The organism is Rhodococcoides fascians NBRC 12155 = LMG 3623 (assembly GCF_001894785.1).
Lineage (GTDB): Bacteria > Actinomycetota > Actinomycetes > Mycobacteriales > Mycobacteriaceae > Rhodococcoides > Rhodococcoides fascians.
Map to the genome: position 1 here is coordinate 56,023 of NZ_BCWW01000002.1, position 57,034 is coordinate 113,056.

Sequence of the window (57,034 nt, forward strand, 5' to 3'; positions counted from 1 at the left end):
GCACCTCGAGCTTGGAACCGCGGCTGGCGAGGTAGATGACGCAATCCTCGTCGCGCCGGGCGAAGTGGACGGTGTGCCGGACGTCCGAGCGCAACGTCTCCAGTACCGCTGCGGCCCGACCGACGACGGAATCCTTGTCCAGGTAGGACGTGCCCGTGAGTAGCGCGTGAGTCCCGATGCCATATCGCGAACCGGATTCGTCGGCCTCGATCCAGCGGAGGTCTTTCAGCGTCCTGAGCAGTGCATGCAGACTCGACCGCGGATACCCGCAGGCCTCCTGGAGCTCGCCGAGACTCATGCGGGCGGGAGACGCGGCCAGGGTCTCGAGGATGTGGATCGTGCGTTCGGCGGACTTCACCGGCTGGCTCTCCGGCGCAGCTGTTGCCGTGACATCGTTCACCATGGAGACAGTGTCCCCCATGATGAACGACGGCTCATACGCGGACACGAATTTTGTGGACGGACATCAGTACTCGGCGACCAGATTGTTCGAGATGTACTCGAGGTCGATGTCCTCGCCCAGGCCCGGGCGGGTGGGCATCTGGACCATCCCGTTCGCGTCGATCGGATCGACGATGGACTTCAGATGCGGCGGCACCCAGTCGTAGTCCACCAGCGGATGCAGCAGGCCGCGCTCGTACCACTGGATGTTCGGAGCACCGCCGACGAGCGCGAGGTTGGGTGCGCCGTTGCCGTGGATCTCGCAGTCGAGTCCGAAGCCGTCGGCCATGTGCACCGTCTTGAGTGCAGGCGTGATGCCGCCGCCGTTCATCGCACCGACGCGCAGGATGTCGCAGGCATCGCTCGCAATCCAGTCCGCTCGCGAACGATGCCGACCTGGTGTGGTTTCGGGACCGATGACGGGTGTGGCGATCTGATCCGCCAGCCACTTGTAGGAGCGCATCGAGAATTCGTCCATGGGCTCCTCGAACCAATCGAACTTCAGCGCATCGAGTTCGCGGCCGAGCTTGAGAGCGTCGGTGCGGGAGTACCAGTGATAGCCGTCGAGCATCAACGAAAACCCGGGCCCGACGGCATCTCGTACCGCGGCGCAGGCCTCGATGTCCCGAGTCAGGTTCGGAGCCCCCTCCAGGGGTGGCATCCAGGTGTGCAGTTTGATTCCCTGATAGCCCTGATTCTTCAGTGCAACAGCAAAATCCGCGTACTCCTGGGGACTCGAAAGGCCGCCCTCGATGGTGTCTCCGCACATGGTGCTCGCGTAGGCCTTGACTTCACTTCGGGCTCCGCCCAGCAGCTTCCACACCGGGGTGTCGAATCGGTTGCCGGCCAGATCCCACAGGGCCTGATCGAGGTAGCTGCAGGTGTGTTCGGGAAGCTCGACGGCCCTGGTGCGTTGTCGAATCGCGAACTTGCGATCCATCTCCTCGCGATGCAGCGGGTCGGTACCGATCAGCACCGGCCGAAAGTGCTGCTCCACTTGATCTTCACGCAGATAGTTGGTCTTGCCCAGCACGTGCCCGCTGACTCCGTCGGAATCGGTGATGCGCAGCAAAGCCTGGGTTGTGGGTATCGACGGTCCGGGGTGTCGATGTCCGTAGGAGTCGACGGCGGTACGGGCCTCGGTCTTGAAGACCTGGACGGCAATCTCGGTGATGACGCTGGACATAGTAGTGGAACCCCTATTTACCCTGTCGGGCATCGTATTTGGCCTTGGAACGGTTGAGCTTCTCGGCGAAGTCGTCGGCGAAATCCTGGGCGCTGAGCTGTCCGATGAGCACCTTCTGCCACTGCCCGAGCATCTGAACCTGCACGATCTTTCCGAAATCGGGTAGATAGTCCGGCGGGGTGACCAGCACGGTCTTCGGATCGTCGAGGGCGGACTGGGCCGCCTGGACCGATGGCATCGTCTGGAAGGACGGTGCGGATCTGGCGGTGGCATTGACCGGGATTTGGCCGACGTTCTCGTTCCAATAGGCCTGCGAATCCGGCGAGGTCATGAACTCGAGGAACTTCCAGGCCGCTGCCTGGTGCTGGCTACTCTTGAACACTGTGTAGGAGGGGAACGGATCGGTCATCACCGTGCGGACGCCGTTGTCCGCGAGTGGAAGCGCAACGGCACCGACTTTGTCGCCGAGTGCCTTGCGGTGGTTGCTCAGTGATCCGAGGTTGTGCTGCATCATCGCAACCGAACCACCGCCGAAGCTGGCGACCATCTGTGGAAAACCGTTGTTGACGTCGGCGGTAGGTGTGTCGACGTCGTAGAGGGCCGCAAAACGTTCGATGGCGTCCACCATCTCGGGCCGGTTGACGGTGGATTCGCTACCGTCGAAGAAGTTGTCGATGCCGGTGGTGGCGAACATGTGCTGCAACAACGGGTAGATCGAGCCGGCACCGCCTCGGATGGTGAACCCGTAACGACCCGCGGACTTGTCGGTCAGTTCGTCTGCGGCTTCGTAGAATTCGTCCCAGGTATCCGGTGGCTCGATGCCGGCCTCCGCGAACCAGTCGGCTCGGTACCACAGCGTGGCGTTGTTACTGGTGAACGGCAGACCGTACAGGTTCTCGCCGCCTCCGGACTCCATCGCCGACTCGATGATCTTCGGGTCGTACTGGTCCTTCTGCGGAAAGGCTGCCATGAAGTCGTCGAGCGGAATCACGGCACTCTGGGCAACGAGCGGTGCGAGGTACGCGGTGGATACGATGCCCAGATCGGGAGCCGACCCACCGGCGAGGGCTGTCTGATACTTCTGCTGGGCACTGTCGGACGGTAGACCGACGTATTCGATGTCGATGCCTGGGTTGATGTTCTCGAAGCGTCGAATCAGTTCCTCGTACAACGGGGTTCGATCAGGCCCGGCGTTGTTGTCCCAGAACGTGAGGGTTCCGCTGTTCGGATCGCCGAGGGCACCGTCGGGCAGGGAGGTCTCGGAACTGCAGGATGCCAGCACGAGCGTGGCCACCGCACCGACGAGGGTGGTGCGCAGCAGGGTGCGTCGATTCATGTCGATTCTCTTTCCGTACGTCATGATCAGCCCTTCACCGCACCGGCGCTGAGGCCTTGGACGAGGTACTTCTGGATGACGGCGAAGACCGCGACCACGGGCACTGCGGCGATCAGACCGCCGGCCGCGAGGACGCCGAAGTCGACGTTGTAGGAGCCGATCGTGTAGCTCAAACCGACTGGGAGAGTGAACTTGTCCTGGCTACTGATGAACATCAGACCGAACAGGAAGTTGTTCCAGCTGCCGATGAATGCGAAGGAACCGACGGCGATCAACCCGGGCCGCAGAAGCGGGAGCATGATGATTCGGAAGGCTTTCAGACGCGAGCAGCCATCGACCATCGCGGCCTCTTCGAGTTCGACGGGGATCTGAGAGATGAAGCCTGCCATCAGCATTGCTGCAAGTGGTAGTTGGAAGACGGTATCGGCGACGATGAGACCGAAGAGGTTGTTCACCAGGCCCATTTCGCGGAAAACCTGGAACAGCGGAATGAGCAGCATCGCGCCGGGGACGAACTGGCTGCACAGCAGAGCCATCACGAGGGGAATCTTGGCGCGGAATTTGAAGCGTGCCAACGCATAGCCGGTCGCCAGCGCGACGAAGGTGGTGAGCACGAGAGACAGGCCGGCCACGATGAGGCTGTTCTTGAAGAAGAAGCTGAAGCCGAGGGTGTTCCAGACGGTGTCGAAATGGTCGAGCGTGATAGGCCAGGGGAGCATCGAATTGGACCCGGCAGGCCGGAACGCGAAGACGATCATCCAGTAGAACGGGACGAGGGTGAAGAGCAGGTAGACGGCCAACGGAAGGCCGACGCTGAACACGCGGGGCTTTGCGCGATGCACGCGCACCTTCTCGGAGTGGTCCTGCGGCGGAGTGGTCACGACGGGACGGTCTGCGGTAGTGGTCATGTGCGTCAGGCCTTATCGCTGTTGAATTTGCTGAGGCGCAAGTAGAGGATCGAGCAGAAGAGCAGGATCACGAAGGCCACGGTGGTCAGAGCCGATCCGTACCCGAAGTCCTGCGCGGTGGTTGCGAGCTGAGAGACGTAGAGCGGCAACGTGGTTGTCACGTCGGCCGGTCCGCCCGCAGTGAGGGTGTAGAGAAGATCGACGTTGTTGAACTCCCAGACCCCGCGCAGCAGGGTGGACAGAATAATCACGGCTTTGAGGTGTGGCAGCGTCACGAACCGGAAGCGTTGCCAGCGGTTCGCGCCGTCCACGTTCGCGGCCTCGTACAGATCCTTGGGCGCACTCTGCAGTTCGGCCAGGATGAGAATGGCGAAGAACGGAACTCCGCGCCAGAGCTCGGCAACGCTGGTGGCCCAGAACGCGGTGTCCGGATCGGCGATCGGCGCGGCGGTACCGTCGCCGATGCCCATGTTGCCCAGCAGTTTGAACAATCCCGTCGACGGGTTGTAGATGAGCAGCCAGATGCCGGTGGTGAGCACCCCGGAGACGGCCCAGGGAGAGAACACCAGGGCACGGGCCAGGCCGCGTCCGCGGAACACCTCGTTGACCAGCAGGGCCAGTCCGAGGCCGAGGATCAGCTGGAACACGACCTGCACGCCCACCCACTTGGCGGTGACGACGAGGCTGTTCCAGAACAGGTCGTCGGCGAACATCAGCTTGAAGTTCTCCAGGCCCGCAAAGCCGTTGTCCCACGGCGTCGTCGGGTTGTAGAACTGCAGGCTGTAGTAGAAGACGCTGCCGACCGGGTAGAAGATGAACACTGCCAGCAGGATGACGACGGGCGCGATCAGGATGTACGGGGCCGAGATGCGGCGCTTGCGTTTCGGTCGAACGGGAGGGATGGCCGCGCTGGACGCGCGGGTACCTCCCGACCGGGGTGGTGTGGTGGTGACCATGGGGACGCTCCGAAGCGTTCGGGGCCGGATGGAAAGCCGGCGAGCGGGTCTGGCGGGATGTCTTCCGACCCTGAGTGAGCCGGGTCGTGCAAGTTTTGTCTGTTCACATATCTGAACGAGCGTCTTCTATGTGAATTTCTGGACCAACTATGACGGCAGTCACAAGCGCTGTCAAGCATTCCCGGTCACACGTGCAGGCTCAACCAGCCGGCCGCCGCGTCCTGCATGGTCGTGGTGAATCGATGCGGTTCCGAAAACCATTGTGTGAACAGTGTTTCCGATTCTCCGTAGTCGCGGCGCAATGATGCCTCGGCGTCGCGCATGCCGGGGATGCCGAAATGGGAGTCCAGCTCAGCGAATTGGACCAACAATGGGGTCGGGGCTGCTGCCCCGGCGATCTCCGGCCAGTCGCACACCGCAGGCAGGCCCGGGGTGATCATCAACCAGGTGGTGTCGTCCGCGTGACCGTTCGCGATATCGGCGAACGTGCTCATCGATGCCGTAATCACTCCTGCCCGCAGGCGATCGCTGCACGCCAGTAGATGTGCGACGCGCACTCCGCCACCGGAGAAGCCGGCAGTGGCGATGCGGTGTGCGTCCACCTCGGGGCACTCCGTCATTACCTGCAGCGCGATCAGGTCCTCGCTCAGCACCTGCCCGGCCAATGAACTGCCCCGTAGCGCTGCCATTTTTGCGAGTCCGTGCTCGTGCTCGCGTGCGGCGGCCTCGTATCTCGGCAGCCCTTCCAGTTGGGCACCGGCACGTCGAGCCCGCTCGGGGAGGTCCTCCCACGGCACCCGGCGACTGCCCCACGGGAACACGTCGTGGACCAGGACTGCGAAACCCGCTGCAACCAGACGGGCGGCGGGCGCGCTGCCGCCGTATCCGCGCCTGCGCAACTCCTCGAGGTCGGGTGCCATGCCGTCAGGGCCCTCTGCCACCTTCTCCTTGCCGTAGAACTTCATCCCGTCGTGACCGTGCATGAGCAGGATCGCGGGCAGTGGAGTCTTTGCGTCCGGGGGCGTCAGCAGCCATGCGGACGTGTCATCCCAGTTCAGCTCCACGCCGGAGATGCCATCGCGTGTCCAGGTCCGACCGCGGGTCACGTGCGGACGCGAAGGATCGTCGAATGCCCCCAGGGCTCGCCGGATCTCTGCTCGTCGCGTGAATCGTGGACAGTTGGGCTCGAATTGTGTTCCCATGTGTGAACTCAGTTCTCTCTATCGAACAAATCAGCCATCGAAGGATGATCTTCATGACCGTCGACCGCATCGTCGCGCACGCCTACCCCTGGGACGTCCTGGGCGATCCGCATTTCGTCGAACGCGCCAACACACTCGGGGTGCACGAGATCTCGCTTGCCGCGACGTACCACTCCACCAGAGCGGCAACCCCGCTGCATCCGCAGCACAAAGTGGTCGACGCCCACCACGCAGCGCTGTATCGACCGGTTCGTCCCGACGCTTGGGCCGGGCACACGATCACTGCGCGGACGGCCGCCTGGGGCGGTGCCGAGGACGCGTTCGGCGAGGCAGCGGGTGTGCTGCGGGAGGCCGGATTCCTGGTGAACGCGTGGATCGTGCTGACACACAGCACAATTCTCGGCCACGCCCATCCCGAGGCGACCGTCGTCAACTGTTTCGGAGATGCCTATCGCTATGCCCTCGCACCAGGGCATCCCGACATCGTGCGTTACAGCGCCACGCTCGCGGCCGAAGCGATCCGCGGCGTCGAAGTACACGGGGTGTCCGTCGAGGCCTGCGGGCAGCTGGGCTTCGCTCATGTCGGACCACACGAGAAGACGGACGGCGCGTTCCCTGGCATCGGCGACACGCTGATGTCGATCAGCTGCACACAGCGCGAGCTCGACGCCTGGAGCGAACGAGGCGTCGACTCGGGGAAGGTGACGCACAAGCTGCGCGACGGTGTCGACGCCCTGTCGGCCGGAACCTTGCCTGCCGGTGCGGCGATCACGGACGTGTTGGCCGCCGACGAGATCGACGCGGTGCTCGCCGTCCGGCACGCCGACGCCGATCACCTTCGCGCGGAAGTGCTTGCCGCCGTGCGTGAACAGGCGCCGTCGGCACGCGTGACGCTGCACGGTCACCCGGATCCATGGAAGACCGGGCCTTCGCCTGCGTTGACCGCCTCCGCGCCCGCCGATGTCGATGCGGTGCTCGTGTCGGCCTGGCCGGGAACGGCCGAGACGGTGTCGGTGGTGCAGGCAACCCGCGCGGCCGTCGGCGACGGGGTGGACGTCGGTGCCTACGTATCGGTACTGCCGCCGAAGAAGCTGGACGAGGTCGCTGCGCATGTGGCCGCGACCCTCGACGCGGGGGCGAACGAGCTGCACCTCTATCACCTCGGTCTCGTCAATCGACCCCAGCTCGATGCGCTGGGGTCGATCGTCACAACGTATTCGTAGGGGTCGACAACGGGTGCTCCACTCGACCGGCCTCGGCGCGGAATCCCGCAGTCCGGGTGGTCGAGTGGAGCAGAGGGTGCATCACCGCATCCGTTGGCCGAGCGGGTGATCACAGAACGCGCCGCCGACTCGCTGCAGGATCGGATCGCTGAACGTCCACTCGTGTTCGGCCAGGAATTGCTCGGCGAACTGTTCCGCGTCGTCGCGAGGCAGGTATCCGATCTCCGCACCCTCGTTGCCCGACCACCATGCGCGCGAGTTCTTCGAGATTCCCCACACGGTGTGAAAACCTTTGGCGCTGTCCGACAGTGAGGCCTCGATCAGTCGCGCAGTGTCGGCGGGCGACATCCAGGTGGCCAGGCCGCGGTAGTTGGGCGGCGCGGCGAAGCTCGAACCGATACGCAGATTGACGACGTCGATACCGAAGCGGTCGTGGTACATCCGGCCGAGGGCTTCGACCGCTGCCTTGCTCCACCCGTAGAATCCGTCGGGTCGCGGAACGGCGTCGCCCGGAAGTGGCGAGTCGCCTGCCTCGTCGTGCGTCCAGAATCCGACTGCGTGATTGCTCGACGCCACCACTATCCGAGAAACCCCCTGCGCCACAGCGGCTTCGAAGACTGCCTGAGTGCCGTCGACGTTCACCGACAGAATGTTGGCCCACGAGTCCTCGGTGCTCAATCCCCCAAGGTGCAGGATTGCATCGACACCGTCCACCGCGGCGGCCACGGCAGCGCGATCGGTGACCGAACCCTGTACGAATTCCTCTGTGGCCGAATCGATGTCGGTGATCTCGGCGATATCGAACAGGCGCAGCGTGCGGCCGGGAGTCGCCAGTAGAGGCCTGAGCATCGCCCCCATGTTGCCTGCGGCCCCGGTGATGAGCACTCGTGAAACGGTGTCGGTCATTCTTCTCGAACTCCTTCGATGGAAACCTTGTAATGGGCATCACAGTAATACATACTTCTAAACGAAGTCAGCATTCTGGCATCCATTCACATACATGAATCTCACTCGGATCGTCCGGCACGTTCCTGCCGGTGAAGGGACCACCATCATGGCCACCGTTGCATTTCAGGGCGTCACCAAACTGTTTCCCGGCGGCGACAAGGCTGCAGTCGACCAGCTCGATCTCGACATCCAGGACGGTGAATTCCTCGTCCTCGTGGGCCCGTCCGGCTGCGGAAAGTCGACGTCGCTGCGCATGCTCGCCGGTCTCGAAGAAGTCGACAGGGGAACCATCACCATCGGCGGCAAGGACGTCACCGACCATCAGCCCAAGGATCGAGACATTGCGATGGTCTTCCAGAACTACGCCCTGTATCCGCACATGACGGTCGGCGAGAACATGGGATTCGGACTTCGCATCGCCGGCGAGGACAAGGCCGAGATCAAGCGCCGCGTCGAGGACGCTGCCAAGATCCTCGATCTCACCAAATTCCTCGACCGCAAACCCAAAGCGCTCTCCGGCGGCCAGCGTCAGCGAGTCGCCATGGGCCGCGCCATCGTTCGCAAACCCCAGGTGTTCCTCATGGATGAGCCGCTGTCCAACCTCGACGCCAAGCTTCGAGTGCAGACCCGCGCGCAGATCTCTGCACTGCAACGCAGGCTCGCCACGACGACCGTGTACGTCACCCACGATCAGGTCGAGGCCATGACGATGGGCGATCGCGTGGCCGTCCTCAAAGACGGTGTGCTGCAGCAGTGTGACTCGCCGAGGCGCATGTACGAACACCCGAACAACGTGTTCGTCGCCGGCTTCATCGGATCGCCTGCAATGAATCTGCTCGAGCTACCGCTCGTCGACGGCGGCGTCCGCTTCGGCGGTGAAGTGGTTCCGGTTCCCCGCTCCGCCATCGCCGGAATCGGCGAGAACACAGTGACGCTCGGTGTGCGGCCCGAGGACCTGCAGATCACCACCGGGGCAGGCCTCGAAGTGACCATCGACGTCGTCGAAGAACTCGGAGCCGACGCCTACGTCTACGGCCAGGCCGATATCAACGGCACGCGTCAGCCCATCGTCGTCCGCGCCGACGGCCGCATCCCACCGGAACGCGGATCGACGATCACGCTCTCCTACGCCGCCGAGCGCACCCACCTGTTCTCCACTGTGACCGGGGAGCGCTTGGTCGACTGATGCCGTAGGCGGTGGAGCGCTGACGCGCATGTGCGCGGGAGTGGAGCCTGCGGAATGACCCAGGTGCGCGGAAACTCGACCCCTGCTACGAAGTTCCGCGCACGTGCCGCGAAGCGGCTCGTCCCACCGGTACTGTCTGCCGGGTGACAGACGCTCACCAGGCATCACGACGGTTCGCGCTCTTCAGGCCGACGCCGGTCAGAGTGATGGCAACGGGTTTCGCGGTGGCCATACTCCTCGGTGCGGGCATCCTGATGGTTCCGGCGGCCACCGTGCCTGGAAACGACACCGGGATTCTGCAGGCGCTGTTCACGTCGACCTCGGCGGTGAGCCTGACGGGCCTGATCGTGGTGGACACCCCGGTGTACTGGTCGGGTCTCGGCCAGGGCGTCATTCTCGGCCTGATTCAGATCGGCGGGTTCGGGATCATGACGATCGCGTCCTTGGTCGGGTTGCTCCTGGCGGATCGGATCGGTCTTCGGGGCAGGTTGAATGCGGCAGCCGAGGTACGCACATCCGGGCTGGGCGACGTTCGAAGCGTCGTCGTGGGTGTGTTTCGTACCAGTCTGATCATCGAGGGCGTCGTCGCGCTCTGTCTGGCGGCGCGCTTCTTCTTCGGATACGACGAGCCCCTCGGCCGCGCGATCTGGCTGGGGATCTTCCATTCCGTGTCGGCGTTCAACAACGCAGGATTCGCGCTCTTCAGCGACAACATGATCGGGTTCGCCACCGACCCATGGATCTGTGTGCCGTTGTTGATCGCGGTCGTGTTGGGCGGCATCGGGTTTCCGGTTCTGTTCGAGATCGCCCGTCGTGCCCGATCGCGTGCCCGCGGCGTTCGTTCTCGCAAGCGCTGGACCTTGCACACCCGGATGACGTTGTCCGTCACCGCCGTTCTGTTGGTTCTCGGCCCGACGGTGGTGTTGCTTTTCGAGTGGTCGAGAACCCTGGGCGGATTCGGGTTCTGGGACAAGATGCTCGTCGCGACGTTCCAGGGCGTCATGCCCCGCACCGCAGGCTTCAACAGTGTCGAATACGCGGATGTGGATAACGCGACCCTCTTGATCACCGATGTCCTGATGTTCATCGGTGGTGGCAGCGGCGGTACGGCAGGCGGCATCAAGGTCACCACATTTGCCTTGCTGCTGTTCGTCATCGTGGCCGAAATCCGCGGTGACCGCGAGGTGACGGTGTTCGACCGTCGAATAGATCCTCGGGTGCAACGTCAGGCATTGACCGTCGCGTTGATCGGGGTGGCCCTCATCATGCTGCCGGTGGTGGCGCTGTTGGCCGGTACGAACTTCGACCTCGACGTGCTTCTCTTCGAGGTCGTCTCGGCATTCGCGACGGTGGGCCTGTCCACCGGAATCACCGCACAGTTGCCCGGCTGGGGCCAGATGATTCTGATCGTCCTGATGTATCTGGGCCGCATCGGTTCCATCACTCTGGTCAGTGCTCTCGCCGCCCGCGACCGCGGTCGGCGCTACATGCTTCCCACGGAAAGGCCGTTCATTGGCTAGCAAACCGTCCTCCGACGTCGTCGTCGTTCTCGGTCTCGGCCGCTTCGGTAAGTCGCTGGCGCTGGAACTGATGAGCCAGGGAGTCGAGGTGCTCGGCGTCGACAGCGACGAGGCCGTAGTGCAACGCGTGGCAGACCGTTTGACGCATGCTGTGGTGGCCGATACCACCGACGAGGAGTCGTTGCGACAACTTTCGGTACACGAGTACGACCGCGCCGTCGTGGGCATCGGTTCCAATCTCGAAGCGAGCCTGCTCACCGCATCGGCTCTGGTGAATCTGTCGATGTCGACCATCTGGGCCAAGGCTCTGAGCAACGCGCACGCCAAGATTCTCAGCCAGATCGGCGTCCACCACGTTGTCAGGCCCGAGCACGACATGGGTAAGCGAGTAGCTCACCTGGTACGTGGTCGGATGATGGACTACATCGAGTTCGACGACGGCTTTGCCATGGCGAAGACGTCGCCCCCGGCCTCGCTGCTAGGAAAAACTCTGGGCGAGAGTGGAATTCGCACCAAGCACGGAGTAACCGTCGTTGCAGTCAAGCGTCCGGGTGAAGGGTTCACCTACGCCACGGCCGACACGGTGATCGGCGCAGGCGATACCGTCATCGTCTCCGGCCAGGTTCGAGACACCGAAAAATTCAGCGAGTCGACCTGAGCGCCTCCAGGGTCGCGCGCGCACCCTTCTCCTGAAGTGATGTCAGCTGTTTCGTGTACTCGGCGACGAAACGGTCGTTGTCGATCAGATCGCCGAACACTGCGCGATTGGCGATGAAGGCCGTCGGATTCTCTCGCTGACTCTGCGCGATCGGAACGAGTGAATCCTTCAGTTGATCGACGATGTCGATGGGCTCACCGGCCTCGTCGACTGCCTCGGCGTAGCGTGCCCAACTGGCAACGACTGCGGTGGAGCGAGTGATCTCACCGCCGCTCTCGAGATTCTTGCGGATGACGGGCAAGAGCCACTTGGGAATTCGATCCGAGGACTCGGCGCACAGGCGTGCGACGGTGTCGCGGATTTCCGGGTTGGAGAACCGTTCGATGAGCGTGTGCTTGTATTCAGCGAGGTCGATGCCGGGAACGGGTTGCAATGTGGGCGTTGCTTCCTCGTCCATGTACGCGAGCAGGAACGCGGCGAACTGCGGGTCCTGACAGACTTCGTGCACCAGTCGAAATCCGCTGAGGTAGCCGAAATACGCGAGCGCCTGATGGCTGGCGTTGAGCAGCCGTAACTTCATCAGCTCGTACGGCGTGACGTCGTCGACAACCTGAACTCCGACGTCCTCGAGAGGCGGGCGCCCCAGCGTGAAGTTGTCCTCGAGCACCCACTGTGTGAACGGCTCACCGGCTACGGGCCACTGATCGTCGATGGCGTAGCGGGCAGAGAGTTCCTCGATCACTTCCGGTGTCGTGACCGGAGTGATGCGGTCGACCATGGAGTTGGGGAACGCCCCTTCTGCGGCGATCCACTCTGCGAGAGCTGGATCCTTCAGGCGGGCAAAGGTGGTGAATGTCGATTGTGCGATGTGGCCGTTGCCTTCGATGTTGTCGCACGACATGATCGTGAACGGCTTCAGTCCGCGTTCCTTGCGCCGTGACAATGCCTCCACGACGAGCCCGAATGTGGTTGCCGGAACGGCCCCGTCCTCGAGATCGGCGACGATGGCGGGGTTCTCGACGTCGAACTCGCCCGTCGTCGCGGAGAAGTTGTAGCCGCCCTCGGTGATCGTGAGAGAGACGATCCTCGTGGTCTCCGCGGCCATCTTCTCGATGACGGCTTCTGCGTCGTCGGGCGCGAAGAGATATTCGACGATGGATCCGATGACGCGGGTGTCCCACGTGCCGTCGGAATGCTTGAGCGCCAACGTGTACAGGCAGTTCTGCGCCTCCATCACGTCCTTCATCCGGCGGTCTCCGGGAAGTACGCCCACTCCGCAGATGCCCCACTCGGACCCTTGCCCCTGTTGCAACAACCGGTCGATGTACATCGCCTGATGTGCTCGATGGAAGCCGCCGACACCGAAATGCACGATGCCCACGGTGACGTCGGAACGGTCGTAGGTGGGAACGGACACGTCCTCGATGAAGTCGTCGAGATTGCGCGAGTTCAACTTCATACGTTCGTCTCCTTCGATGGGCTCTGGGAAAGACCTGGAATCACAACGGCTTTGATGCTGCCGGGTTGCTTGTCTGCATTCAAGGCATCCTCGACGCGATCGAGGCCGAAACGCGCGGTGACCATAGCATCGAGGTCGACGCGACCGGCCAGGACGAGCTCGCGCGCGATCGGCCACGTGTTGGCGTAGCGAAACACGCCGGTGAGAACCAGTTCTCGGTTCTGAATCAGTGAGATGGGAAGCGGGTAATCCGAACCGCCCATGCCCACCAGTACGACGGTACCCGCCGGCCGCACAGCATGAATGCCGTCGACGACGGCCCGAGCAGCACCCGATGCGTCGATGAACGCGTCCACTTCCAGCGCACGTACGTCGTCCACTGCTGGATCGAGCACCCGCGTCGCACCGAGCTTCGCGGCATTGTCACGTCGCGGTGCGTCGATGTCACTGACGATCACCTCGGTGGCACCGAAAGCACGGGCCACCTGGGCGGTGACGATGCCGACCGGGCCTGCACCGGCGATGAGCACGCTGGATCCGGCGGTGATTCCGGCCTTCTGCGCCGACGCGATACCGACCGACAGCGGCTCGAACAGTGCTGCGGCCTCGTCGGAGATCGAGTCGGGGACGTCGTGGGCGAACACCGACTGGATCAGTACGTACTCTGCCAGCGCGCCGTCGATCGGCGGCGTGGCGAAGAATTCCATGGCCGGGCACAGGTTGTAGCGGCCGGCGCGCGACTGGGCGCTGGTGGGATCGGGACGCTGCGGTTCGATGGACACCCGCTGCCCGACGCGGGCGTCGGACACATCGGAGCCGACCGCGACGATCACACCGGCCGCCTCGTGACCGAGGACCAGCGGGCCGTCGACCACGTACTCGCCGATGCGTCCCTCCCGGTAGTAATGCGCATCGGACCCGCACACGCCGACGGCGGTGACCTGGACCAGTACCTCGTCGTGGGCTGGGGTCGGCACCGGCCGGTCTTCCATTCGTATCTCGTGCACGCCGGTGAGCACGCTGGCCTGCATGGACTGTGGCACGGGCCGCTGGATGCGAGGGGGTGTTGTGTAGATCACACCTTAATGTTAGCTTAGTGAGCAGATGAACACGAGCTGAGCATTTGCTCACTGGTCAGGGAGGCGTCATGGACGGATCGGAGCCCGGCGGGGCGAAGTCCGCGCGGTCGGGAGAAGATCTCCGGCTGGCTCTGCGCGCCGCCACCATGTACCACCTCGAAGGTGCGACGCAGGCCGAGATCGCCGTGAAGCTGGGCGTCTCGCGCCCGACTGCAGGACGGTTGGTCGCGCGGGCTCGTTCCCAAGGGCTCGTGACGATCGAGATCAACGTCCCCGACGATCTGCAGGGCACCGTGCATGCGGACGTCGAGCGTGAGCTCGAAGCGAAGTTCGGACTCACCGAGGTGTTGGTCGTCTCGGACGTCATCGACGGCACGGACACCGGCTACGGATCCCTCGGCCGAGCGGCAGCGACGTTGCTCTCGCGTCGACTCAAGGATCGCGACGTCCTGGGGTTCACCTGGGGCCCCGAAACGGTGGCGGTGGCGAGCTCGCTGAAGACCCGATCCACCAAATGTGCTGCGGTGGTGCAACTCGACGGCTCCATCACCTCGGCCGACTATCAGACCGGTGTCGAGTACACACTCGGACGGTGCGCTGCGTACCTGCAAGCGACACCCATCAGGCTCAACGCGCCGCTGTACGCCGATCAGGCGACAGTCGTTGCGTTGGAGCAGGATTCCGTGATCTCTCGCGCCCTCAAAGCCGGGACCGATGCCGATGTGATGATGTACGGCATCGGTCCCGTTTCCACGTCCACCACCTTGTTCGAGGGCAGCTTCATCGACCTCGACGTGCTCGAAGAATTGCGCCGCCTCGGTGCAGTCGGCGAGATCGGCGGACGGTTCTACGACGCCGACGGCATCGATACCGGAGGATCACTCCCCGGCCGAACCGTGTCGGTGGGGCTCGACGCCATCAGGGCGTGTGATCGGGCTGTGCTCGTCACCGGTGGGCAACGTAAACACGAGGCGCTCCTCGGTGCTCTGCGCGGCGGACTGGCCTCGATCCTGGTGACCGACATCGAAAGTGCACGCTGGCTCGTTGCGCAAGCTCCTGCAACGGCGACCTCCAATGGAAAGGTATTTCAGTGAGGGTTTTACCGAAAGTGGCTGTCGCGGCATCGCTTGCGACAACCTTGGTGCTGTCCGGCTGCGCCGGAGCCGGCTCGTTCGGTGGTGACGGTGACGGCAAGACGATCACCGTCGCGATCGTCTCCAATTCACAGATGTCCGACGCCATTTCGCTCGCTCCGGAGTTCGAGGCGGAGAACCCCGGCATCAATCTGAAGTTCGTGTCGCTGTCGGAGAACGAGGCGCGGGCCAAGATCACCGCCTCGGTCGCCACCGGCGGCGGCGAGTTCGACGTGGTGATGATCAGCAACTTCGAGACCCCGCAGTGGGCCGAGAACGGCTGGCTGACCAACCTGTCCGAGTACGCCGACGCAACACCGGGCTACGACGAGGACGACTTCATTCCCACCCTGAAGGAGTCGCTGTCGTACGAGGGGAGCATGTACTCGGTGCCGTTCTACGGCGAATCCTCCTTCCTGATGTACCGGAAGGACCTGATGGAGGCTGCCGGCATCACCATGCCGGAGGAGCCCACCTGGCAGGAGGTCGCCGACGCGGCCGCGAAGCTCGACAGCCCGGACGTATCGGGAATCTGCTTGCGCGGCAAGCCCGGTTGGGGTGAAGTACTCGCCCCGTTGGATACCGTCATCAACGCATTCGGTGGTCGGTGGTTCGACGAGAACTGGAACGCACAGCTCAACAGCCCAGAGGTGGAACAGGCCGTTCAGTTCTACGTCGACCTGGTACGTGAGCACGGTCAGGCAGGCGCAGCGACGAGCGGTTTCAGCGAATGCGGAACGCAACTGTCGCAGGGAAATACGGCAATGTGGTACGACGCCACATCTGCAGTGTCGGTCCTCGAAGACCCGACGTCGTCGAACGTCGTCGGAAAGATCGGATACGCCAAGGCACCGTCGGCCGCCAAGGGCGACAACGGGTGGCTGTACTCCTGGGCCCTCGGTATCCCGAAGACGTCCGAGAATCCGGACGACGCCTGGAAGTTCGTCTCGTGGATGACCAGCAAGGAATACCTGAACAAGGTCGGCAACGAATTGGGTTGGGAGCGAGTGCCTCCCGGCAGCCGTCTGTCGACCTACCAGATTCCCGAATACGAGGAGGCGTCCGCTGCGTACGGTCAGGTCACCCTCGATTCGATCAACGGCGCGGATCCGAACAATCCCACTGTGGATCCGGTTCCGTACACCGGAGTGCAGTTCCTGACCATCCCCGAGTTCCAGGACCTCGGAACCCGCGTCAGTCAACAGATCAGCGCCGCAGTAGCAGGACGAATCAGCGTCCACGACGCGCTCGAACAAGCGCAGCAATACGCCGAAGTGGTCGGTAAGACGTACCAGGAGGACCAGGGATGACCACCACCGCAACACGATCGGCGCAGGCCGATTCCGAGGAGTTCGTACCGAGACCGAGGACGATCTCCAAGGCCGAAGGGTGGCGTCGCCGCGGCCCGCTGCTGCCGGCCATGGTGTTCGCCATTCTCGTCACCCAGGTTCCGTTCCTGTTCACGTTGTACTACTCGACGCAGTCGTGGAACCTCGTGCGACCGGGTTCGCAGAAGTTCAACTGGCTCAACAACTACGTCGCGGTGTTCCAGGACAGCCAGTTCCGTGAGGTCGCCCTCAACACGGTGATCATGATCGTCGGAACCGTCATCATCTCGGTGGTTCTCGGGTTGTTCCTGGCTCTGCTGTTGGACCGGAAGTTCATCGGCCGCAGCCTGATTCGCACCCTACTGATCACCCCGTTCCTCATCACCCCGGTAGCCGGCGCGTTGATCTGGAAGACCACGATGTTCGATCCCGTCTTCGGCCTGATCAACTTCGCGCTGAGCCCGTTCGGTGTCGATCAGATCGACTGGGTCTCGCGCTACCCATTGCCCGCCGTCATGGCGAACCTGATCTGGCAGTGGACTCCGTTCATGATGCTGCTGATCCTGGCCGGCCTGCAGTCGATGCCGAAGGACATTGCCGAGGCGGCACGGGTCGACGGGGCAGGGCCGGTCAAGCTCTTCCGTGAGCTGACCCTCCCGCATCTGCGCCGATTCATCGAGCTCGGCGCGGTGCTCGGGGCCATCTATCTGGTCAACACCTTCGACGCGGTCTACATGATGACCTCCGGCGGACCGGGTGTGGCGAGCGCGAACCTGCCGTTCTACATCTACCAGCGAGCGTTCCTCGGCTTCGACATCGGCCAGGCCGCGGCCATGGGCGTCGTCACCGTCGTGGCCACCATCATCGTCAGCACCCTGGCGCTGAGACTGATCTTCAAGAGCTTCAGCGGAACCGAGGAGGCTGCGTGATGAGTACCGCAACTGTGGACAAGACAACTACTTCCGCGCCGATCAAGCGCAAGAGCAAGTGGGGCCCGGGGTCCATCTGGTCCTTCGTCGCCTGGGTCGCAGGCATCGCGTTCTTCTTCCCGGTGCTGTGGATGGTCCTCACCGGTTTCAAGCAGGAGGCCGACGCCTACTCCGACCCGCCCAAGCTGTTCTTCACACCGACCCTCGATCAGTATCGAGGGGTCCTGGAGAGCGGCATCGGCACGACGTTGCTGAACTCGGCGTTCGCGACCGTCGTCTCGACGATCTTCGTTCTGCTGCTGGGTGTTCCGGCTGCCTTCGCGCTGTCGCTGCGACCGGTCAAGAAGACGAAGGACGTGCTGTTCTTCTTCATCTCCACCAAGATGCTGCCCGTCGTCGCCGCGATCGTCCCGCTGTACGTCATCGTCGGTGACATCGGAATGCTCGACAACATCTGGACTTTGGTCGTGCTGTACACCGCGATGAATCTTCCGATCGCCGTGTGGATGATGCGATCGTTCTTCCTCGAAGTGCCGAGCGAGCTGCTCGAAGCCGCGAGTATGGACGGCGCGTCACTGTGGACCTCGGTACGTGAGGTGATCCTGCCGCTGGTCTCGCCCGGCATCGCGGCCACGTCGTTGATCTGCGTCATCTTCTCGTGGAACGAATTCTTCTTCGCAGTCAACCTCACTGCCGTTCAGGCCCAGACGATTCCGGTGTACCTCGTCGGATTCATCACCGGTCAGGGCCTGTACTGGGCCCAGCTTTCCGCAGCTGCGACGTTCGCAGCACTTCCCGTCGTCCTTGCCGGATGGTTCGCGCAGAACAAGCTCGTGCGCGGCCTGTCCTTCGGCGCAATCAAGTAGGAGAAAGTCTTATGGCTGCAATCACGTACAAGAAGGCATCCTGCGTCTACGAAGGTGCCGACAAGCTCGCCGTCGATTCACTCGACCTCGACATCCAGGACGGCGAATTCGTCGTGCTGGTCGGGCCTTCCGGCTCCGGCAAGTCCACTGCTCTGCGGATGCTCGCCGGTCTCGAGGAGATCGACGGTGGTGCCATCGAGATCGGTGGCAAGAACATGGTGGGGGTGCCGTCGAAGGACCGCGACATCGCGATGGTGTTCCAGAACTACGCCCTGTACCCCAACAAGACCGTCGGGGAGAACATGGGTTTCGCCCTGAAGATGCGTGGTGTGTCCCTCGAGGAGCGCACGAAGAAGGTGGCCGAGGCCGCAAAGATCCTCGACCTCACCGAGTACCTGGATCGCAAGCCCGGCAAGCTCTCGGGTGGTCAGCGTCAGCGAGTTGCCATGGGGCGTGCCATCGTTCGTGAGCCGCAGGTGTTCTGCATGGACGAGCCCCTGTCCAACCTCGACGCGAAACTGCGAGTCCAGACGCGAACGCAGATCGCGGCGTTGCAGCGTCGACTCGGCACCACGACGGTCTACGTCACGCACGACCAGGTCGAGGCCATGACGATGGGTGATCGCGTTGCCGTGTTGCGCGGTGGCAAGCTGCAGCAGTTCGCCTCTCCCACAGATCTGTACGACAACCCCGTCAACGCATTCGTCGCCGGCTTCATCGGTTCGCCTGCAATGAACCTGATGACGGTTCCCATCGGCTCGGGTGGCGTGCAGATCGGCTCGTTCCTGCTTCCGCTCGAACGCGACGAGCTGACCAAGCTTGCGAGCCTCGGCCTCGACAACGTCACCGTCGGGCTACGCCCGGAGCAGCTCGGCATCGTGCAGGGCGGCGGCGAAGGCTTCGAGGGCAAGGTGGATCTGATCGAGGAACTCGGCAGCGAGTCCTACCTCTACGCACACCTCGACGACCCGAAGGTCAAGGGGCTCGACGGCGGGCCGGTCTCACTCGTCGCCCGCTCGGCCGTTCGAGCTCCGGCCAAGATCGGCGAGAGCATCGGGCTGACGCGACTCGACGGTGCGATCCACCTCTTCCACCCTGAGACGGGGGAGCGCATCTAACGCGGTTGGTACGGGGCTTTTCTCGACAGGATCAGTGCCGTCAGAAGCGCTGCGCCCCAGAGCAGGAAGATTCCGTCGAAGAACAGGTGACCGTACTTGACCGATCGGTTCTCGTCCGAGACGACCAACCCGATCACCGCTCCGATGAACGACGCACCGCCCCAGACAATCAGCAGTACCGAGCCGGGCCAGGATATGCCGAAGATCAACGACGGCACCCTCGTCCGGTTCTGTGCTGCCAGGCGCGGCCGGTTCAGATAAGCGAGGGCCGGAAGAATTGCTGCGGCGAGTTTGACGAGGGCAAGCACCAGCAGTGCCGTTCGTGCCGTTGCCGGTTCGGAGTCGGCCCACTCCGTGGCGAAGGCACCGACGGTGTCGAGCATCCATCGACCGCCTGCAGCCCAATAGGCGGAGAACGCGGCGTGAATGATCCCCAGTACGCACGCGGTCGCAAAGAATCGGATCGCCACGGTGATCGAGGTTAGCCGAGTTGCCACCCCCGTTCAGGGGTAGCGAGGAATTGTTCATCTCCCCTACCGTGGCGGTGATGGGCATCACAGGCGCAGGAGGAAACATGGTCGACTCGGCATATACGGCATTCAGAAACGCACGCGATCTTCTGCTCGACACCTACGGCGACTACGACCGTGCGGTAGCGACTTTCGAATGGCCGTCGTTCGGCGAGACGTTCAACTGGGCCATCGACTGGTTCGACGCGATTGCCCGTGGCAACGACGGCACCGCGCTGTGGATCGTCGAAGAGGACGGCAGCGAGGCCAAATACAGTTTCGACGACATGGCGCGTCGCTCCGATCAGGTGGCTCGTTGGCTCGAATTGCAGGGAATCGGCCGCGGCGACTCGGTGATCCTGATGCTGGGCAACCAGGTGGAACTCTGGGAGTCGATGCTCGCGGTGATGAAGCTCGGAGCGGTCTTGATGCCGACGACCACGGCCATCGGGCCCGCCGACCTGACCGACCGAGTGGTGCGCGGCAATGCTCGCGCCGTGATCGTGAACCCCTCGGACACCGGCAAATTCGACGACGTGCCCGGAGACTATCTGCGAATCGCCACTACCGCCCACGACGGTTGGGTCGACTATTCGGATGCCCGCTCCGTCGAGGCCAGGCCGTTCGAGTCCGTCACCGCACCCACCGACCGCCTGCTGATGTACTTCACCTCCGGTACCACCAGCAAGCCGAAACTCGTCGAGCACACTCAGATCTCCTATCCCGCTGGGCATCTGAGCACGATGTACTTCCTCGGACTACGCCCGGGCGACGTGCACCTGAACATCAGCTCGCCGGGCTGGGCCAAGCATGCGTGGAGCTGCTTCTTCGCACCGTGGATCGCCGAGGCGACCATCTTCATCTACAACTACGGCAAGTTCGACGCGAAGGCATTGCTCGAGCAGATCCGCCGGGCCGAGGTGACGACGTTCTGCGCGCCACCGACCGTGTGGCGCATGCTGATTCAGGCAGACCTTGCCGGCGGAGGTGGTTCACTGCGTGAGGCAATCGGTGCCGGTGAGCCGCTCAACCCAGAGGTGATCTCGCGGGTGCAGCAGGACTGGGGCCTGAACATCAGGGACGGCTTCGGCCAGACCGAAACCACTGCGCTGGTTGCCAATACGCCGGGTGCGGTGCTGAAGTCCGGATCGATGGGCCTGCCACTGCCCGGTGTCCCCGTGGTGATCGTCGACCCCACCACCGGCGAACTGGCCGACGAGGGCGAAATCTGCCTCGACCTGGCGCAGCAGCCGTTCAACCTGATGACCGGCTATCTCGGCGACCCCGAACGCAACGCTGCCGTCATGGCCGACGGTTACTACCACACCGGCGACGTCGCATCGCGGGATTCCGAGGGCTACATCACCTACGTCGGCCGCACCGACGACGTCTTCAAGGCCTCGGATTACAAGATCTCCCCGTTCGAGCTCGAAAGCGTGCTGATCGAACACCCCGCGGTGGCCGAGGCGGCCGTCGTTCCGGCTCCCGACGAGACGCGGTTGGCCGTCCCCAAGGCGTACGTTGCGCTCGCAGCTGGCTGGGAACCCAACGAAGACACGGCATTCGAGATCCTGAAGTACGCCCGCGAGCACCTGGCCCCGTTCCTGCGAGTTCGGCGTATCGAGTTCTTCGAGCTACCCAAAACTATTTCGGGCAAGATCCGCCGCGTGGAGTTGCGCGCCCGCGAGGACGCAGCCGTCGGACCACTGGACAGCGAGTGGCGTGACGACCAGTTCCCTGCGCTGAAGAGGTGACGTGAGCGCCCACTATTGGCTGCTGGAGGCGGGATCCCGATTCTGGACGGGAATTGTGGGCGCTGAGCTCAGTGGTGGGTGGGGCCGGCGGGTCGGTTGTCGTAGGTGATGTGAGCGCCCACTGTTGGCTGCTCGAGGCGGGATCCCGATTCTGGACGGGAATTGTGGACGCTCAGATCAGTTGTGGGTGGGGCTGGCAGGGTCGGTTGTCGTAGGTGACGTGAGCGCCCATTATTGGCTGCTCGCGGCGGGATCCCGATTCTCGACGCGAATTGTGGGCGCTCAGATCAGTTGCTCCAGAACCGCTCGAGGAATTCGAGCACCTCGTCCGATGCGGCCATCGTCGTCGCATGGTCGAATCCGCGAACGATGTGCAGTTCGGAGTCGGGCACCAGGGCGGCAGCGGCACGGGTGTCGTCGAGCCGGGTTCGATCCTCGCTGCCGACGTAGAACAGCGACGGTGGGGTGAAGTGCTGCAGGACGTCGTCGGGTAGACCGGGATCGGCGTCGCATGCTCGGATGTACGCGGCCATGGCCTGAGCATCGTTGGCGGAGAACACCGCTCGTGTTCCCAGGTCGATGGGAAACATGCGGTGCGCGTTCCACGCCTCGAGGAACCCGTCCATGCCGCTGCGCTCCAACACGTCCGCGCAGCCCGGGAAGAAGAGCCTGTCGAACGCTCCCGCCTGAGCGCCGTGACTACCGCCGCCCACCGCGAGTGAACGCACGCGTTCGGGCCTCGCCGCCGTCAATGCGAGACCGGCCCGCGCACCGAACGAATAGCCGAGATAGTCGACGGTCGGAGCGCCGACCGCGTCGAGAACCGCCGTCAGATCTCCGACGATATTGGCCATGGCATAGGCGTCGGGAGTATGGGGCTTCTCGCTGCGGCCATGACCGCGACTGTCGACCAGTATGAGCTGCCGAGTCCCGCGCAACGCCTTCACATATCCGAACGTCCGCCAAATCGTGTGCGTCAGGAAACTGCCGTGCACCATCAACAACGGCGGCCCGGACCCCACCACCGTGTACGCGATCTGCGTCCCATCATCTGCATTCGAGGCGTATTCCACCTTCCGATTCTGACCCTGGACGTCCACTCAACGTGACATTGACCCCCGAAAAGGCCACCGAACGTCACATTGACTCCTCCCGGGTGGGTGTTTCCGCGGCCGACTCGGCCGACTCGGCCGACTCGGTGGGCTGGGCGATCGGCGTCAGGTCGATGGTGCGGGTAGGGGCGATCGCGTCGAGGAACGGGCGATCGTGGCTGGCGATGATCAGTGCACCCTCGAATGTGTTCAGTGCGTCGATGAGGTGTTGGCGGCTGGTGATGTCGAGGTTGTTGGTGGGCTCGTCGAGCATCAGTAGTTTCGGTGCAGGCTCGGACAGCAGGATTCGTGCCAGTGCGGCTCGCAGTCGCTCGCCTCCGGAGAGGGTGGCGACGACGGCATCGGCGTCGGATCCGCGGAAGAGGAATCGGGCCAGTTGGCCACGGATCTGTTCGGCGGTGGCGTGCGGTGCCACGTCGGCGATGTTCTCGGCAACGGTGCGTGTTTCGTCGAAGATGTCGAGGCGTTGCGGAAGGTATTTCCACGGCACTTCGGCGTCGGCGGCGTCGAGACTGCGCAGCAGGGTGGTCTTACCGCTTCCGTTCGGCCCGACGAGTGCGATGCGTTCGGGACCGACGATGTGAACGTCGTCATGAGTCAGAACTACCTGTCCCGGATGGACTTTCGTTGCGGGCAGGTCGACGCGTATCTCGCGATCGTCGCGCAGGAGATCCTCGGCGGCAGACAGTGACGTCCGGGCATCGTCGACGCGATCGCTGTGGGTACCGCGTAGTTTGCCGGCCGATTCCTGTGCGGCCCGCTTGCGTCGGCCCGCAAGGACCGGCGGTACGCGCTTCTGCTCCGCCATCTTCTTGCCGTAGCGCAACCTGCGATCCAGTTTGATTTGTGTGTCGACCAATTCGCGTTCCTGCTTGCGCACGTCGTTCTTGGCGTCTCGGATGCTCGCCCGCGCGGCTTCCTGCTCGGCGTCGATCACCGATCGGTAGTGCGTGTAGTTTCCACCGAACATGCGTACTCGGGAGGTGCCGCTGCGTTCGGCGCGGACCTCGGCGATGGTATCGACACGCTCGAGCAATTCGAGGTCGTGGCTGCAGACGACGAGTACCCCCGAGTATCCGTCCACGGCCGCATACAGTCGTTCTCGTGCAACGAGATCCAGGTTGTTGGTCGGCTCGTCCAACAGCAGTACGTCTGGTTCGGCGAGCAATTGCGCGGTGAGAGCCAGCAGCATCGCTTCGCCACCGGACAGCGTGCCGACCGGTCGATCCAGGTCGTCGAGGGAGCCGACGAAGCCGCCCAGACCGAGCTTGTTCAGCAACGCCAGCGCGCGCTCCTCGACGTCCCAGGCCGATCCGACGATGGCGAAATCGTCCTCGGAAGATGTACCGGATTCGATGCGATGCAATGCCTTTCGGACCGAATCGATGGCCAGCACGCGATCCACCGGGAGCTCGGGGTCGAGTGCGATGTCCTGACGGAGATAACCCAGGACGCCGGGCATCGAGATCGAACCGCGCTGCGGTGTCACTTCTCCGGCGAGCAATCTCAGGAGGGTCGACTTTCCGGCACCGTTCGATCCGACGAGACCTGTTGTGCCGCTGGGGAAGATGGCCGACAACGCGTCGAACACGGGGTCGCCGTCGGGCCAGGAGAACGTCAGATCGGAGACAGAGAGGGAAGATGAATGAGGCATGGATGCTCCAAAGGTGTGCGTGCGGTCGAACTGCAGGCGTCTAGAACCTTTGGAAGAGCAATGGCCTCTCCGAATCTGTGGGCAACAAGGCGATCTCCACGCTAATGCCGAACGTGGGCAATCCGCAAGCGATTTAGACCGAGGGCCCCTTCTTGCGTAGTTCGTCCACTGTCGACATGGCTCCGCGCAGTTCGTCCAACCAGTCCTGCGTGTGCTCGCCGACCAACTTCACGGCCCACGACAGAGCGTCTGCACGAGACCGCGCGACTCCGGCATCGACGAGGGTGTCGAGGACGCGTCGTTCGGGCTGACGCAGGCGGGTCATGACCGGGACGGCCAGGTGGGTGAACAGGACTACCTCGGAATCGGTCCGAACGCCCCAGGCGACCTTGCGTCCGTAGCGCTTCTCGGCCTCGTCGGCAATCTGCATGCGCTCGGCCCGTGTGCCTTCTCGGAATCGGGCGATGCGGCCTTCGGTGGCGGCAGGTGAACTGCCCTCCTCGGTGGGCAACGTCCCGACCACAACGATCTCTTCGCGATCCACCTCGACCGACGCGGTGCCCTCGAACCAGCTGTCGGGCAATCTGCCGCCGAACCAGTCGCCGGCATCGGTGGCGTCGGGAACATCTGCGTGCTGCCAGCCACCGGGGCGACCGAACGAGCGTCCACTGGGTTTCATGGTGACTCCTCTGTAGGTTCAGTAATACTGATTACATGATTACACCCCATCTCGGGTTCGCGCCACCGCCGATTCGTCGGAGGCCTGGGGCATGATCGACTCCGTGCGCACAACGAGAAGACCGACGACTCTGGCCGCAATCGTGTCCGTGCTGGCCCTGGTGGTCGCTGCCTGCGGAAACAGTGGGCCCGATCAGCCGCAGACGGTCGCCGAGCAGTTCGCGGCCGCCGTCAGCAGCTCGAACATCGATCAGGCAGCCGCGCTGACGACCGATCCCGCGGGCGCGGGCGCCGCGCTCACCCAGCTGTACGACGGGCTGTCCGGCGGCGGAACGGTGACGGCCACTCCCGATTTCGAGGCTGTCGACGCGAACGAGGATGCGGGCACGTTCACGCTGAACGCCGGCTGGCGCTTCTCGACCACCACCGACGGCACGGCGGAACCGGACGGCCAGCCGAAAGAGTGGAACTACACGACGTCTGCGACCGCAGCAGAGACTCCGCAAGGGTGGAAGATCACCTGGGACCCGGCCATCTTGGTCCCCGGACTGACGGCCGATTCCTCGGTCCGATTCACCCCGACCGACGCGCTGGTCGCGCCCAGGGTTTTCGATGCCAACGGCGGCGAGCTCATGTCGCAGCAGGTCGTCACCCTCGTCAACGTCGATGCGACGGCCGATCCGGTGGCCGTCGCCGCTCTCGTCGGATCCATCGTTCCGGGGATCACCGCCCAGTCTGTTGCGTCGTCTGTTGCTGCTGCACAGGGTAATTCGGCGACCGTAGTCTCGCTCCGTCAGGCGGATATCGATCCCATCGGCGCGCAGCTCGCAGCCGTTCCGGGAGTCACCCTGGCGCCACAGACTCGGCTGCTGGCCACCGATCGCAATCTTGTCTCGCCGGTTCTCAGCGACCTGACGACGCTGTGGGAACAGGAGCAGGCGGCCAATCGAGGCTGGGCGATCCAGTCGGTCGCTGCCGACAACACCGTCACCCAGCTTGCCGGTCGCGATGCCTCCACCGGTGACGACATCGCGACCACCGTCGACTCGGCGTTGCAGATCAAGGCCGAGAACGCCCTGGCGTCGGTGCCGCAGCAGGCTGCGATCGTCGCGCTTCGGCCGTCCAGCGGAGAGGTTCTCGCCGTCGCACAGAACGCCGCGGCGGATGCGGAAGGCCCGATTGCTCTGACCGGTCTCTACCCGCCCGGGTCGACCTTCAAGACGGTCACCACCTCGGCTGCTCTGCAATCCGGTGCCGTCACCCCCGACACGGTGTTGCCGTGCCCGGCGACGGAAAACATCGAGGGACGTCAGATTCCCAACGACGACAACTTCGCGCTCGGCGACGTTCCGTTGCACACTGCCTTCGCGAAATCGTGCAACACGACGATGGGCCGACTCGGCGTCGCCCTGCCGCCGAACGGTCTGACCGACGCGGCCGCGCAGTACGGCCTCGGCGTCGACTACGTGACCCCGGGCCTGACGACCGTCACCGGTTCGGTGCCGTCGGCCGACACCCCGGCGCAGCGCGTCGAATCCGCCATCGGCCAAGGGCAGGTGACTGCGTCGCCGTTCGGTATGGCGCTGGTCGCGTCGTCGATCGCGAACAACGGATTGCTCCCGCCGACGGTCGTCTCGGGTAAGCCCGGCGTGGGAAACATGCAGCCGGCAGCGGTGAACCCACAGGTCACCGAGCAGATCAAGGCCATGATGCGCGATACCATCACCGGTGGTACGGCCACGGCACTGAACGACATTCCGGGGCTGCTCGGCAAGACCGGAACCGCCGAATTCGGGCCGAACAACGAAGGAGCGCACGGCTGGTTCGTCGGGATCTCCGGGGATCTCGCGTTCGCGGTCTTCGTGAACAACGCGGGAAGTTCGGCGCCCGCCATCGAGGCTGCAGGACGCTTTCTGAGGTAACAGCCCGAGGTAAACGGACCACTCCGTATCTCAATCGTGACCGGCTTGTATGAATCTCGTGCTTGTTACTCGTGTGACTACAGTGAATATTGTGACTCATGAGTTCTATGAGTCGTGTCCGTCGTGGCCCGCGCAAGGTCCGCGGTCGCTACCTCGTCGCAGTTGCAGCATCGGCGACGCTGTCGGTCTCGGCCGTGTTCTGGATGGTCGACCGCCCACCGAGCGAGGCCGAGGTATTGGTCTCCAAATTCGTCGACGCGCTGGACAACCGCGATGTCGCGGCGGCGGCAGCACTGACGACGTACCCGAACGCCGCGACGGCAGCTCTGAATCAGATGTTCGACGGTTTGTCGGCCGACGGTAGATCGACGGGCGACTTCGACCTGACTCAGTACATGGATCTCTCCGACGAGAGCGGATTCTTCACGCTCGCGTCCGCCTGGAATTTCGGCGAGGGCAAGGACTGGAAGTACAGCGCTCAGGGCGCAACCAAGAAGCTCAGTGTCGGCTGGCGTATCGCGTGGGATCCGGCCACGCTCGTTCCGGATCTGACCTCGGGCGGGTCGGTTCGCTACACCCGCACCGACGCCGCTCCGCCGTTGATCTTCGATTCCGCGAACAACGTGCTGATGAGCGAGCGGACCATCAACGCCATCTCTCTCGACCCCGCCCAGATGAGTGATCCGGCGGCGTCGGCTCAGCAACTCGCCGATGTCATCGACGTCGTCGCGCCGCTGATCACCTCCGAATCGCTACTGAAGGAACTCGATTCGGCCCACGGAGCTCCGATCACCGCAGTGACACTGCGCGACGACGACTTCGCCGTTCTCGAAGACGATCTGCGAGCGGTGCCGGGAGTGGTGGTCGCCCCGCAGCCGAAGCTCATCGTCGACGACCGTCGAATCACCTCCCCGGTGCTCGACTCCCTGCGCGCCGCGTGGCAATCCGGCCGCGACGCCACCGCAGGCTGGGCCGTCGACACCTACACCGTCGACGGAACCGGTGAACGACGCGTGGGATTCCAGGGACCGGGCGGACCGGACTTGCACGCAACACTCGATCCGCGCGTCCAACTGGCGGCCGAGAACGCTGTGGTGATGGCGGGTACGTCCGCGTCGATCGTGGCGGTGTCCACGTCGACCGGTGCGATTCTCGGTGCGGCACAGAACAGTTACGCCAACGAGCAGGGCGACGTGGTGTTCGCCGGCTCCTATCCGGCCGGCACCGCGTCGGAGTTGATCAAAGCCGTACAGGCCGATCGCGGCGACGACAGTGCGGAAGACGCGGCAGCACGATTGGGTCTGGGAATCCACTATGCGATGCCCGGTCTCGACGCCTACACCGGCACCCCCGCCGACAGCCGGAGCGCGATCGACGGTATTCGGAACGTCTCCACCGCATCCGGAGCCGAGGCGACGGTGACACCGTTCGGGCTTGCCCAGATGGCAGCAGCGATCTCCCGCGGCAGCGCGCCAACGCCGGCCATCGTCGCCGGGCAGACTGCAGTGGCAGACCGCGCAGCCGAGCCCATGGGCCCTGACGCTGCAGCCCGCCTGCGTGAGATCGTGGCCGCATCGTCGAACAGCAGTGGTCTCGATACGTTCGACGGCGTGCAGGGATTTGCAGGAGAGAGCGGCGATGATCGCTTCGTGCTCGCGACCAGCGGCGATGTCGCCTTCGCCGTCTACATCGAGGACGCCGACGGTGGGGATCAGGCAGTGCGGATGACGAGCCGCTTGCTGCAGGAGATGGCGAACCCCGTCGAATAGGGGCTCGATCGTTAGGCACGGTAGTTTTGTTCGGTGACTGTGCTCGATTTCGGACTACTGGTGGTGGCCGGGTTCTTCGCCGGCCTCATCGGGTTCGTCACCGGGCTCGCATCCCTCGTGTCCTATCCGGCGCTGTTGGCGGTAGGGCTTCCCGCGGTCTCGGCGAACGTCACCAACACCGTCGCGCTGGTCGCTGCCGGAGTGGGTGCCACTACGAGCTCGTCGGCCGAACTCGCCAAGGACGGCAAACAGCTGATTCGCTACGCCGTCTACTCGGCGCTCGGCGGGACCACCGGGGCCATCCTGTTGCTCGTCACTCCGGAGGGATCGTTCGAGGTCATCGTGCCGTTCCTGGTCGCGATGGCTGCGATTGCACTGCTGCTGCAGCCGAAAATCCGAACGCTGTCCGGCGGCAAGCAATTTCCGGCGCTGTACCCGCTGGCGCTGTTCGCCGTCGCCATCTACGGGGGCTACTTCGGAGCCGGTGCCGGGGTTATCTTCCTGGCCCTGGCGCTGATCTGTACGTCCGATACGTTCTGGCGCGCAAGCATTCTGAAGAGCTTCTTCCTCGGCATCGCCAATCTCATTGCGGCGATCATCTTCTCGTTCTCCGGTCACGTGAACTGGTGGGCCGCTCTGGCTCTCGCAATCGGCTGCTTCGTCGGCGGTGCCTGCGGGCCACCGACCGTCAAGGTGATCTCGGCGATCGTGCTCCGCGTCGGCGTCGGAATTCTGGGACTCGGCCTCGCCGGCTGGTTGGGGTACCAGGCATTCGGCTGACGTCGTAGGTGATCTGAGTGTCCACCATTTCAGCCGGGAGGCGCGATCCCGCTTCTGGAACGAAATAGTGGACACTCAGATCAGTTGTGCCTCAGCTTCTGGGGAGACACCGCAGCATCCACTGGTCGTGGGGGCGTCGGGCTCGTCGAACAGGCCGGCTCCACCGCAGACGCCCGTGTCGGGCAACGTCAGCTCCACCTTTCGCGCGCCCTCGTGATCGCCCGCCAGTTCGGCGGCGATGCTGCGCACCTGCTCGTATCCGGTCATCGCCAGAAACGTCGGCGCACGTCCGTAGCTCTTCATGCCAACCAGGTACAGGCCGGGCTCGGGCTGAGTGAGCTCCTCGACTCCGTGTGGTGACACCGAGCCGCAGGAGTGGATGTTCGGATCCACCAGCTCGGCGACGAACTTCGGTGCCTGCAGAGTGGGATCGAGATCGAGGCGCACTTCGGACAACCACGACAAGTCCGGACGGAACCCGGTCAGTGCGACGACGCGGTCGACGTTCTCGATACGGGTGCCGCCGTCGCCCACGAGGGTGAGCCGATCACCCTGCACCGCAACGGCTTCGGTGCGAAATCCGGAGACCACGGTGAGGTAACCGTCGTCGACGGCCTTCTTCGCGCGTTGGCCGAGTGCGCCGCGCGCCGCGAGTTCGTCGGCCGCGCCGCCGCCGAAGACCTCCGCGGTGACGCCTCGACGCACGGCCCAGGTGAGCGTCGTGCCGGGCTCGTCGGCGGCGAGCTCTGCGAAGGTGATGATGGCGGTCAGCGCGGAGTGACCGCTACCGGCGATGACGGTGTGCTTGCCCGCGAACTGAGAGCGAATCGCCGGATCGGCCAGATCGGGGACTCGGTAGTCGATGCGGTCGGCGGCGGCCTTCTCGCCGATGGCCGGAAGTCCCTCGCTGCCCAATGGATTCGGTGATCCCCAGGTGCCCGACGCGTCGACCACGGCGCGAGCGAGGATGCGTTCCTCGCTGCCGTCGGAGTGGCGAACATGCACCGACAGTGGTTCGGTGTCGCGTCCGGCGTCGACGACGCGGTCGCGTCCCCGGCGGGCAACGCCGACCACTTCGCAGTCGACTCGGACGGTATCGCCGAGCACAGCAGCGAGGGGCGCGAGATAGTGCTCCACCCATTCGCGTCCGGTGGCGTAGGTGTCGCCGTCCGGTGGAGTCCAACCGGTGGGTTCGAGCAGTCGGGCGGCAGCCGGGTCGACGACCTCGGACCACGGAGAGAACAGCCGCACGTGATTCCATTCGGACACCGCCGATCCGGCCGACGGTCCACGTTCGAGAACGATGACGGCAGAACCGGTTTCGGTCAGGTGCGCCGCGGCAGCGAGACCGATGGGGCCTGCGCCGACCACCACTACGGGGTATTCGTTCATGTCTGATCTACCTTTCCTCGTCGAACTAGAGTGTCCACTGCTGCACGTGCCGTCCGGCCGACGCCGATGAGCGTCGCCGAGGCCGGGCCGGTCCAGTCGCCGTAGCCCAGGAACACCAGCGTCGGTTCGCCGCGAACGTGAGTGCCGTCCAATACGATTCCCGATCCTTCGGTCTGCAGGTGCAGCGGCTGCAGATGCCGCAGTGCGGGTCGGAATCCGGTGCACCAGAGGATTACATCCAGCTTCTCCGTCGTATGTCCGTCGGTGACGCCGTCGGTGGTGATCGCGGTGAACATCGGCCGGGCGTGCAGCACTCCGCGATCCCTGGCCTCCCGCACCGACGGGACCATGACGATGTCGCCCAGACCGGCGACCCCGCCGGTATCGGGACCGCCTGCCGCCAGAGTGCGGGACCGATCGCTGGCGACATCGAACAGCACCCGACCATCGACGTCGTCGGGGAGAAACTTGGGCTCGCGGTTGGTGAACCACAGGGTCTGCGCGACCGTGGATATCTCGGCAAGTATCTGAGCAGCCGAGTTTCCGCCGCCGACGATTCCCACTCGCTTGCCCACGAACTGACCCGGCGTTCGGTAGTCAGCGGCATGCAGCTGGGTTCCACCGAACTCACGCATACCCGGGTAGCTCGGCCAGAACGGCCGAGACCACGTTCCCGTCGCATTGACGATTGCTGCGGCACCGTACGACTCGCCGTCGGTGTCGACTCGATAGCCCTCGGTCGTACGATGCACGGACTTCACGTCGACGGGCCTGTGCACCGGCAAGTCGTACTTCTTCTCGTACGCCCGCAGGTAGTCCACGACGTGCGATGCCGGAGGAAAGCCGCTGTGCCACGGCGGCATCGGCCAACCGGGTAGTCGCGAGTACTCGGCCGGCGAGAACAGATGTAGCGACGGCCAGTAGTCCTGCCAGGACCCGCCGGCGTGCGTCTGATTGTCGAGGATGACGAAGTCCAGCCCGGCTCGTCGCAGGTAGTAGCCGGCGGCCAGTCCTGCCTGACCACCGCCGATCACCACCACCTCGGTGTTCATTCGAATCAGGTTTCCGCGCTGCGCAATCGGGATGCCAGTTCTCCGACGCGGCCCGCGATGTCGTCACGCACCAGACGCATCCGCTCGATGCCGTCGATACCGCGTTCGGACGGTTCGTCGGTGTCCCAGTTCTCGAATCTGGGGCCGTCGACCACGTCTACCTTCGCCTCACCGCCGAGGGTGACGACGTAGTCCATCCGGGCGAGCAGAGCGGGGTCGATCGGTTTCGGTACTTCACCCGACAGATCGACGCCGACTTCGAGGAGCGCCTCGGCCGAGAGTGCATTGACCTTTCCGCCCGGCTTCGTTCCGGCAGAGTGCACTTCGACCGAATCGCCGACGGCCTTGCGCATCAGGCCGGCCGCCATCTGTGATTTGCCGCCGTTCTTGACGCAGACGAACAGCACGCTGGGTGTCGTCATGATGCCGAACTCTGCTTCGCTGGAACCAGTTCGGCGATCAATTCTTCGATTCGACGCTTGATCTCATCGCGAATCGGGCGGACTGCCTCGACGCCTTTTCCTGCCGGATCGGCCAGTGCCCAGTCGCGGTAGCTCACGCCAGGGAACACCGGGCACGCGTCGCCACAGCCCATGGTGATGACGACGTCGGACGTCTCGACGGCCTCGGTGGTCAGGATCTTCGGCGACTGCGACGAGATGTCGATACCGACCTCGGCCATGGCCTCGACCGCTGCCGAGTTGATGGTGTCCGCGGGAGCGCTACCGGCAGAACGTACCTCGACGGTATCACCGGCGAGATGGGTCAGAAATCCGGCGGCCATCTGAGAGCGGCCGGCGTTGTGGACGCAGACGAACAGGACGCTGGGTGTGTCGGACATCAGGAATCCTTCGATGACGTGGTCGTGGAAAGGCTGGGGGAGAACCGCTTCCGTAGGGCGAGGGAGACATAGACGAGGCCGACCAGGACCGGCACCTCGATGAGCGGGCCGACGACCCCGGCGAGTGCCTGCCCGGACGTTGCGCCGTAGGTGGCGATGGCGACGGCGATGGCGAGCTCGAAGTTGTTGCCCGCAGCGGTGAATGCGAGGGTGGTAGTGCGTTCGTAGCCCAGGCCCATGGCGGCACCGAGTGCGTAACCGCCGCCCCACATCACCGCGAAGTAGACCAGCAGAGGCAGCGCGATGCGCACCACGTCCCAGGGCTGTGAGGTGATCCGATCACCCTGCAGCGCAAAGAGAACGACGATGGTGAACAACAGCCCGTAGAGAGCCCACGGGGCGATCCTGGGGATGAACTTCTCCTCGTACCACGCACGACCCTTGGCGCGTTCACCGAAGAAGCGCGATGCAAATCCGGCTATCAGCGGGATTCCGAGGAAGATCAGCACCGACTTCGCGATCTGCCACGGCGACGCTTCGATCGTGGTCTGCTCCAGGCCGAGCCAGCCGGGCAGTACCGAGAGGTAGAACCATCCGAGGACGGCGAACATGAAGACCTGGAACACCGAGTTGATCGCCACCAGCACGGCCGCGGCCTCACGGTCTCCGCAGGCGAGGTCGTTCCAGATGATGACCATCGCGATGCATCGAGCGAGGCCGACGATGATCAGGCCGGTCCGGTACTCGGGCAGGTCGGGCAGGAAAAGCCATGCGAGAGCGAACATCAGCGCCGGTCCGAGGACCCAGTTGAGAACGAGCGATCCGATCAGCAGTCGCCTGTCGCCGGTGACGGTGTCGAGGCGGTCGTAGCGGACCTTGGCCAGTACCGGATACATCATGATGAGCAGGCCGACGGCGATCGGCAGCGACACCCCGTCGACGGAGATGGACGACAACGCGTCGTTCAGCCCGGGGACCATGCGCCCCAGGATCAGGCCGACGACCATGGCGACACCGATCCACACCGGGAGGAACCGATCGAGCGTGGAGAGTTTGCCGACGACGGCGGTGTCCGTGGTGGTGCTCATACCGCGACCACCGTGGGGTCCGCGGCGGTGAGTACCGACGACAGTTGTTGCAAAGCAGCTGGAACGACCCAGTAGTAGACCCAGGTTCCGCGTCGCTCACAGTCGAGCAGCCCGGCTTCGCGGAGCACCTTGAGGTGGTGGGAGATCGTCGGTTGCGACAGGTCGAAAGCGGGGGAGATGTCACACACGCACGCTTCGCCGCCGGCATGGCTGGCGACGAGGCTGAGCAACCGCAGGCGCACAGGATCGCCCAACGCCTTGAACATGCGGGCCAGATCCCCGGCCCAGTCCACGGTCAGCGGTTCGTGGACGAGCGGCGAACAGCATGCGCCGGCCGAGGAGGTCAGGTCTTGATTCGACATTGGTCTATATTGACCCTTGTCGAATCAGCCGTCAAGTGAACAGTCGCTGAACCCGGACCAGACGGTAGAGGACGCCGAGCAGTGTCACAACGGTGCCGATCGCGATCGACGACAAGGGCAGCGTGGCAATGAGAACCAGGCATCCGAGCGCTCCGAGCGCCTGCAGGGGGCGCGGATAGCGTCGGTGTTCGGTGCCCTGGGTGTACGCGCTGACGTTGGCGACGAGGTAGTACAGCAGCACTCCGAAGGACGAGAAGCCGATGGCGTCACGAAGATCCACTAGCAGGATTGCGGCACTGACGATCGCCGCCAGAGTGATCTCGGCCCGGTGCGGCACCGAGTAACGAGGGTGGACCGCAGTCAGATACGACGGCAGATCATGGTGGCGGGCCATCGCCAACGACGTGCGTCCGATACCGGCGATCAAGGCCAGCAACGCTCCGAGCGCGGCCAGTCCGGCACCGATGCGCATGACAGGTGATGCCCACGAATACCCGGACGTCACAACGAGATCGACCAGCGGAGCCGACGACGAGGCCAGTAGGTCCGGGCCCAATACCGTCAACAATGTCACGGCAACCGCTGCATAGATCAGCAACGCGATGCCGAGTGCAGAGACGATGGCCCGTGGAATGGTGCGCTCGGGCCGCACCACTTCCTCGCCGAGGGTGGCGATGCGCGCGTAGCCGGCGAAGGCGAAGAACAGCAATCCCGCGGACTGCAGAATTCCGTACCAGCCGTCCCCGGTGAGGGATCCCGAAGCGCCGATGCCGTTGCCCGGCGAGCCGGCGAAGCCCAGAACCACCCCGATGACGAGGATGGCGAGCACCGCGGTGACGAGGATCTTCGTCAGCAGCGCCGTGCGAGTGATACCGAAGTAGTTCACCACCGTCAACGCGACAATGGCAAGAATCGCAACGACTTTCGTATAGCCGGAAGGGGCGACGTAGGCCGCGAACACCATCGCCATGGCCGCCGAGCTTGCGGTCTTGCCGATGACGAAGGTCCAGCCGGCGAGGAAGCCGGGCCACTCACCGAGTTGTTCGCGACCGTAGATGTACGTCCCGCCCGACGTCGGATACTGGGCGGCGAGTTGCGCGGACGACGTCGCGTTGCAGAACGCGACGACAGCCGCGATGGCGAGACCGATCAGCAAGCCGGCACCCGCTGCGGCCGACGCGGGAGCGAACGATGCGAACACTCCCGCCCCGACCATCGAGCCGACACCGATGACGACTGCATCGACAAGGCCCAGTCGACGGGCCAGCGGCTGTGGGTCGGTCATGCCTGGACCCGGATGTCGATCACGGCGACAACTGTAGAGGCCCCTTACCAGTGGCAACAGACCAGATGTCGGCCGCGGTCTACTTCTTCTGCTGGTACACGTCCGGAATTCCGTCGTGGTCGTCGTCGCGGGTCTCTTCGATGTGGAAGTCCCGGTACGCCTTGTTGCGGGTACGCAGAATGATCGACGCGATGGTTGCGGCAACGATCGAACCGGTCAGCACACCGACCTTCACGTGATCGTCGCGCTCTGTTCCTTCACCGAATGCCAGATCGCCGATCAGCAGCGACACCGTGAAACCGATACCGGCGAGCATCGCGACGCCGAAGACGTCGAGCCATTTCAAGCCGGCATCGAGGGTGGCCCGGGTGAAGCGCGAGACCAGGTAGGTGGTGCCGAAGATGCCGATGGCCTTGCCGATGACGAGGCCGGCGATGATGCCGATGGCAATCGGGTCGGTCAGGGCGCTGGCCAGGCCGGAGAAGCCGCCGACAGTCACACCGGCTGCACAGAAGGCGAACAGCGGAACCGCGATACCCGCGGAGATGGGTCGGATCTTGTGCTCGAAATGCTCGGCGAGACCGGGGCCCGCATCGGGGCCGCCGTTCGCCTTGCTCCGGATCACCGGGACGGCGAAGCCGAGCAGAACGCCTGCGACGGTGGCGTGGACACCCGACTCGTGCATGAGCACCCACGTCACCACGGCCAGCGGGATGAGCACCCACCACGAGCGGACGCGCATCTGCACGGCGACGGCGAACAGCGCGAGCGGGATCAGCGTCAGGCCGAGCGCAATGAAGTTGATGTCGTCGGTGTAGAAGATCGCGATGACGCTGACGGCCAAAAGGTCGTCGACCACGGCCAGAGTCAGCAGGAAGGTTCGCAGCGCTGTCGGCAGATGCGTGCTGATCACAGCGAGAACGGCCACGGCGAACGCGATGTCGGTCGCGGTGGGAATGGCCCAGCCGAGCAGAGCGCCATCCCCGGTGCCGAGGTTGAACAGCACGAAAATGACTGCGGGAACTACCATTCCGCCGATCGCCGCGGCCACCGGAAGTGCCGCCCGTGCCGGATCGCGCAGATCACCGGCAACGAACTCGCGTTTGAGTTCGAGTCCGACGACGAAGAAGAAGATGGCCAACAGCCCGTCGGCGGCCCACGTCGACAGAGTCAGATCGAGATGCAGAGCCGACGGCCCGACGCGAGTGCTCATCAATGTGTCGTAGGCGGCGGACCACGGTGAGTTGGCCCACACGAGCGCGACCACGGTGGCAACGAGAAGCAATGCGCCGCCGACGGTCTCTTTGCGCAAGACCTGTGCGATGCGGTCGGCCTCGGACCAGGAACCGCGAGAGAACAGCGGCAATCTCTCTTTGGGAATCGGTGAATCAGACACGGGAACAACGCCTTTCGGTAGCAACGTCGTGCCGAGCGCGTCCGCCGAGTCGACGGACATGTGCGCAGCACAGAACTATTGCCGACCAGACTTCCCGGCGCACCGTGAATGATCCTATCGCGAAAAGGTCCCTGTCACCGAACCGAGGGAATGAATCTGGCGATCGCGCGCCAGCCGAGCAGCAGAACCGCGGTGGAAATCGTCGCAACGATGATGAACGCGGTAGCGGTTCCCTGTCCTGTCGCCGTGCGCAGGATCATGCCTCCGACGACCGTGGTGACCCACACCAAAATGCCCGTCGGAACGACGAGGAACGCGTCGAACTTGTTGCGGTACAGAGCGAACGCAGCGATCCAGCCGACAGCGGCACCGACGACGAACGGCCACGCGGTGCGGAAGAGGCCGGACAGCGCGGTGGCTTCGTCGTGACTGCGACGGCCGATCGCGGCGAAGAGCACGATCATGACGAGATCGAGGACGGCAGCGACGGCCGGGGAACGAAACTTCACGGGCCCACTGTAGGACACCGACGCGAACGGCCCGCGCCTACGAGTGCAGGTGCGGGCCGTTCGATGCCACTGGATCTCGCCCCCCAGGTCCGGATCAATGTGGGTTTCAGTCGGTTGGACTGCAACAAAGGCGCATTGATCCGGAAGGGGAGGGGTGAATCCGGAAGGGGAGGGGTGAATCCGGAAGGGGAGGGGTGAATCCGGAAGGGGAGGGGTGAATCCGGAAGGCGGGGGTGAAACTTACGCCTGGAGGCCGGCCTCGATGTCGAGGTTCAGGGCGATCTTGTCGCCGACGACTGCGCCGCCGCCTTCGAGGGGCATGTCGATGCTGATGCCGAAGTCCTTGCGGTTGATGGTGGTGCTGGCTTCGAAGCCTGCGACCGGTCCGTTGCCCATGCCGGCGTTGACGCCGTTGAACTCGAGCTTGAGGTCGATGGACTTGGTGACGCCGTGGAGGGTGAAGTCTCCGGTGACGACGAAGTCTCCGCCGTCGGCCTTGACCGAGGTGGACTTGAACGTCGCGGTCGGGAACTTCTCGACCTCGAAGAAGTCGGCGGTCTTGAGGTGGCCGTCGCGCTGCTCGTTGTCGGTGGTGATCGAGGTGACGTCGATCTCGGCGTCGACGGACGGGGTGCCGTCGGCGGCGACGGTGACGGTGCCGCTGAAGTTCTGGAAACGGCCGCGGACCTTGCTGACCACCAGGTGGCGGACGGTGAATCCGACGGTGGAGTGGGTGGGATCGATGGCCCAGGTGCCTGCGGTGAGCTCGGGAAGCGCGATGGCGGTGGTCATGAGGACTCCTTGTTGGGTTGAAGTTTCAAACTCATAGTACACAAGCGGACCGGGGTCCGTATATATTCCGGGTGAACGGACAGTGACGGATGCCATACCGAACAGCACGGGGCTAGGCGGTCTCCGGATCGCCTTTGGAGTCGCGATCGTGCTCGGCGGCTCGGCCGAGATCGGAGGTCTCCTGCCGCTCGAGGGCGATGTCGAATTCGAGATCGGCGTGCTGGTGCTTACGGAACAGGACGAGGAACACGATCCACCCGACGATGGCGACCAAGATGAAGCTGACCCCGCGATAGACCAAGGCCGACGCCACTGCCTGAGATGCGGTGATGGACGCGGCGCTGGTCAGGAACGCGATGAGGGTGGCGTCGACGACCACCAGGCCACCGGGTGCGAGCGGAACGGATCCGACGGCCTTACCCGCCGCGAATGCGATGAACAGCCCGGACAGTCGTGGATCTGCGCCGACGGCGAAGCACGCGAACGCCAGGCACGCGACGTCCGCGAGCCGGTGCACGGCCGACCAGGACAGTGTGAGCGCGCCGTCCCGCTTGCCGAGCTGTACGGATTGGATCTGGCCGATGACCTTGTCGATGGCCTCGGCTCCGGCGTCGAGATCGTGGTTGCGGAACGCGTTGTACTTGCGCAGACCCCAGCGGGCGAACTGTTTGATGGACTCCGGGTGGTTCGAGATGTATCGGACAGCGGCCACGATCGCGATGACGCCGATGATCGGGAGCACCACGGTGAAGGTGTTGAACGAACTACCGACAACCAGTCCGCCGGCAACGCCGAGCACCGCCAACCCGGCCGCGGCGATGACGCCGGAGATGGCGAGCTGCCAGGAGGCGACAACCGGACTCGCACCCCAGCGTCGGGTCTCGCGGTAGGTGAAGGCCGTCGAGAACACCTGGCCGGCGGGCAGAGTGAGCGACATTGCGGTGCTGCCGTAGATGACGGCCACGGACTTGCGTTGACGCACCTGTACGCCGCCCGCGTCGAGCAGCTGCTTCTGGACTCGGCCGAACGCGCTGAGCGACACGGCTTGGGCAAATACGCACGCAGCCAGCCAGCCCCAGTGGATTTCTCGTACTGCTGTCCAGGATTCGTGCAGCCGTGGCCACAGGTAGATTGCCTCGCCCACCAGCAGAGCGACCAGGGCAATTGCGGCGATCCACTTGACCCATCTCAGCCGGTTTCGCGGGCGCCGCGCTGCGGGTCCGCTGGTCGAGCTGGGGTCGGGCATCCTGTCAGACTAACCGTCACTCGAGGAGGAGTCGGGATACTCCACCGGCCAGGCCAGGTGGGTTGCCCGTCGTCGGCCACGCAGTTGCACCTGGTCGCCCAACTCCCACTGTTCCTGCTCCTCGTCGTCGGCGAAGTACAGGGCCGAGGTGGATGCCAGAACGCGTCCGGGCCGCAGTTTCGCCAGTTCGGTGAGCCGCGACGCCTCGTTGACCGGGTCTCCGATGACCGTGTACTCGAAGCGCTCGGACGCGCCGATGTTGCCGGCGACGGCCAGTCCCGCGGACACCCCGATGCCGATGTCGAGTCCGGTGATCTCGTCCAGAGCGAAACGCAGTTCACGCGCCGCGGCCAAGGCCGCGGTGGGAGCGTCGGGACGGTCGAGTGGTGCCCCGAAGATCGCCAGCGCCGCGTCGCCCATGAATTTGTTGACGAAGCCGTGGTGGCGTCCGACGACGTCGACGACCACCCGGAAGAACTCGTTGAGCAACACCACGACCTCACTCGGCGGGCGTTCCGACGCGGTGGCGGTGGATCCGACCATGTCGACGAACAGCACGGCGACGAACCGTGTCTCGCCGCCCAGTTCGGTACCGAACTGCAGTGCTCGACGCGCCACGTCCTCGCCGACGTGCTGGCCGAACAGCTGACGCAGGACGCGTCGCTCGGCGGATTCCTCCATCATGCGGTTGAAGCCGACCTGGAGTCGACCGATCTCGCTGCCGTCGAACACGTCGACCTCGACGTCGGTCTCGCCGCGTTGCACGCGTTCGATGGCGTTGTGCAGTTGGCTGATCGGGTCGGAGATCTGGCTCGCCGTGAGCATCGACAGGACGAAGGCCTGCACGATGGCCAGCACGCTGAGCAGGATGATGGCCACGGCCAGTGCGTTCGGCGAGAACACCAGGTCGGTCGTCAGCTGGGTGGCACACAGCAAGATGATGCCGATGACGGGCATCAACGTGCCCAGTCCCCACGTCATGGCCATGCGGGTACCGACGCCGGGCGTCATCGTGCGGTCGAAACGGCCTTCGCTCAGTGCCAGTGCTGCGACCGGGCGCAGGATGCGTTCGCCGAGCATGTAGGTGAAACCGAAGGTGACGGTGGCGGCCATGCCGACGGTGACGATGACGGCGATGGACAGCGACGGCATCTCCGCGATGGTCAGCAGCACGAAGATGATGCCGCCGATGATCCACAGAATCAGGTGCACGATGGCCTGACGCAGCGGCGCGTGCAGCGTCGTCATCTGTTCCTTGCGGGTGGGCGGGCCGCCGCGGAGCTGCCACCTGATGACCGAGCGCAGCAGTGTGTACGCGTAGATAAGGCTGACCACCAGGGCAACACCCAGATACGCACCGAAGATGTACACGTTGCGGACGCGGTCGGCGACGATCGATTGCGACTCCGGAATGGGCAGACCGTAGCGAACGAAGGCGAAGACCAGAACTGCGCCGAAGACGTTGGCGATGAGCATCGAGAGCATATAGAGCGGCCAGCGACTCTTCAGGGTGAGCGAGACCGCTCGGAAAGATGCCAGCACAGGTTAAATTTAGCGGGTGAGCACCGACGAGTTGCGGGCGCAAGGTACGGGGGCGTCCCCGCGCCTCACTTCGGCCGCAGATTCGGTGCATCCGCTGGTACGGGTTGGGGCGGAATGGACGTGGCGACTGCTGGTCCTGTTTGCCGGATTCATCACTTTTGCGTATGTGATCGCCAAATTGAGCACGGTGGTCATCCCGCTGGGTCTGGCGCTGCTGGCGGCCGCTCTCCTGGTGCCGATCGTCGATTGGATGCAGCGCCGAGGAGTGCCGCGTGTCGCTGCGGTGATCATCGTGATCATCGCAAGCATCGGCGTCGTCGCCGGAATCATGACGTTCATCGTCGAGCAGTTCATCGAGGGGCTTCCACAGGTGGGCGATCAGTTCACCCAATCGATCAACAGCGTCGAGGAGTGGCTCAGCAACGGGCCGCTGCACATCAGCGAAGACCAGATTCGGCAAGCGACCGACAATCTGGTCAAGGTCATCCAGGACAACCAGGAGGCCGTCACCAGTGGGGCGTTGACCACGGCGACGGTGATCGGCGAAATTCTGACCGGGGCGCTGCTGACGCTGTTCACGCTGATCTTCTTCCTGTACGGCGGTGATCAGATCTGGCAGTTCGTTACCCGGCTGGCACCGACGAAGGCGCGCAAGAAGATTCGCACAGCCGGCATCCAAGGTTTCGGGTCGCTCGTGGGATACGTCCGCGCGACGGTGGCCGTCGCCGCAGCCGACGCGGTGGGCATCGGAGCCGGGCTCGCCATTCTCGGTGTACCGCTGGCACTTCCGTTGGCCTCGCTGGTGTTCATCGGCGCATTCATCCCGATCATCGGTGCCGTGCTGACCGGATTCGTCGCAGTGTTCATCGCCCTGGTGACGAAGGGGCTCATCACCGCCGTCATCACCCTGGGCATCGTGATCGCGGTCATGCAGCTCGAAGGCCATGTGCTGCAGCCACTTCTGCTCGGCCGCGCCGTTCGGCTGCACCCACTGGCCGTCGTCCTGTCCATCACCGTCGGCATTCTGCTCGCGGGCATCGTGGGCGGCTTGCTGGCGGTTCCGATCGTCGCGGTGCTCAACACCGCCGTCCGGTCGCTGCTCGCCGACGACCCCGACGAGGTGTACGAGGAACTCGATGTCAGCGACACGCTGTACTCGGCCGAACCCAGCGACCCGGACACTCCTCCCGGTTCGTCCGAGCCCGATCGACTTGCCAAGGGGGAGCTGAACACTGCAGACCCGAAGACCGATGCGGACGACTGACCGAGTGCGGCCGACGCTGAACTCGGCCGATCCCGACAGCCCGCTGTGGCGGGCCTCGCAGGCCTTCCGTCTGGTCACTCTCGTGTACGCCGTCAGCTATCAGGCCGCGACCGTCGACAACTACACCAACCCGCGGCTGAGTTGGGCGTTGGTCGCCCTGATGGCCGTATGGTCCGGAGCTTCGGCACTCCTGCTCTCGCGGGCCACCCTGCCGCGCTGGCAGGTGGTGCTCGCAGATCAGATCATCGTGATCGCCCTGATGGCGTCGACGCGGTTGGTGGCCGACTACGACTGGTACAGCACCCGCCAGACCCTGCCCACCACCCTGTGGGCCACCAACGCCGTCATCTCCGCCGCAATTCTGTTGGGGCCCAAGGGTGGTATCGCCTCGGGCGTGGTGATGTCGTTGGTCAGTGCCCTGGTACGGGACCGGTTCGACACCGACCTGTGGTCCGACGCCACCGCCCCGGTGCTGCTGTCGGCCGGGCTCGCGTTGGGATTGGCGTCGAACACAGCCCGGCGCGCCCACGAGGAATTGCGCAGTGCGGCACGGTTGGCGGCGATCACCGAGGAGCGTGAGCGACTGGCCCGACAGGTGCACGACGGGGTTCTGCAGGTGCTGGCCCTCGTCCGCCGTCGAGGTCTCGAGATAGGCGGGCCGGCAGCCGAACTCGCGGAGCTCGCCGGTGAGCAGGAAGTCGCTCTGCGCGTGCTGATCTCCGAACAGTCGGCTCCGCGCGACGATCACACCGGATCGATCGTCGACGTGCGCGCTCTGCTGCGTACTCAGGCCGGCACGTCGATCTCGGTGTCGACTCCCGCCGACCCGGTGCTCGTCGAATCCGACGTTGCCGAGGAACTCGCTGCCGTCGTGACCACTGCGCTGTCCAACGTCGAGCTTCACGCAGGTGCCGATGCGAAGGCCTACGTACTGCTCGAAGACGTCGACGGAGAGCTGATCCTGAGCATTCGTGACGACGGCCGCGGAATACCCGCCGGACGGCTCGCCGCCGCCGAGGCCGAGGGCCGGATGGGCGTCTCGAAGTCCATCCTCGGCCGGGTCGAATCTCTCGGCGGTACTGCGATACTCGACACCGGAGAGGGCGAGGGCACCGAATGGGAAATTCGGGTTCCGCGAACGAGAGGAGCGAGATGACCGGCGACGAGAATCCGAACGCCGAGATCGCGGTGATGGTCGTCGACGATCACCCCATGTGGCGAGACGGCGTCGCCCGGGATCTCGAGGCCGCCGGATTTCGGGTGGTCGCCACCGCGGACGGAGTAGCCGCGGCCGGACGCCGCGCCCGAGCGACCACTCCCGACGTCGTCCTCATGGACATGCATCTGCCCGACGGGAACGGTGCCGATGCCACCGTCGCAGTGCTGGACGCGTCCCCGAAATCCACGATTCTGGTGCTCTCGGCATCGGCGGAACGCAGCGACGTGCTCGACGCGATCAAAGCTGGTGCGACGGGTTACCTGGTCAAGAGCGCATCGGCGGAGGAGCTGTTCGACGCCGTCCGCGCCACCGCAGCCGGACAAGCGGTGTTCACCCCGGGTCTGGCTGGTTTGGTTCTCGGCGAATTCCGGCGGATGTCGTCGTCACCGGAGCCGGAGTCCGATACCCGCCCCACGTTGACCGAGCGCGAGACCGAGGTGCTCAGACTGGTAGCAAAAGGGCTCAGCGCCAAGCAGATTGCGACCCGTTTGACGCTCAGCCACCGGACGGTCGAGAACCACGTGCAGGCGACACTGCGAAAACTGCAGCTGGCCAACCGCGTCGAATTGACCCGGTACGCCATCGAAAAGGGTCTGTAGGGGTTTGCGACCCGGCCCGACGGGCACTCTTGACCCCATGACCGACAACGAAGCAGTGGACACGACAGTCGATCCGGCCGAGCACACGAAGGGCGTCGACGCCGACCAGGATCAGACCGGTGACGAGCGCGCCGAGGCCATCGACGAATTCGACGGCCATCTGGACGGGTCGGGCGAGGAGTCCGAGCTGCCGACGCCCGAGCCGACCGAGGTGGCCGACAAGAGCGACGAGAAGACCGTCACCCGGTCCGAGTAGCCCCTACTGGGCACACAGCCTGCCGAGCGCGAACTTGGCGATCGGCAGGTAGGGCAGCACCAGCGGCAGCGGGCCGTCGATGGTGATCCACGCCCGGGTTCCGCTGGGTCGTGAGACGACTCCGTGTGTCAGATCCACGCCGATGGCCCTGTTCTGGAACCATGCCGACCACGCCCACGTCCACGAGTGTTCGTCCACCGAGTGCACCTCGAAGTCGATCGGCACCCCCAACGGCCCCAGCACTCGGCCGGAGGTATCGGAGTCGAGGCGTTCACCGCGGTATTCGACGCCCATGATCTGCGGAGCCCAGGTCTTCCAGACCGTCGGGTCCATGTAACGCTCCCAGACCTCGGGTGCCGGGGCGTCTCCGGTGGATTGCAGTGTCACTCGCATAGCCCTCACCTACCCGCTGGTAGCCGTCTCCACACGGATATTCGCCGAACGTTCGGTCACCATCCACCGCCGGGGCATCGGGTGGACGTCCGGCTGGAGAGACTGAGCAGGTGCGCATCGTTCAACTGGCGAACTTCTACGGGCCGCGGTCTGGCGGTCTGCGGACGGCCGTCGATCAGCTGGGATCGGGCTACGTGGCCGCTGGTCACGACGTCACGTTGATCGTGCCGGGTGCCCGGTGGAGTGAGACGACGCTGCAGTCGGGAGTGACGCGCGTCGAGGTGCCGGCGCCGAAAGTTCCGTTCACCGGCGGCTACCGTGTGGCCGATCCGCGACGAGTGGCCTCGATCGCGTCGGGTCTACGTCCGGACGTGATCGAAGTGTCGGACCGGCTGACCCTGCGCGGAATGGGCAGGTGGGCGTCGCGGCGCGACATCCGCAGCGTGATGATCTCCCACGAGCGCCTCGATCGGCTGCTGGCTCAGACGATGCCGATGCGATACGCCCGGCCCCTCGCCGACGCGGCCAACCGACGCACTGCCGAGTCGTACGACGCCGTCGTCTGCACCACCGAGTTCGCACAGCAGGAATTCGATCGAATCGGAACACTTAACGTCCATCGAGTCCCGCTCGGCGTCGATCTCGAGCTGTTTCATCCCCGACGACGCCGAGCCGGCGCGCGCTCGGCATGGCTGGGCAGTGCCGACCGGCTGCTGGTCCACTGCGGCCGACTGTCGGTGGAAAAGCATGTCGAGACCAGCATCGATTCGCTTGCTGCGCTCTGCGATTCGGGTATGCGGGCTCGGTTGGTCATCGCCGGCGACGGCCCCCGACGAGCGGGCCTCGAACGACGTGCCCGAGGACTGCCCGTCGACTTCCTCGGCTTCGTCGACGGCAGGTCGGCCGTCGCCGAGCTGCTCGCCTCGGCAGACATCGCCCTCGCGCCGGGACCGCACGAGACATTCGGCCTCGCGGCACTGGAATCACTCGCCGCGGGCACACCCGTCGTCGTCTCCGAAACCTCGGCACTGGCCCAGATCATCACCCCGCAATGCGGTGGATCCTCGATCAACACCGCCGACGGCTTCGCAGCGGAAATCCAACGGCTGCTTCGACTTCCGGCCGGCGGACGCCGGATCGCGGCGAGAGTACGCGCCGAAGAGTTCGGCTGGCCCGCATCGGTACACGGAATGTTGTCGGTTCTCCGCGGGCACGCCGCCTGAGAACTTCGCTACCCTGGGCCCATGGAGGCAAGGGATCTGCGAGTGTCCGATGCCGAACGCGAGCACGTCGGGCAGCTGCTGCAACGAGCAGTCGGCCAAGGCATGTTGTCGCTCGGTGAGTTCACCGAAAGAATGGACACCGCTCTGGCGTCGAAGACCCGGGGCGAGCTGAACTCGGTGCTCGCCGATCTACCGGGCATGCAGATCGCCGGCGAGCACCTCCCGTCGCCGAAACCCTTCGCCGATCCCACCCCACAACCGACGCCGCGCCGCGTCGTGCAGGAGCACTGGGGACACGGCGGCGGTACCCCGGACACGGTGCGCGGCAGCATGTCCACCATCACCCGCAAAGGCCCGTGGAACGTACCGCGCCGACTGAACGTGGTGACGCGGCTGTCGTCGGTCACACTCGACTTCACGCAGGCCGTCATGGTCAGCCAGGTCGTCGACATCCACGTCGACGACTACTGCAGCTCGGTCACGTTGATCCTCCCGACCGAAGCCACCGCCGACGTCAACGGTGCCGAGGCCGTCGCAGGTACCGTCACCAACAAGGTGCGCACCGGCCCGCCGTACGGACCGCTGCACGTGGTGCTCACCGGGAAGGTCCGCTTCGGTTCCCTCACCGTCAAGCACCCCTTCGGCAGCTCGTTCCGTAAAATTTTCGGATAGTCGGGCTGGACTACTCGAGGGATCCGAGTAGCACTACTCAGGCTATCGAGCCGCGCGGCCCGCAGGATCTACCCCATGACTTCTTCCCAGAACTCCGGGCTGGACCCGCAACTCGTCGCGCGCCTGTCCAGCCGCTTCGATTCCCTGGGCGACCACATGCGTCAGGTGGCCGTCGACCTGCATACATTGCAGTCGCAGCTCGGTACCGCACCCACTTCCGTGCCCGTTTCGGCTCCCGCCAGGCCACAGCCGGTGCCGCGGTCGTCTGCGCCGACCGTCCCTCCGCAGACGTTCTCGCCGCCCCAGATGCCTGCACCGCAGCAGCCCTATGCCGCGCGCGGCCCGGTGTCGGCACCTCCGTTCACGCCGCCTCCTGCGGTCGGCCGGTCCATGGCAGCCCCGCCGTTGCGAGGGCCGGTGGTCGCGCCACGGCCCCCCGCTCCGCCCCGTGAGCCGTGGTGGCAACGAGACGGCGTCATCAGTCGCCTGCTCGCCGTCGCGGGCGCAGGTGTCACGCTCGTCGGCGTCGTGATGCTGCTGGTTCTGGCCGCACAGGCCGGCTGGTTCGGGCCGCCTCTGCGCGTCGCCGCAGGCGGGGTGTTCTCCCTCGCACTGATCGGTGCCGGCGTGCGAGTGTTCGGTCGCTCCGGAGGACGCGTCGGCGGAATTGCTCTGGCCGCTACGGGTATTGCGGGTCTGTACCTCGACGTTCTGGCGACGTCCGTCCTGTACGGCTGGCTCGATCCGGTGATCGGGTTGATTGCTGCATTCGGAATTGCCGCTGCGGGAACAGCTCTCGCAGTGCAGTGGAAGTCGCAGCCGATGGCGGTATTGATTCTCGCCGGAGTCGCGGCGTGCGGGCCCATCCTGACCGACGGTCCGACCCTGGCCCTGATCGCGTTCTTCATCGCCACTTACATTGCGAGCTTCCCGGCTCAGATCGGCCGTGATTGGCCGCTGCTGCAGATCGTCCGGACCCTTCCCCTCGTCGGCACGGTCCTGATAGCGCTGGTCGGAACCGACCTGTCCGAACCGACCGACTACCGACTGCTTCTCGTCGTCGTCCTGGTGGCCGCGTCCGGAATGGGTATGTCTCTGGAACTGCTGCGCCGCAACGTCTCCGACGTGGTGGCCACCGTCATGACCGCTCTGGCTGCGCTGCCGCTGCTGATCTCGGCGAGCGTGTTCGATCGGTGGACCACCGTGACCGTGCAACTGGTTCTGGTGGCCGCGGCACTGGCGATCGTGCTGCTGGTGCACTGGCTGCCGGCGCATGCCCGCATCGCCGTCTCGATCATCGGTGCCGTGGCAATGCTGCAGGCCGCAGTCGGATCGACGACGGTCGACGTGCGTCCGGTCGTGCTGTTCGCGGTTGCCCTGGCGCTGTTCGCCGCGGCCCACCGCACCCGCTCGTCGTTGGCCTACCTGATCGGAAGCGCGTTCGGTGTGATCGGTGCGTTGACCTTCGTCTCGATCTCCCCGCCGGAGGCTCTCCTGGACTCCGATCACGCTGCCGGGAATGCGGGCAGCATCATCGGCGGAATACTGCTCGCTGCAACAACATTCGCGTTCGCCTATGTCCTGACCGAACTGAAACTCCTCGACGACGGAATGCAGACCCTCGCCATCGTCTCCGGAGTGCTCGCCCTGTACGGCCTCACCTCGGCCACCGTGAGCCTGGGAACCTCGATCGGCGGCAACACCACCGGATTCACCGCCGGGCACACCGCCGCCACGATCGAGTGGATGATCGCAGCATTCGCCCTGCTGGCCTTCGGCTTACGGAGTATTGCCCACGTTCACCTGGCACTGCTGGCCGGACTTTCGCTGACCGCCGCCTCCATCGCCAAACTGTTCCTGTTCGACCTCGTCGCCCTGGACGGCCTCTTCCGCGTCATCGCCTTCATCGCAGTCGGCTTGTTGCTGCTGATCGCGGGGACCCGATACGCCAAGGTATTCGCGGACCGAGAGGGCGCGGTCACCTCCTGACCCCAGCTGCCTCCTGATCCCAGCTGAGTGAATGGACCACTGCACACGTCTCGACGGTGTGCAGTGGTCCATTCACGCGTTGCGGGGGAGGGGTGGCTCCCGGCTGTGACGGCTCGCGTCAGCGGTTGCGCTCCCGAGCCAACAGTTCGCTGACACTGAGCACCTGGCGGTTGTCGCCGCCGCGGTGGCGGCCACTGTCGCCGCCTTCGGTGGACGGAGCGACACGACGACCGGACGGCTTCTCCTCGCGATCCGATTCCGAACTGGCCCCGACACCGTTGCCGTTGCTTTCGGTGTCATGTCGTTCCGAGGTGCGGTGGTCGGAACCACTGCTGTTGGAACCACTGCTGTCCGAACCGTTGCGGTCGATGCCGTTTCCGTTCGAGCCACGGCGTTCGGACCCGTTGTCGGCGTTGCCGTTTCGCCCGGAACCGTTGCGTCCGGCAGCTGTGCCGCCGTGGGTGCCGGTATGCGAGCCGTTGGTGCCGTGCTCGTCGGCTCCGTTCGAAGCTGCTCCGTTCGAAGCTGCTCCGTTGGTAGCAGCCCCGTTGGTAGCAGCCCCGTTGGCGGTCGAGCCGTTGGACGACGACCCGTTGGCACCGGTGCCGTGACCGTTCGAGCCGTGACCATTCGAGGTGTGGCTGTCAGAACCGTGGGAGCCGTTGGTGAGCGACTCGCTTCGCGGAGTGCTCGGCCGTGGTGCCTGCGATGCGCTCGGGGCTCGCAGATCGGCCAGCCAACTTTCGATGGATCGCGAATCCGGCTCCTCGGCCCGTCCCGCTCGCGTGCTACGGGTGCGGCTCGGGGGTGCACTCGGCGGTTGAGGCGACTGTGCTGGTGCCGGTGCGGGTGCGGCACTCGGGGGAGCGGGTCGAACGACGTCCGCTGCCTGAGTCGGTTCGGGTTCGACGTGCGGACGCGGCGGAACCTGCTGCGCCCGAGTCGGCCCGGATACGGGTGGGCGCGGTTCGGCAGGACGCGGCGGAGTGGGACGCGCCGCGGGTGCCTGCGGCGAGTAAGCCTGCGACGGGCGAGCCTGGGGCGAGTAGGCCTGCGACGAGTACGGCTGCACCGAATCGGGCTGGGGCTCAGCCTGCTTCGGGGGAGTGGTCGGTGCCGCGCGGGTCGGCTCGGGTGGCGTCGCCGGCCGGCCGGTCACACTTCGACGCGACTCTTCCTTCGCGGCGTGCGTGGCACGGATCGGTCCGCCTCCGTGCGGTGCCACCACCGGGATGGGTTCGGTGAGGGGCTCACCGCGGCGCGGTGTCGGACGCATCGGGGGTGCGACGGTCGACGAGGGTGCGCCGCCCGCGAGGGCGAGTTCGGGCACGTCTCCGGTGGGCAGCAGCTCGTCTTCGAGGATGGTCTCGCCGAGGCCGAGCTTGCGCTGAATGCGCTTCATCCACTGCGGAGCCCACCAGCAGTCGTCGCCGAGCAGCTTCATCGTGGCGGGCACGAGGAACATGCGAATCAGCGTCGCGTCGATGATGAGAGCGGCGATCATGCCGTAGGCGATGTACTTCATCATCACCAGATCGGAGAACGCGAACGCGCCGGTGACGACGATGAGGATCAGTGCCGCCGCGGTGATGATGCGTCCGGTATGCGAGGTTCCGATGCGGATGGCTTCGCTTGTGCTGGCACCCTTTTCGCGTGCCTCGACCATTCTGGAGAGTAGGAACACCTCGTAGTCCGTGGACAGGCCGAACACAATCGAGATGATCAGCACCAGCACCGGAGCCATGATCGGCCCCGGGGTGAAGTTCATCAGCCCCGCCCCGTGACCCTCGATGAAGATCCACGTCAGGATGCCCATGGTGGCACCGAGGCCGAGGACGGTCATCAGCACCGCCTTGATCGGCAGCACCAGCGATCCGAACGTCAGGAACATCAGCATCGTCACGATGAACACCACCAGCACGGCCATCAGTGGCAGCTTGTCGATGAGTGCGCTGATCGAGTCCTGCTCGATTGCCGGGGTACCTCCGATCATGACCGTCGCGCCGTCGGGCACGTCGATGCTGCGGAGGAAGTCGATGGCCGGTTTCGAGTCGTTGCGATCGGTCAACCCGGCCTTGAAGACGATGACGCCGTCCTTGCTGGCACCGACGGGAGTGAATTTCTCGATCAATCCGGGAGCGTTGTTCGCCTGCGTGGTGATCGCGCCGAGCGTCGGACCCTGCGCGCCCTCGATGACCATCTTGATGGGTTCGGTGCGCTGGCCGGGGAACAGGCTGTCGAACTCTCCCTGCGCGACGCGGGTGACGTTGTCCGGCGGTAGGTACGTCTCGTTGATGCCACCGAATTTGATGTTGCCGACGGGCAGCGTCAGAAGGACCAATCCGAGCACGATGGGCACGGTGACCTTGACGGGGTTGCGCATCACCCAGCGGGTGAGCTTGCCCCACATGCCGTTCTCGATCTCTTCGCTCGACTTGGTCTTGCGCATGAACTTCAGACCGAGGGCGTCGACGCGTGGGCCGAGGATGGCGAGCATCGCGGGCAGGATCGTGATGGCCGTCAGCGCTGCGAGCGCGACGGTGGCGATGGATCCGTATGCGACCGATTTCAGGAAGCCCTGCGGAAACAGCAGCAGGCCACCGAGGGAAGCGACGATCATCGTCGCGGAGAACACCACGGTGCGACCCGCCGTCATGACGGTACGGCGCACGGCCTGTGGCGTCGTATGTCCGTCACCGAGTTCCTCGCGGAATCTGGAGACGATGAAGAGTCCGTAGTCGATGGCCAACCCGAGTCCGACGAGCGAGACCACGGGCGCGACGAACGAGTTGACCTCGGTGAAGTTGGTGAACACCTTGACGATGCCGTTGGCTCCGACGACCGTCAGACCGCCGATGATCAGCGGGAGTGCCGCGGCGACGACGCCGCCGAAAATGAAGAACAGCAGGACTGCGACGGCGGGAATCGCCAACAGTTCCATGCGGTGAATGTCGCCTGCCATCGTCGACTGCAGTGCGCCGGCCACGGCCTGAAGACCGGTCACCTGCACGTCGACGCCGTCGATGTAGAAGGCGTCCTTGACGGCCTGGAAGTTGTTGGTCAGTTCGGTGTCGTCGGCACCCTTCATCGCGATGCTGGCGATGGCATGTTGCTTGTCGTTGGTACCGAGAGCTGCGAGGTTGGGTGCGCCGGGCACCTTGAAGTAGGTGCCGTTGACCTTCTCGATCTGGTCGGGATGGTCGACGGGGAGCGATTCGAGGCTCGAGACGACCTTCGACTGGAATTCCGGATCGTCGATCGACGACCCCTCGGGCGCGGTGTAGAGGACGATGACGTCACCCTGCTTGTCGCGTCCGAACGTCGTGTCCGCCAGACGGGCAGCCTGGGCCGATTCCGAGGTCGGATCGTCCCAACCGCTCTGACTGAGATGGCTGTTGAGATCGAGACCGTAGGCAGCGAAGCCCAACAGCCCGGCCACCATGACACCGATAACGGTGTACCGCAGGCGGTAGACGATGTCTCCCCATCTGGCGAACACTTAAGAAACTCCTTGGCGCCCGACGAGCAGGGCGGACAGCGGTCGGAAGGGCTGCAGCCACGCGCCCTCGTCGGGGAGCGAATCGAGACTCACCCGAGGCAGTGGCTCACGGAAGACGCCGGGAATGTCCTCGAGGTCGAGGAATTCCAGGATGTCCGACGTGACAGCCCAGCTTGCGTGCTCCCGGAATCCCAGTACCTGAACGGGTACTCCGGTTGCTGCGATGGCCTCCAACGGCCCCTTGAACGCCTGACCGTCGGCGGACGCGACCATGACACCGGCGAGGCCGCCGTCACGGTTGCGGAAGTCGATGTGGTCGAGCATGTCGGCGTCGACATCACTGTCTTCGTCGACCTTGGGCTTGGCGAACACCGCGAAGCCCACGTTACGCAATGCTTCGACCCAGGGGCGGACGACGTCGGCGCTGCCGGGTGCAATATTGGTGAACACCGTTGCCTCGGGCTCGAGCGTCGCGGTGCCCGAGGTGGACAGTTCGGCGGTGCGGCTGAGCAGCCATCGGCCCAGCGCATCGAATCGTGGGCGGTAGGCGGCGGTGGGCCGGCCACCCAGGATCGCGCCGAGACCCATGTCCAGGTTGGGTGCATCCCACACGAGCAGGACTCGCTTGCTGTGGCGGGACTCACCGATCGCCCCGAGCTCGGCGGGATCGATCACGGTGTCGGGCATGTCCGTACTGACGCTCATGCTGTCTTCTTTCCCCAGATCAATTCCGTCACCGAGCTGCCCACCTGCTGGGCCTTGCCCTCGAACTTGGTCACCGGCCGCTCGTGCGTCATGGGCGACTCCCAATCGAGAACGGTCAGACCGGGCTCGGCGTTCCCGGCCTCGGCAATCCACTCAGCGTATTCGGCGTGATCGGTGGCCACGTGCAGAACGCCGCCCGGCTTCAGGCGATCCGCGATCATCGCGAACGTGGGGCCCTGCAGGAGACGACGCTTGTGGTGGCGCACCTTGGGCCACGGGTCGGGGAAGAAGACGCGAACGCCGGTCAAGGACTCCGAGGTCAGCATGTTCTCGAGGACGTCCATCGCGTCGCCGCGGAACAACCTGACGTTCTCGATGTTCTCGCGCTCGATCTGCTGCAGAGTCTGCGCGAGCCCGGGTCGGTAGACCTCGACGGCCATGAGGTTGACGTGCGGCTCGGCCATCGCCATCGCCGTGGTGGCCGTGCCCGTGCCCGACCCGATCTCGAGAATCGCCGGACCGCTGCGCCCGAACCAGGCGTCGATGTCGATCTGCTCGTCGGCGACATCGCGGCCGATGCGTGGCCACAGGTTGTCCCAGGTGCTCTGCTGAGCGTCGGTCAGCGCTCCGCGGCGGGAGCGGAAACTGGTCACTCTGGGGTACAGCCGCGAGCCCCGTTCCTGGGTCTGCACCGAGTTGTCTCCGGTGTCGGCAGAGGTGTCCTGTGGCTCGTTCACCGGTCCATTGTCGCGCATCGGCGGAGTGTGTGACAGGTGGGTCTCGAGTTGAAGTTGAGACTTGCCGTTCCATCGCTGATCAGCGGTAGGGCCGCGTCCTATAACTACAACGGTGTAATTCTCGACGGCCCGTCCGGAACGGCCGTCGTGTGCCAGAATCGGTGCCGCAGCAGGGGGCTGCGGGCCACGTGGCCGATCGTGCTCGACGAGCCGATCGCACATCTCGATGTGGCCGTTCGGTGGGTCGTTTCCGGGGGGATCGATGATGGACGGTGCCGAGGCAGGTCTGGGTCGATTGCGTGTGCGCTCGGAAGAGGTGGACGCGGCCGGGGCCGGCGCAGGCCGGAAGGCTGTCGAGAATGCTGTCGAGCGGCGTCTGCGGCCGCTGGAGGTGCACGTTTCCGGCCGCGTCGGAGTCGGGAAGTCGGTGATTGTCTCGGTGCTCGATGCCGCGCGACTGCATACCGACGGGTTCGAGGTCCGGTTGCACGAGAGCGGATGGGCCGATATCCCGCGTGCCGCGGAGGTGCAGCAGAGGCGCACCGCATCCGATGTCGACGTGCTCGTCCACGTGCTGGCCGGTGCCGTGTCCCCGGACGACATCACCTTCCTCTCCGCTCGACCCGGCGGACCGCCGGCACACACCGTGATCCTGCTGAACAAGGCCGACACTCTCGACGAACCTGCGGCGACGGCCGCAGCGGCATCCGAGCAACTGGGGCGACGAGTGCTGCCGGTGATGGGATCTGTTGCAGCGGGCCTGGGCGGCGCGGCCCGAGGCTTCGCTGTGGACATGGCCGATGTGCGGGCCGTGGCGGCCGGTGCGCTGCGTACTGGGGATCTGATGACGGTCGATCGGTTTCGGAGTGCTGATATTCCGCTCTCGACGCCGCGCCGAGAGGCACTGCTGGACCGGGTGGAATTACGCGGTCTCGCCCTACTCGTCGATGCGCTCCGGCGGCGTAGCGAAGTGTCCGACGCGGATGTACTGCGTGAGCTGTGGGAGGCCACCGGCGTCGACGCCGTGACGACGGTGGTGTCCGACACTGTCTCGGCTGCTGCGACGGCCCGCGACGACGACCTGCACGAACAACTGCTGCAGATATCCGCCCGTCACCGTGACGTTCGAGGGGCCGTCGAATCCTATCTGGCTTCGGACGAGGCGGTGGCTGCCGATATGCGCTGTGCTGCAGCGCGATTGGCGGTGCCGATCGAGACGGGCTCGGAGCAGGCCCTGCTGGAGCAGGCATCGGTGTGGAAGCGGTGTGCCGCCACCTCGGAGGACGACGACGTCCGGCGCTCCGCCCTGGCCCTGTGCCGCGGCTATGTGCGGATGCTCCGACCGTGACCGATCCGAACCGGTTCCCGCTGCCGGACGATCTGAAAGGTGTTCTGCGTCGACGGAACTCGGAATCCCTCGTACGCATCGACCGTGCACGCAGCAGCCGACCTGCAGGCATTCACGTCACCGGCACCGCAGCATCCGGCAAGACCGAGATATGCCATCTGCTCACCCGGCGCGACGGCGCGGAGATCGGGTTCGCCGACTCGGTCGAGGAGGCCGCGGTGGTCGTGATCGTCGTCGACGCGTCGGCTCCGGTCGGCCGTGCCGACGTCGAGCGCTGGCGTCCTGCCTTCGAGTCGACACCGGTTGTGTTGGTGGTCAACAAGATCGATGTGCATCGCCGGTGGCGCGAGGTGGTCGACGCCGATATCGAGATCGTCGCCGAGCGTGTGCCGCGTGCGGTGGAACACTCCGTTCATCCGGTCTCGGCACGGTTGGCACGAGCCGGTAGGGAGATTGGCGATGCTGCCGTGTTCGCGGAGTCGGGTTTCGGGGCGGTCGCCGACAGAATCGACGCGTTGCTGATGCAGGCCGCGGCGGTAGGGGCACAGCGCAAATACGTTGCTGCAGTGCAGGAATCTGCCGCAGAGGCGAAGGCCGCCATCGTGGCCGAAGCTCGCGCAGTGACCGGAGGTGGTGACACCGCCCCTCTGCGTGCCAGGCGGGCGCGGCTGCTCGATGAACGAGAACGTCTCGGTGGTGACCGACGAGCATTGCTGCACAACCGTATTCAACGGGTTCGGGTCGACTGTATTCACGCTGCGGTCGAGGACGTTCGGATGCTCGGCGCGCAGGTACGGCAGACGATAGAGGGATCGCGGCGGGCCGAACTCGGCCATCTGCCCGGGCACCTCGCCGAATCCGTACAGGCAGTTCGAGCACGCGCCGACGCTGCCTTGTCCACCGGTCTCCGCGCCGTGGAAGTCGAACTCGGGCTCGCCGGCACGGTGCCCGAATCCGGTACTGCAGGCGGTGAGATCGACATCGGCGAACCGACCAGGCGACGCGGGATCGAGGACGTCCTGATGGTCGCACTGGGGGCCTCGGCAGGGGTGGGACTGGGTCGGCTCGTAGTTTCGCCCCTGGCTCTGATTCCTACCTTGGCCGTCGCCAACACGATCGTCTCACTGGCCATCGGTGCCGCGATCGCGTGGTGGTTGACCCGCTCACGCGCACTCGTCGCCGACCGTGCGCACCTTCGCGGCTGGACCCAGGAAAGTCTGGCTCGCGTGAAATCGGACGTGGAACAGCGGCTGCTCTCTCGCATTCTCGACGCCGAGTCCGCACTCGCGTCGGCGTTGACCTCGGCGGACCGGGAGGCGGCGGCACGTATCGATCTGTCGCTGGCCGAGATCGACGCCGAACTTCGCACGCTCGCCGATCACAGATCGGCGCTGCTCTCGGCCTGCGATCGGGATCTGGCTGCACTCGAGCGCGGGCTGGAGCGATTTCGCGGGTCCGGGCGCGACTCGGTCGCGCCGTCGAAGCCCGTCGAATTCTCTCCCGGCGATCCGGAACCGATCGGCGCGTCGATGCGTCGAAGCGGGTAGGTGCACGTCCGAACAGGTTCGCAGGCGGCGAACAGGCACCCGACAGTGAGGAGCGTCGATGATCGCGGTGGATGGCTTCGCAGTGGGCGGTTTCGAGACGAACGAGCCGGCCGAGGACGCGTCGGACGACGGTGGCGGATACGTCTCGACGGACTGGTTCGATCTCGACGGCGACGGTCGTCACGAGACTTCCGTTCGGACGACGGAGGCCGGAACGACGGTGGGAACGGATGTCGATGGAGATGGTGTGACAGACAAGTTCACCGCCTTCGACCGTGACGGGCACTACGAATCCTGGGAGATTTTTCGGGAAGCGAACGGTTTCGGGCAGGGCAGATCGTCCGAATCCGGCCGACTGTAGGCCATTCGGTCTGATTTACATCGGCGCTGGTGGATGGCTTCTTGCGTCGGTCTTTCCCTATCT

At 64.8% G+C, this 57,034-nt stretch carries 52 protein-coding genes and 1 pseudogene (1 of these 53 cut by a window edge); 23 read left to right on the forward strand and 30 right to left on the reverse strand.

The genetic code is table 11. The features are described from left to right. From RFA01S_RS06300 to RFA01S_RS06325, 6 genes are all read right to left on the reverse strand, one after another. A protein-coding gene (locus tag RFA01S_RS06300; RefSeq protein ID WP_027495322.1) for an IclR family transcriptional regulator crosses the window boundary here: on the reverse strand, positions 1-403 show its 5' portion. It extends 395 nt beyond the left edge of the window; 403 of the gene's 798 nt are visible here — the first part of the coding sequence; its start codon is at positions 401-403; the stop codon falls past the left edge of the window. A gap of 63 nt (positions 404-466) precedes the next feature. Continuing rightward, a complete protein-coding gene (locus tag RFA01S_RS06305) occupies positions 467-1,627 on the reverse strand; it encodes an enolase C-terminal domain-like protein (protein WP_027495323.1) in 1,161 nt (386 codons plus the stop codon). 13 nt (positions 1,628-1,640) lie between these two features. Next, a complete protein-coding gene (locus RFA01S_RS06310) occupies positions 1,641-2,963 on the reverse strand; it encodes an ABC transporter substrate-binding protein (RefSeq protein WP_032406205.1) in 1,323 nt (440 codons plus the stop codon). Between the two features lie 26 nt (positions 2,964-2,989). Further along, a complete protein-coding gene (locus tag RFA01S_RS06315) occupies positions 2,990-3,871 on the reverse strand; it encodes a carbohydrate ABC transporter permease (protein WP_027495325.1) in 882 nt (293 codons plus the stop codon). Positions 3,872-3,876: 5 nt separating this feature from the next. Next, positions 3,877-4,827, reverse strand: coding sequence for a carbohydrate ABC transporter permease (locus RFA01S_RS06320; RefSeq protein WP_048317892.1), 951 nt, complete (start codon positions 4,825-4,827; stop codon positions 3,877-3,879). Between the two features lie 185 nt (positions 4,828-5,012). Further along, positions 5,013-5,933, reverse strand: coding sequence for a dienelactone hydrolase family protein (locus RFA01S_RS06325; protein WP_236253901.1), 921 nt, complete (start codon positions 5,931-5,933; stop codon positions 5,013-5,015). A gap of 149 nt (positions 5,934-6,082) precedes the next feature. Here RFA01S_RS06325 and RFA01S_RS06330 point away from each other — a divergent pair, with 149 nt between their 5' ends. Beyond that, on the forward strand, positions 6,083-7,252 hold the full coding sequence (locus RFA01S_RS06330; protein WP_230597480.1) for a hypothetical protein: 1,170 nt from the start codon (positions 6,083-6,085) through the stop codon (positions 7,250-7,252). A gap of 81 nt (positions 7,253-7,333) precedes the next feature. On the opposite strand, the gene RFA01S_RS06335 is transcribed toward RFA01S_RS06330, so the two are convergent. Beyond that, complete coding sequence (locus RFA01S_RS06335; RefSeq protein WP_032383313.1) at positions 7,334-8,158, reverse strand: NAD-dependent epimerase/dehydratase family protein; 825 nt, start codon at positions 8,156-8,158, stop codon at positions 7,334-7,336. 148 nt (positions 8,159-8,306) lie between these two features. Here RFA01S_RS06335 and RFA01S_RS06340 point away from each other — a divergent pair, with 148 nt between their 5' ends. The 3 genes from RFA01S_RS06340 (at position 8,307) to RFA01S_RS06350 (ending at position 11,564) form a co-directional block, all read left to right on the forward strand. Beyond that, positions 8,307-9,386, forward strand: a complete 1,080-nt coding sequence (locus tag RFA01S_RS06340; RefSeq protein ID WP_032406206.1) for an ABC transporter ATP-binding protein — start codon at positions 8,307-8,309, stop codon at positions 9,384-9,386. A 206-nt stretch (positions 9,387-9,592) separates the two neighbouring features. Then, entirely contained in the window at positions 9,593-10,906 is a 1,314-nt protein-coding gene (locus RFA01S_RS06345) for a TrkH family potassium uptake protein (protein WP_032406037.1), read from the forward strand. Continuing rightward, the gene (locus RFA01S_RS06350) at positions 10,899-11,564 is read left to right on the forward strand and encodes a potassium channel family protein (protein WP_032406038.1); all 666 of its coding nucleotides are present in this window, start codon (positions 10,899-10,901) and stop codon (positions 11,562-11,564) included. Before RFA01S_RS06345 ends, RFA01S_RS06350 begins: the two co-directional genes overlap by 8 nt. Here RFA01S_RS06350 and RFA01S_RS06355 read toward each other — a convergent pair. Together RFA01S_RS06355 and RFA01S_RS06360 are read right to left on the reverse strand one after the other, a co-directional pair. Beyond that, on the reverse strand, positions 11,548-13,023 hold the full coding sequence (locus RFA01S_RS06355; RefSeq protein ID WP_032406039.1) for a mannitol dehydrogenase family protein: 1,476 nt from the start codon (positions 13,021-13,023) through the stop codon (positions 11,548-11,550). The genes RFA01S_RS06350 and RFA01S_RS06355 overlap by 17 nt on opposite strands. Continuing rightward, positions 13,020-14,054 carry an NAD(P)-dependent alcohol dehydrogenase gene (locus RFA01S_RS06360; protein WP_027495334.1) on the reverse strand — a complete coding sequence of 345 codons (1,035 nt, stop codon included), beginning with the start codon at positions 14,052-14,054 and terminating at the stop codon, positions 13,020-13,022. The genes RFA01S_RS06355 and RFA01S_RS06360 overlap by 4 nt, the downstream gene beginning before the upstream one ends. A gap of 116 nt (positions 14,055-14,170) precedes the next feature. Here RFA01S_RS06360 and RFA01S_RS06365 point away from each other — a divergent pair, with 116 nt between their 5' ends. From RFA01S_RS06365 to RFA01S_RS06385, 5 genes are read left to right on the forward strand one after another with little or no spacing between them, the layout of a single operon-like run. Then, on the forward strand, positions 14,171-15,196 hold the full coding sequence (locus RFA01S_RS06365; protein ID WP_032367122.1) for a sugar-binding transcriptional regulator: 1,026 nt from the start codon (positions 14,171-14,173) through the stop codon (positions 15,194-15,196). Further along, entirely contained in the window at positions 15,193-16,545 is a 1,353-nt protein-coding gene (locus RFA01S_RS06370) for an ABC transporter substrate-binding protein (protein ID WP_441344194.1), read from the forward strand. Before RFA01S_RS06365 ends, RFA01S_RS06370 begins: the two co-directional genes overlap by 4 nt. Then, positions 16,542-17,492: a carbohydrate ABC transporter permease gene (locus tag RFA01S_RS06375; protein WP_032367121.1), complete on the forward strand. Its 951-nt coding sequence runs from the start codon at positions 16,542-16,544 to the stop codon at positions 17,490-17,492. The genes RFA01S_RS06370 and RFA01S_RS06375 overlap by 4 nt, the downstream gene beginning before the upstream one ends. After that, positions 17,492-18,358, forward strand: a complete 867-nt coding sequence (locus RFA01S_RS06380) for a carbohydrate ABC transporter permease (protein ID WP_027495337.1) — start codon at positions 17,492-17,494, stop codon at positions 18,356-18,358. Before RFA01S_RS06375 ends, RFA01S_RS06380 begins: the two co-directional genes overlap by 1 nt. Before the next feature lie 11 nt (positions 18,359-18,369). Further along, the gene (locus RFA01S_RS06385) at positions 18,370-19,476 is read left to right on the forward strand and encodes an ABC transporter ATP-binding protein (protein WP_027495338.1); all 1,107 of its coding nucleotides are present in this window, start codon (positions 18,370-18,372) and stop codon (positions 19,474-19,476) included. Here the strand turns inward: RFA01S_RS06385 and RFA01S_RS06390 are convergent. Further along, entirely contained in the window at positions 19,473-19,946 is a 474-nt protein-coding gene (locus tag RFA01S_RS06390; protein ID WP_052060388.1) for a DUF3995 domain-containing protein, read from the reverse strand. The two genes, RFA01S_RS06385 and RFA01S_RS06390, sit on opposite strands and share 4 nt — an antisense overlap. Positions 19,947-20,023: 77 nt before the next feature. Here RFA01S_RS06390 and RFA01S_RS06395 point away from each other — a divergent pair, with 77 nt between their 5' ends. Continuing rightward, complete coding sequence (locus tag RFA01S_RS06395; protein ID WP_371829094.1) at positions 20,024-21,739, forward strand: AMP-binding protein; 1,716 nt, start codon at positions 20,024-20,026, stop codon at positions 21,737-21,739. 287 nt (positions 21,740-22,026) lie between these two features. Here the strand turns inward: RFA01S_RS06395 and RFA01S_RS06400 are convergent, their stop codons facing one another. The 4 genes and pseudogenes from RFA01S_RS06400 to abmR form a co-directional block, all read right to left on the reverse strand. Further along, positions 22,027-22,812, reverse strand: coding sequence for an alpha/beta fold hydrolase (locus tag RFA01S_RS06400; protein ID WP_032406208.1), 786 nt, complete (start codon positions 22,810-22,812; stop codon positions 22,027-22,029). A 64-nt stretch (positions 22,813-22,876) separates the two neighbouring features. After that, positions 22,877-23,821 (reverse strand): ATP-binding cassette domain-containing protein, encoded by a 945-nt coding sequence (locus tag RFA01S_RS28615; RefSeq protein ID WP_442978217.1) that lies wholly within the window; start codon positions 23,819-23,821, stop codon positions 22,877-22,879. A gap of 165 nt (positions 23,822-23,986) precedes the next feature. Beyond that, positions 23,987-24,406 (reverse strand): annotated as a pseudogene (locus RFA01S_RS28620) (ATP-binding cassette domain-containing protein); the annotation flags it as partial. A 232-nt stretch (positions 24,407-24,638) separates the two neighbouring features. Beyond that, complete coding sequence (gene abmR, locus RFA01S_RS06410) at positions 24,639-25,184, reverse strand: ATP-binding transcription factor AbmR (protein WP_032369511.1); 546 nt, start codon at positions 25,182-25,184, stop codon at positions 24,639-24,641. A 91-nt stretch (positions 25,185-25,275) separates the two neighbouring features. Between abmR and RFA01S_RS06415 the strand changes: the two genes are divergently transcribed. The 3 genes from RFA01S_RS06415 (at position 25,276) to RFA01S_RS06425 (ending at position 29,654) form a co-directional block, all read left to right on the forward strand. Beyond that, a complete protein-coding gene (locus RFA01S_RS06415) occupies positions 25,276-27,105 on the forward strand; it encodes a penicillin-binding transpeptidase domain-containing protein (RefSeq protein ID WP_032406041.1) in 1,830 nt (609 codons plus the stop codon). Between the two features lie 98 nt (positions 27,106-27,203). Then, the gene (locus RFA01S_RS06420) at positions 27,204-28,874 is read left to right on the forward strand and encodes an NTF2-like N-terminal transpeptidase domain-containing protein (protein ID WP_441344195.1); all 1,671 of its coding nucleotides are present in this window, start codon (positions 27,204-27,206) and stop codon (positions 28,872-28,874) included. Positions 28,875-28,907: 33 nt separating this feature from the next. Next, positions 28,908-29,654 carry a sulfite exporter TauE/SafE family protein gene (locus RFA01S_RS06425; protein ID WP_032406042.1) on the forward strand — a complete coding sequence of 249 codons (747 nt, stop codon included), beginning with the start codon at positions 28,908-28,910 and terminating at the stop codon, positions 29,652-29,654. A gap of 75 nt (positions 29,655-29,729) precedes the next feature. Here the strand turns inward: RFA01S_RS06425 and RFA01S_RS06430 are convergent, their stop codons facing one another. The 12 genes from RFA01S_RS06430 to RFA01S_RS06485 all read right to left on the reverse strand — a co-directional run bounded on the left by RFA01S_RS06430 (position 29,730) and on the right by RFA01S_RS06485 (position 41,102). Beyond that, a complete protein-coding gene (locus tag RFA01S_RS06430) occupies positions 29,730-31,046 on the reverse strand; it encodes an FAD-dependent oxidoreductase (protein ID WP_032406043.1) in 1,317 nt (438 codons plus the stop codon). Continuing rightward, positions 31,043-32,098 carry an ArsO family NAD(P)H-dependent flavin-containing monooxygenase gene (locus RFA01S_RS06435; RefSeq protein WP_032406044.1) on the reverse strand — a complete coding sequence of 352 codons (1,056 nt, stop codon included), beginning with the start codon at positions 32,096-32,098 and terminating at the stop codon, positions 31,043-31,045. The genes RFA01S_RS06430 and RFA01S_RS06435 overlap by 4 nt, the downstream gene beginning before the upstream one ends. Positions 32,099-32,103: 5 nt before the next feature. After that, entirely contained in the window at positions 32,104-32,520 is a 417-nt protein-coding gene (locus tag RFA01S_RS06440) for an arsenate-mycothiol transferase ArsC (protein WP_032406045.1), read from the reverse strand. After that, a complete protein-coding gene (locus RFA01S_RS06445; protein ID WP_032406046.1) occupies positions 32,517-32,939 on the reverse strand; it encodes an arsenate reductase ArsC in 423 nt (140 codons plus the stop codon). Before RFA01S_RS06445 ends, RFA01S_RS06440 begins: the two co-directional genes overlap by 4 nt. Next, positions 32,939-34,027 carry an ACR3 family arsenite efflux transporter gene (arsB, locus tag RFA01S_RS06450; protein ID WP_032406047.1) on the reverse strand — a complete coding sequence of 363 codons (1,089 nt, stop codon included), beginning with the start codon at positions 34,025-34,027 and terminating at the stop codon, positions 32,939-32,941. Before arsB ends, RFA01S_RS06445 begins: the two co-directional genes overlap by 1 nt. Beyond that, positions 34,024-34,389, reverse strand: a complete 366-nt coding sequence (locus tag RFA01S_RS06455; protein WP_032406048.1) for an ArsR/SmtB family transcription factor — start codon at positions 34,387-34,389, stop codon at positions 34,024-34,026. Before RFA01S_RS06455 ends, arsB begins: the two co-directional genes overlap by 4 nt. 31 nt (positions 34,390-34,420) lie before the next feature. Continuing rightward, positions 34,421-35,674: an APC family permease gene (locus RFA01S_RS06460; protein WP_032406049.1), complete on the reverse strand. Its 1,254-nt coding sequence runs from the start codon at positions 35,672-35,674 to the stop codon at positions 34,421-34,423. A 79-nt stretch (positions 35,675-35,753) separates the two neighbouring features. Further along, the gene (nhaA, locus tag RFA01S_RS06465) at positions 35,754-37,070 is read right to left on the reverse strand and encodes a Na+/H+ antiporter NhaA (protein ID WP_032406211.1); all 1,317 of its coding nucleotides are present in this window, start codon (positions 37,068-37,070) and stop codon (positions 35,754-35,756) included. Positions 37,071-37,204: 134 nt separating this feature from the next. Further along, on the reverse strand, positions 37,205-37,579 hold the full coding sequence (locus RFA01S_RS06470; protein ID WP_032406050.1) for a DUF3054 domain-containing protein: 375 nt from the start codon (positions 37,577-37,579) through the stop codon (positions 37,205-37,207). A 240-nt stretch (positions 37,580-37,819) separates the two neighbouring features. Next, positions 37,820-38,371 carry a YceI family protein gene (locus tag RFA01S_RS06475; RefSeq protein WP_027495356.1) on the reverse strand — a complete coding sequence of 184 codons (552 nt, stop codon included), beginning with the start codon at positions 38,369-38,371 and terminating at the stop codon, positions 37,820-37,822. Positions 38,372-38,483: 112 nt separating this feature from the next. Next, on the reverse strand, positions 38,484-39,617 hold the full coding sequence (locus RFA01S_RS06480; RefSeq protein ID WP_032367107.1) for a lysylphosphatidylglycerol synthase transmembrane domain-containing protein: 1,134 nt from the start codon (positions 39,615-39,617) through the stop codon (positions 38,484-38,486). A gap of 9 nt (positions 39,618-39,626) precedes the next feature. Further along, the gene (locus tag RFA01S_RS06485; protein ID WP_032367437.1) at positions 39,627-41,102 is read right to left on the reverse strand and encodes an adenylate/guanylate cyclase domain-containing protein; all 1,476 of its coding nucleotides are present in this window, start codon (positions 41,100-41,102) and stop codon (positions 39,627-39,629) included. Between the two features lie 73 nt (positions 41,103-41,175). Here RFA01S_RS06485 and RFA01S_RS06490 point away from each other — a divergent pair, with 73 nt between their 5' ends. Genes RFA01S_RS06490 through RFA01S_RS06505 form a run of 4 tightly spaced genes read left to right on the forward strand, consistent with a single transcriptional unit; the run spans position 41,176 to position 44,497 of the window. Further along, complete coding sequence (locus RFA01S_RS06490) at positions 41,176-42,423, forward strand: AI-2E family transporter (RefSeq protein ID WP_371128955.1); 1,248 nt, start codon at positions 41,176-41,178, stop codon at positions 42,421-42,423. Next, on the forward strand, positions 42,410-43,579 hold the full coding sequence (macS, locus tag RFA01S_RS06495) for a MacS family sensor histidine kinase (RefSeq protein WP_032367106.1): 1,170 nt from the start codon (positions 42,410-42,412) through the stop codon (positions 43,577-43,579). Before RFA01S_RS06490 ends, macS begins: the two co-directional genes overlap by 14 nt. Positions 43,580-43,614: 35 nt before the next feature. Beyond that, entirely contained in the window at positions 43,615-44,241 is a 627-nt protein-coding gene (locus tag RFA01S_RS06500) for a response regulator (protein WP_027495360.1), read from the forward strand. 37 nt (positions 44,242-44,278) lie between these two features. Next, positions 44,279-44,497, forward strand: a complete 219-nt coding sequence (locus tag RFA01S_RS06505; protein WP_032367104.1) for a hypothetical protein — start codon at positions 44,279-44,281, stop codon at positions 44,495-44,497. 3 nt (positions 44,498-44,500) lie between these two features. On the opposite strand, the gene RFA01S_RS06510 is transcribed toward RFA01S_RS06505, so the two are convergent. Further along, on the reverse strand, positions 44,501-44,890 hold the full coding sequence (locus tag RFA01S_RS06510) for a hypothetical protein (protein WP_027495362.1): 390 nt from the start codon (positions 44,888-44,890) through the stop codon (positions 44,501-44,503). Between the two features lie 110 nt (positions 44,891-45,000). Here RFA01S_RS06510 and RFA01S_RS06515 point away from each other — a divergent pair, with 110 nt between their 5' ends. The 3 genes from RFA01S_RS06515 to RFA01S_RS06525 all read left to right on the forward strand — a co-directional run bounded on the left by RFA01S_RS06515 (position 45,001) and on the right by RFA01S_RS06525 (position 48,774). Further along, the gene (locus tag RFA01S_RS06515) at positions 45,001-46,113 is read left to right on the forward strand and encodes a glycosyltransferase (RefSeq protein ID WP_032406051.1); all 1,113 of its coding nucleotides are present in this window, start codon (positions 45,001-45,003) and stop codon (positions 46,111-46,113) included. Positions 46,114-46,134: 21 nt separating this feature from the next. Further along, a complete protein-coding gene (locus RFA01S_RS06520) occupies positions 46,135-46,785 on the forward strand; it encodes a DUF1707 SHOCT-like domain-containing protein (protein WP_032369502.1) in 651 nt (216 codons plus the stop codon). Between the two features lie 75 nt (positions 46,786-46,860). After that, the gene (locus RFA01S_RS06525) at positions 46,861-48,774 is read left to right on the forward strand and encodes a DUF2339 domain-containing protein (RefSeq protein ID WP_081371282.1); all 1,914 of its coding nucleotides are present in this window, start codon (positions 46,861-46,863) and stop codon (positions 48,772-48,774) included. A 118-nt stretch (positions 48,775-48,892) separates the two neighbouring features. Here the strand turns inward: RFA01S_RS06525 and RFA01S_RS06530 are convergent, their stop codons facing one another. Genes RFA01S_RS06530 through trmB form a run of 3 tightly spaced genes read right to left on the reverse strand, consistent with a single transcriptional unit; the run spans position 48,893 to position 53,751 of the window. Next, positions 48,893-52,273: an MMPL family transporter gene (locus RFA01S_RS06530; RefSeq protein WP_032406052.1), complete on the reverse strand. Its 3,381-nt coding sequence runs from the start codon at positions 52,271-52,273 to the stop codon at positions 48,893-48,895. Next, positions 52,274-52,960 (reverse strand): NYN domain-containing protein, encoded by a 687-nt coding sequence (locus RFA01S_RS06535; RefSeq protein WP_228139387.1) that lies wholly within the window; start codon positions 52,958-52,960, stop codon positions 52,274-52,276. Positions 52,961-52,974: 14 nt separating this feature from the next. Further along, a complete protein-coding gene (gene trmB, locus RFA01S_RS06540) occupies positions 52,975-53,751 on the reverse strand; it encodes a tRNA (guanosine(46)-N7)-methyltransferase TrmB (protein WP_370878763.1) in 777 nt (258 codons plus the stop codon). A gap of 226 nt (positions 53,752-53,977) precedes the next feature. Here trmB and RFA01S_RS06545 point away from each other — a divergent pair, with 226 nt between their 5' ends. Genes RFA01S_RS06545 through RFA01S_RS06555 form a run of 3 tightly spaced genes read left to right on the forward strand, consistent with a single transcriptional unit; the run spans position 53,978 to position 56,971 of the window. Continuing rightward, entirely contained in the window at positions 53,978-55,063 is a 1,086-nt protein-coding gene (locus tag RFA01S_RS06545) for a hypothetical protein (protein WP_155291264.1), read from the forward strand. After that, positions 55,060-56,610 carry a P-loop NTPase family protein gene (locus tag RFA01S_RS06550; protein WP_032406053.1) on the forward strand — a complete coding sequence of 517 codons (1,551 nt, stop codon included), beginning with the start codon at positions 55,060-55,062 and terminating at the stop codon, positions 56,608-56,610. The genes RFA01S_RS06545 and RFA01S_RS06550 overlap by 4 nt, the downstream gene beginning before the upstream one ends. A gap of 58 nt (positions 56,611-56,668) precedes the next feature. Then, a complete protein-coding gene (locus RFA01S_RS06555; RefSeq protein WP_032369497.1) occupies positions 56,669-56,971 on the forward strand; it encodes a DUF6802 family protein in 303 nt (100 codons plus the stop codon). The last annotated feature ends 63 nt before the right edge of the window (positions 56,972-57,034 follow it).

What these genes read in the sequence shown, in the direction of transcription:
- RFA01S_RS06365 (WP_032367122.1), top strand. Translation starts at nt 14,171, where the DNA reads ATGGACGGATCGGAGCCCGGCGGGGCGAAGTCCGCGCGGTCGGGAGAA.
- RFA01S_RS06395 (WP_371829094.1), top strand. Translation starts at nt 20,024, where the DNA reads ATGGGCATCACAGGCGCAGGAGGAAACATGGTCGACTCGGCATATACG.
- RFA01S_RS06505 (WP_032367104.1), top strand. Translation starts at nt 44,279, where the DNA reads ATGACCGACAACGAAGCAGTGGACACGACAGTCGATCCGGCCGAGCAC.
- RFA01S_RS06355 (WP_032406039.1), bottom strand. Translation starts at nt 13,023, where the DNA reads ATGAAGTTGAACTCGCGCAATCTCGACGACTTCATCGAGGACGTGTCC.
- RFA01S_RS06330 (WP_230597480.1), top strand. Translation starts at nt 6,083, where the DNA reads ATGACCGTCGACCGCATCGTCGCGCACGCCTACCCCTGGGACGTCCTG.
- abmR (WP_032369511.1), bottom strand. Translation starts at nt 25,184, where the DNA reads ATGAAACCCAGTGGACGCTCGTTCGGTCGCCCCGGTGGCTGGCAGCAC.
- RFA01S_RS06430 (WP_032406043.1), bottom strand. Translation starts at nt 31,046, where the DNA reads ATGAACGAATACCCCGTAGTGGTGGTCGGCGCAGGCCCCATCGGTCTC.
- RFA01S_RS06460 (WP_032406049.1), bottom strand. Translation starts at nt 35,674, where the DNA reads ATGACCGACCCACAGCCGCTGGCCCGTCGACTGGGCCTTGTCGATGCA.
- RFA01S_RS06555 (WP_032369497.1), top strand. Translation starts at nt 56,669, where the DNA reads ATGATCGCGGTGGATGGCTTCGCAGTGGGCGGTTTCGAGACGAACGAG.
- RFA01S_RS06445 (WP_032406046.1), bottom strand. Translation starts at nt 32,939, where the DNA reads ATGTCCGACACACCCAGCGTCCTGTTCGTCTGCGTCCACAACGCCGGC.
- RFA01S_RS06475 (WP_027495356.1), bottom strand. Translation starts at nt 38,371, where the DNA reads ATGACCACCGCCATCGCGCTTCCCGAGCTCACCGCAGGCACCTGGGCC.
- macS (WP_032367106.1), top strand. Translation starts at nt 42,410, where the DNA reads ATGCGGACGACTGACCGAGTGCGGCCGACGCTGAACTCGGCCGATCCC.
- RFA01S_RS06480 (WP_032367107.1), bottom strand. Translation starts at nt 39,617, where the DNA reads ATGCCCGACCCCAGCTCGACCAGCGGACCCGCAGCGCGGCGCCCGCGA.
- RFA01S_RS06340 (WP_032406206.1), top strand. Translation starts at nt 8,307, where the DNA reads ATGGCCACCGTTGCATTTCAGGGCGTCACCAAACTGTTTCCCGGCGGC.
- arsB (WP_032406047.1), bottom strand. Translation starts at nt 34,027, where the DNA reads ATGAGCACCACCACGGACACCGCCGTCGTCGGCAAACTCTCCACGCTC.
- RFA01S_RS06440 (WP_032406045.1), bottom strand. Translation starts at nt 32,520, where the DNA reads ATGACGACACCCAGCGTGCTGTTCGTCTGCGTCAAGAACGGCGGCAAA.
- RFA01S_RS06420 (WP_441344195.1), top strand. Translation starts at nt 27,204, where the DNA reads ATGAGTTCTATGAGTCGTGTCCGTCGTGGCCCGCGCAAGGTCCGCGGT.
- RFA01S_RS06320 (WP_048317892.1), bottom strand. Translation starts at nt 4,827, where the DNA reads ATGGTCACCACCACACCACCCCGGTCGGGAGGTACCCGCGCGTCCAGC.
- RFA01S_RS06500 (WP_027495360.1), top strand. Translation starts at nt 43,615, where the DNA reads ATGGTCGTCGACGATCACCCCATGTGGCGAGACGGCGTCGCCCGGGAT.
- RFA01S_RS06435 (WP_032406044.1), bottom strand. Translation starts at nt 32,098, where the DNA reads ATGAACACCGAGGTGGTGGTGATCGGCGGTGGTCAGGCAGGACTGGCC.
- RFA01S_RS06315 (WP_027495325.1), bottom strand. Translation starts at nt 3,871, where the DNA reads ATGACCACTACCGCAGACCGTCCCGTCGTGACCACTCCGCCGCAGGAC.
- RFA01S_RS06335 (WP_032383313.1), bottom strand. Translation starts at nt 8,158, where the DNA reads ATGACCGACACCGTTTCACGAGTGCTCATCACCGGGGCCGCAGGCAAC.
- RFA01S_RS06485 (WP_032367437.1), bottom strand. Translation starts at nt 41,102, where the DNA reads ATGCTCTCGATGCTCATCGCCAACGTCTTCGGCGCAGTTCTGGTCTTC.
- RFA01S_RS06380 (WP_027495337.1), top strand. Translation starts at nt 17,492, where the DNA reads ATGAGTACCGCAACTGTGGACAAGACAACTACTTCCGCGCCGATCAAG.
- RFA01S_RS06375 (WP_032367121.1), top strand. Translation starts at nt 16,542, where the DNA reads ATGACCACCACCGCAACACGATCGGCGCAGGCCGATTCCGAGGAGTTC.
- RFA01S_RS06360 (WP_027495334.1), bottom strand. Translation starts at nt 14,054, where the DNA reads ATGCAGGCCAGCGTGCTCACCGGCGTGCACGAGATACGAATGGAAGAC.
- RFA01S_RS06415 (WP_032406041.1), top strand. Translation starts at nt 25,276, where the DNA reads ATGATCGACTCCGTGCGCACAACGAGAAGACCGACGACTCTGGCCGCA.
- RFA01S_RS28615 (WP_442978217.1), bottom strand. Translation starts at nt 23,821, where the DNA reads ATGTTCGGTGGAAACTACACGCACTACCGATCGGTGATCGACGCCGAG.
- RFA01S_RS06345 (WP_032406037.1), top strand. Translation starts at nt 9,593, where the DNA reads ATGGCAACGGGTTTCGCGGTGGCCATACTCCTCGGTGCGGGCATCCTG.
- RFA01S_RS06535 (WP_228139387.1), bottom strand. Translation starts at nt 52,960, where the DNA reads ATGCCCGACACCGTGATCGATCCCGCCGAGCTCGGGGCGATCGGTGAG.
- RFA01S_RS06510 (WP_027495362.1), bottom strand. Translation starts at nt 44,890, where the DNA reads ATGCGAGTGACACTGCAATCCACCGGAGACGCCCCGGCACCCGAGGTC.
- RFA01S_RS06525 (WP_081371282.1), top strand. Translation starts at nt 46,861, where the DNA reads ATGACTTCTTCCCAGAACTCCGGGCTGGACCCGCAACTCGTCGCGCGC.
- RFA01S_RS06520 (WP_032369502.1), top strand. Translation starts at nt 46,135, where the DNA reads ATGGAGGCAAGGGATCTGCGAGTGTCCGATGCCGAACGCGAGCACGTC.
- RFA01S_RS06310 (WP_032406205.1), bottom strand. Translation starts at nt 2,963, where the DNA reads ATGAATCGACGCACCCTGCTGCGCACCACCCTCGTCGGTGCGGTGGCC.
- RFA01S_RS06455 (WP_032406048.1), bottom strand. Translation starts at nt 34,389, where the DNA reads ATGTCGAATCAAGACCTGACCTCCTCGGCCGGCGCATGCTGTTCGCCG.
- RFA01S_RS06385 (WP_027495338.1), top strand. Translation starts at nt 18,370, where the DNA reads ATGGCTGCAATCACGTACAAGAAGGCATCCTGCGTCTACGAAGGTGCC.
- RFA01S_RS06305 (WP_027495323.1), bottom strand. Translation starts at nt 1,627, where the DNA reads ATGTCCAGCGTCATCACCGAGATTGCCGTCCAGGTCTTCAAGACCGAG.
- RFA01S_RS06545 (WP_155291264.1), top strand. Translation starts at nt 53,978, where the DNA reads ATGATGGACGGTGCCGAGGCAGGTCTGGGTCGATTGCGTGTGCGCTCG.